49 protein-coding genes (1 of these 49 cut by a window edge) are annotated in these 56,825 nt (G+C 72.4%); 28 read left to right on the top strand and 21 right to left on the bottom strand.

Annotated elements, in window-relative coordinates:
- The first annotated feature begins 139 nt into the window (after positions 1-139).
- The 3 genes from AB0I15_RS35815 to secD all read left to right on the top strand — a co-directional run bounded on the left by AB0I15_RS35815 (position 140) and on the right by secD (position 3,653).
- Entirely contained in the window at positions 140-850 is a 711-nt protein-coding gene (locus AB0I15_RS35815) for an SDR family NAD(P)-dependent oxidoreductase (protein ID WP_358105528.1), read from the top strand.
- A gap of 174 nt (positions 851-1,024) precedes the next feature.
- Positions 1,025-1,369, top strand: coding sequence for a hypothetical protein (locus AB0I15_RS35810; RefSeq protein ID WP_358105525.1), 345 nt, complete (start codon positions 1,025-1,027; stop codon positions 1,367-1,369).
- A gap of 40 nt (positions 1,370-1,409) precedes the next feature.
- Positions 1,410-3,653 carry a protein translocase subunit SecD gene (gene secD, locus AB0I15_RS35805; RefSeq protein WP_358105522.1) on the top strand — a complete coding sequence of 748 codons (2,244 nt, stop codon included), beginning with the start codon at positions 1,410-1,412 and terminating at the stop codon, positions 3,651-3,653.
- 47 nt (positions 3,654-3,700) lie between these two features.
- On the opposite strand, the gene AB0I15_RS35800 is transcribed toward secD, so the two are convergent.
- The gene (locus tag AB0I15_RS35800) at positions 3,701-4,459 is read right to left on the bottom strand and encodes a PIG-L family deacetylase (RefSeq protein WP_358105519.1); all 759 of its coding nucleotides are present in this window, start codon (positions 4,457-4,459) and stop codon (positions 3,701-3,703) included.
- Between the two features lie 116 nt (positions 4,460-4,575).
- Between AB0I15_RS35800 and AB0I15_RS35795 the strand changes: the two genes are divergently transcribed.
- Positions 4,576-4,962 (top strand): VOC family protein, encoded by a 387-nt coding sequence (locus AB0I15_RS35795; RefSeq protein WP_358105516.1) that lies wholly within the window; start codon positions 4,576-4,578, stop codon positions 4,960-4,962.
- 21 nt (positions 4,963-4,983) lie between these two features.
- Here the strand turns inward: AB0I15_RS35795 and AB0I15_RS35790 are convergent, their stop codons facing one another.
- On the bottom strand, positions 4,984-6,051 hold the full coding sequence (locus tag AB0I15_RS35790; RefSeq protein ID WP_358105513.1) for a ThiF family adenylyltransferase: 1,068 nt from the start codon (positions 6,049-6,051) through the stop codon (positions 4,984-4,986).
- Between the two features lie 215 nt (positions 6,052-6,266).
- Between AB0I15_RS35790 and AB0I15_RS35785 the strand changes: the two genes are divergently transcribed.
- Positions 6,267-6,620 carry a hypothetical protein gene (locus AB0I15_RS35785; protein WP_358105511.1) on the top strand — a complete coding sequence of 118 codons (354 nt, stop codon included), beginning with the start codon at positions 6,267-6,269 and terminating at the stop codon, positions 6,618-6,620.
- Here the strand turns inward: AB0I15_RS35785 and AB0I15_RS35780 are convergent, their stop codons facing one another.
- Both AB0I15_RS35780 and AB0I15_RS35775 read right to left on the bottom strand, forming a co-directional pair.
- The gene (locus AB0I15_RS35780) at positions 6,621-8,729 is read right to left on the bottom strand and encodes a SpoIIE family protein phosphatase (protein WP_358105508.1); all 2,109 of its coding nucleotides are present in this window, start codon (positions 8,727-8,729) and stop codon (positions 6,621-6,623) included.
- Between the two features lie 141 nt (positions 8,730-8,870).
- Positions 8,871-9,494, bottom strand: coding sequence for a TetR family transcriptional regulator (locus tag AB0I15_RS35775; protein ID WP_358105505.1), 624 nt, complete (start codon positions 9,492-9,494; stop codon positions 8,871-8,873).
- Between the two features lie 141 nt (positions 9,495-9,635).
- Here AB0I15_RS35775 and AB0I15_RS35770 point away from each other — a divergent pair, with 141 nt between their 5' ends.
- Positions 9,636-10,814 (top strand): SGNH/GDSL hydrolase family protein, encoded by a 1,179-nt coding sequence (locus tag AB0I15_RS35770; protein ID WP_358105502.1) that lies wholly within the window; start codon positions 9,636-9,638, stop codon positions 10,812-10,814.
- Here the strand turns inward: AB0I15_RS35770 and AB0I15_RS35765 are convergent.
- On the bottom strand, positions 10,792-11,382 hold the full coding sequence (locus tag AB0I15_RS35765; protein ID WP_358105499.1) for a TetR/AcrR family transcriptional regulator C-terminal domain-containing protein: 591 nt from the start codon (positions 11,380-11,382) through the stop codon (positions 10,792-10,794). The genes AB0I15_RS35770 and AB0I15_RS35765 overlap by 23 nt on opposite strands.
- A 51-nt stretch (positions 11,383-11,433) precedes the next feature.
- On the opposite strand from AB0I15_RS35765, the gene AB0I15_RS35760 reads away from it, so the two are divergent.
- The 3 genes from AB0I15_RS35760 (at position 11,434) to AB0I15_RS35750 (ending at position 16,136) form a co-directional block, all read left to right on the top strand.
- Positions 11,434-12,894, top strand: a complete 1,461-nt coding sequence (locus AB0I15_RS35760) for an FAD-dependent monooxygenase (RefSeq protein WP_358105496.1) — start codon at positions 11,434-11,436, stop codon at positions 12,892-12,894.
- Between the two features lie 83 nt (positions 12,895-12,977).
- Entirely contained in the window at positions 12,978-14,645 is a 1,668-nt protein-coding gene (locus AB0I15_RS35755) for an aminotransferase class V-fold PLP-dependent enzyme (RefSeq protein ID WP_358105493.1), read from the top strand.
- A gap of 111 nt (positions 14,646-14,756) precedes the next feature.
- The gene (locus AB0I15_RS35750) at positions 14,757-16,136 is read left to right on the top strand and encodes a xylan 1,4-beta-xylosidase (protein ID WP_358105490.1); all 1,380 of its coding nucleotides are present in this window, start codon (positions 14,757-14,759) and stop codon (positions 16,134-16,136) included.
- Between the two features lie 40 nt (positions 16,137-16,176).
- Here the strand turns inward: AB0I15_RS35750 and AB0I15_RS35745 are convergent, their stop codons facing one another.
- The 3 genes from AB0I15_RS35745 to AB0I15_RS35735 all read right to left on the bottom strand — a co-directional run bounded on the left by AB0I15_RS35745 (position 16,177) and on the right by AB0I15_RS35735 (position 18,813).
- Complete coding sequence (locus AB0I15_RS35745) at positions 16,177-17,193, bottom strand: sporulation protein (protein WP_358105487.1); 1,017 nt, start codon at positions 17,191-17,193, stop codon at positions 16,177-16,179.
- A gap of 43 nt (positions 17,194-17,236) precedes the next feature.
- The gene (locus AB0I15_RS35740) at positions 17,237-18,049 is read right to left on the bottom strand and encodes an ion transporter (RefSeq protein ID WP_358105484.1); all 813 of its coding nucleotides are present in this window, start codon (positions 18,047-18,049) and stop codon (positions 17,237-17,239) included.
- A gap of 95 nt (positions 18,050-18,144) precedes the next feature.
- Positions 18,145-18,813 carry a GntR family transcriptional regulator gene (locus AB0I15_RS35735; protein WP_358105481.1) on the bottom strand — a complete coding sequence of 223 codons (669 nt, stop codon included), beginning with the start codon at positions 18,811-18,813 and terminating at the stop codon, positions 18,145-18,147.
- Positions 18,814-19,088: 275 nt separating this feature from the next.
- Between AB0I15_RS35735 and AB0I15_RS35730 the strand changes: the two genes are divergently transcribed.
- From AB0I15_RS35730 to AB0I15_RS35720, 3 genes are read left to right on the top strand one after another with little or no spacing between them, the layout of a single operon-like run.
- Positions 19,089-20,420, top strand: a complete 1,332-nt coding sequence (locus AB0I15_RS35730) for an MFS transporter (RefSeq protein ID WP_358105478.1) — start codon at positions 19,089-19,091, stop codon at positions 20,418-20,420.
- Between the two features lie 3 nt (positions 20,421-20,423).
- The gene (locus tag AB0I15_RS35725; protein WP_358105474.1) at positions 20,424-21,329 is read left to right on the top strand and encodes a dihydrodipicolinate synthase family protein; all 906 of its coding nucleotides are present in this window, start codon (positions 20,424-20,426) and stop codon (positions 21,327-21,329) included.
- The gene (locus tag AB0I15_RS35720) at positions 21,326-22,462 is read left to right on the top strand and encodes a mandelate racemase/muconate lactonizing enzyme family protein (protein WP_358105471.1); all 1,137 of its coding nucleotides are present in this window, start codon (positions 21,326-21,328) and stop codon (positions 22,460-22,462) included. Before AB0I15_RS35725 ends, AB0I15_RS35720 begins: the two co-directional genes overlap by 4 nt.
- 102 nt (positions 22,463-22,564) lie before the next feature.
- Here AB0I15_RS35720 and AB0I15_RS35715 read toward each other — a convergent pair whose 3' ends face one another.
- The 3 genes from AB0I15_RS35715 to AB0I15_RS35705 form a co-directional block, all read right to left on the bottom strand.
- A complete protein-coding gene (locus tag AB0I15_RS35715; protein ID WP_358105468.1) occupies positions 22,565-22,834 on the bottom strand; it encodes a GlsB/YeaQ/YmgE family stress response membrane protein in 270 nt (89 codons plus the stop codon).
- A 101-nt stretch (positions 22,835-22,935) separates the two neighbouring features.
- A complete protein-coding gene (locus AB0I15_RS35710) occupies positions 22,936-23,184 on the bottom strand; it encodes a hypothetical protein (RefSeq protein WP_358105465.1) in 249 nt (82 codons plus the stop codon).
- The gene (locus AB0I15_RS35705; RefSeq protein ID WP_358105462.1) at positions 23,148-23,528 is read right to left on the bottom strand and encodes an MFS transporter; all 381 of its coding nucleotides are present in this window, start codon (positions 23,526-23,528) and stop codon (positions 23,148-23,150) included. The genes AB0I15_RS35710 and AB0I15_RS35705 overlap by 37 nt, the downstream gene beginning before the upstream one ends.
- 184 nt (positions 23,529-23,712) lie before the next feature.
- On the opposite strand from AB0I15_RS35705, the gene AB0I15_RS35700 reads away from it, so the two are divergent.
- Together AB0I15_RS35700 and AB0I15_RS35695 are read left to right on the top strand one after the other, a co-directional pair.
- Complete coding sequence (locus AB0I15_RS35700) at positions 23,713-24,504, top strand: SDR family oxidoreductase (protein ID WP_358105459.1); 792 nt, start codon at positions 23,713-23,715, stop codon at positions 24,502-24,504.
- A gap of 264 nt (positions 24,505-24,768) precedes the next feature.
- Positions 24,769-25,668 (top strand): winged helix-turn-helix domain-containing protein, encoded by a 900-nt coding sequence (locus AB0I15_RS35695; RefSeq protein WP_358105456.1) that lies wholly within the window; start codon positions 24,769-24,771, stop codon positions 25,666-25,668.
- Between the two features lie 42 nt (positions 25,669-25,710).
- Here the strand turns inward: AB0I15_RS35695 and AB0I15_RS35690 are convergent, their stop codons facing one another.
- A complete protein-coding gene (locus tag AB0I15_RS35690; RefSeq protein ID WP_358105453.1) occupies positions 25,711-26,301 on the bottom strand; it encodes a hypothetical protein in 591 nt (196 codons plus the stop codon).
- Positions 26,302-26,370: 69 nt separating this feature from the next.
- Complete coding sequence (locus tag AB0I15_RS35685) at positions 26,371-28,209, bottom strand: DUF2264 domain-containing protein (protein WP_358105450.1); 1,839 nt, start codon at positions 28,207-28,209, stop codon at positions 26,371-26,373.
- Between the two features lie 47 nt (positions 28,210-28,256).
- Here AB0I15_RS35685 and AB0I15_RS35680 point away from each other — a divergent pair, with 47 nt between their 5' ends.
- The 3 genes from AB0I15_RS35680 to AB0I15_RS35670 all read left to right on the top strand — a co-directional run bounded on the left by AB0I15_RS35680 (position 28,257) and on the right by AB0I15_RS35670 (position 31,331).
- Entirely contained in the window at positions 28,257-30,206 is a 1,950-nt protein-coding gene (locus AB0I15_RS35680; protein ID WP_358105447.1) for a heparinase II/III family protein, read from the top strand.
- A 73-nt stretch (positions 30,207-30,279) separates the two neighbouring features.
- Complete coding sequence (locus tag AB0I15_RS35675) at positions 30,280-30,654, top strand: hypothetical protein (protein WP_358105443.1); 375 nt, start codon at positions 30,280-30,282, stop codon at positions 30,652-30,654.
- On the top strand, positions 30,651-31,331 hold the full coding sequence (locus tag AB0I15_RS35670) for a hypothetical protein (protein ID WP_358105440.1): 681 nt from the start codon (positions 30,651-30,653) through the stop codon (positions 31,329-31,331). The genes AB0I15_RS35675 and AB0I15_RS35670 overlap by 4 nt, the downstream gene beginning before the upstream one ends.
- Here AB0I15_RS35670 and AB0I15_RS35665 read toward each other — a convergent pair.
- Entirely contained in the window at positions 31,328-32,806 is a 1,479-nt protein-coding gene (locus tag AB0I15_RS35665) for an Nramp family divalent metal transporter (protein WP_358105437.1), read from the bottom strand. The two genes, AB0I15_RS35670 and AB0I15_RS35665, sit on opposite strands and share 4 nt — an antisense overlap.
- A gap of 298 nt (positions 32,807-33,104) precedes the next feature.
- On the opposite strand from AB0I15_RS35665, the gene AB0I15_RS35660 reads away from it, so the two are divergent.
- Positions 33,105-33,866, top strand: a complete 762-nt coding sequence (locus AB0I15_RS35660; protein WP_358105434.1) for a hypothetical protein — start codon at positions 33,105-33,107, stop codon at positions 33,864-33,866.
- An 895-nt stretch (positions 33,867-34,761) separates the two neighbouring features.
- Here the strand turns inward: AB0I15_RS35660 and glgC are convergent.
- The gene (gene glgC / locus AB0I15_RS35655) at positions 34,762-35,997 is read right to left on the bottom strand and encodes a glucose-1-phosphate adenylyltransferase (RefSeq protein ID WP_358105431.1); all 1,236 of its coding nucleotides are present in this window, start codon (positions 35,995-35,997) and stop codon (positions 34,762-34,764) included.
- Between the two features lie 211 nt (positions 35,998-36,208).
- On the opposite strand from glgC, the gene glgA reads away from it, so the two are divergent.
- Positions 36,209-37,375: a glycogen synthase gene (glgA, locus tag AB0I15_RS35650; protein WP_358105428.1), complete on the top strand. Its 1,167-nt coding sequence runs from the start codon at positions 36,209-36,211 to the stop codon at positions 37,373-37,375.
- 190 nt (positions 37,376-37,565) lie between these two features.
- Here glgA and AB0I15_RS35645 read toward each other — a convergent pair whose 3' ends face one another.
- Entirely contained in the window at positions 37,566-37,970 is a 405-nt protein-coding gene (locus AB0I15_RS35645; protein WP_358105425.1) for a nitroreductase family deazaflavin-dependent oxidoreductase, read from the bottom strand.
- 144 nt (positions 37,971-38,114) lie between these two features.
- Here AB0I15_RS35645 and AB0I15_RS35640 point away from each other — a divergent pair, with 144 nt between their 5' ends.
- The 7 genes from AB0I15_RS35640 to AB0I15_RS35610 are packed head-to-tail and all read left to right on the top strand — an operon-like array spanning position 38,115 to position 51,911.
- Positions 38,115-39,113, top strand: coding sequence for a LacI family DNA-binding transcriptional regulator (locus tag AB0I15_RS35640; protein ID WP_358105422.1), 999 nt, complete (start codon positions 38,115-38,117; stop codon positions 39,111-39,113).
- Positions 39,110-40,375 carry a sugar ABC transporter substrate-binding protein gene (locus AB0I15_RS35635; RefSeq protein ID WP_358105420.1) on the top strand — a complete coding sequence of 422 codons (1,266 nt, stop codon included), beginning with the start codon at positions 39,110-39,112 and terminating at the stop codon, positions 40,373-40,375. Before AB0I15_RS35640 ends, AB0I15_RS35635 begins: the two co-directional genes overlap by 4 nt.
- Positions 40,376-40,379: 4 nt before the next feature.
- Complete coding sequence (locus tag AB0I15_RS35630; RefSeq protein ID WP_358105417.1) at positions 40,380-41,312, top strand: sugar ABC transporter permease; 933 nt, start codon at positions 40,380-40,382, stop codon at positions 41,310-41,312.
- Positions 41,309-42,130: a carbohydrate ABC transporter permease gene (locus AB0I15_RS35625; protein ID WP_358105414.1), complete on the top strand. Its 822-nt coding sequence runs from the start codon at positions 41,309-41,311 to the stop codon at positions 42,128-42,130. The genes AB0I15_RS35630 and AB0I15_RS35625 overlap by 4 nt, the downstream gene beginning before the upstream one ends.
- A gap of 12 nt (positions 42,131-42,142) precedes the next feature.
- Entirely contained in the window at positions 42,143-43,651 is a 1,509-nt protein-coding gene (locus tag AB0I15_RS35620; protein WP_358105411.1) for a glucoamylase family protein, read from the top strand.
- Between the two features lie 16 nt (positions 43,652-43,667).
- A complete protein-coding gene (locus AB0I15_RS35615; RefSeq protein WP_358105408.1) occupies positions 43,668-45,455 on the top strand; it encodes a hypothetical protein in 1,788 nt (595 codons plus the stop codon).
- Between the two features lie 45 nt (positions 45,456-45,500).
- Positions 45,501-51,911, top strand: a complete 6,411-nt coding sequence (locus AB0I15_RS35610; protein ID WP_358105405.1) for a CHAT domain-containing protein — start codon at positions 45,501-45,503, stop codon at positions 51,909-51,911.
- Positions 51,912-51,933: 22 nt separating this feature from the next.
- On the opposite strand, the gene AB0I15_RS35605 is transcribed toward AB0I15_RS35610, so the two are convergent.
- Together AB0I15_RS35605 and AB0I15_RS35600 are read right to left on the bottom strand one after the other, a co-directional pair.
- A complete protein-coding gene (locus tag AB0I15_RS35605) occupies positions 51,934-52,194 on the bottom strand; it encodes a hypothetical protein (protein WP_358105402.1) in 261 nt (86 codons plus the stop codon).
- A 97-nt stretch (positions 52,195-52,291) separates the two neighbouring features.
- Positions 52,292-52,747: a hypothetical protein gene (locus AB0I15_RS35600; protein WP_358105399.1), complete on the bottom strand. Its 456-nt coding sequence runs from the start codon at positions 52,745-52,747 to the stop codon at positions 52,292-52,294.
- 124 nt (positions 52,748-52,871) lie between these two features.
- On the opposite strand from AB0I15_RS35600, the gene AB0I15_RS35595 reads away from it, so the two are divergent.
- Positions 52,872-53,384, top strand: coding sequence for an adenylyl-sulfate kinase (locus tag AB0I15_RS35595; protein WP_358105396.1), 513 nt, complete (start codon positions 52,872-52,874; stop codon positions 53,382-53,384).
- A 105-nt stretch (positions 53,385-53,489) separates the two neighbouring features.
- Here the strand turns inward: AB0I15_RS35595 and AB0I15_RS35590 are convergent, their stop codons facing one another.
- Together AB0I15_RS35590 and AB0I15_RS35585 are read right to left on the bottom strand one after the other, a co-directional pair.
- Entirely contained in the window at positions 53,490-54,038 is a 549-nt protein-coding gene (locus AB0I15_RS35590) for a GNAT family protein (RefSeq protein WP_358105393.1), read from the bottom strand.
- Positions 54,039-54,081: 43 nt separating this feature from the next.
- The gene (locus AB0I15_RS35585) at positions 54,082-54,789 is read right to left on the bottom strand and encodes a hypothetical protein (RefSeq protein ID WP_358105390.1); all 708 of its coding nucleotides are present in this window, start codon (positions 54,787-54,789) and stop codon (positions 54,082-54,084) included.
- Positions 54,790-55,044: 255 nt separating this feature from the next.
- Here AB0I15_RS35585 and AB0I15_RS35580 point away from each other — a divergent pair, with 255 nt between their 5' ends.
- A complete protein-coding gene (locus AB0I15_RS35580; RefSeq protein ID WP_358105387.1) occupies positions 55,045-56,340 on the top strand; it encodes an MFS transporter in 1,296 nt (431 codons plus the stop codon).
- Here the strand turns inward: AB0I15_RS35580 and AB0I15_RS35575 are convergent.
- A protein-coding gene (locus tag AB0I15_RS35575) for an SPFH domain-containing protein (RefSeq protein WP_358105384.1) crosses the window boundary here: on the bottom strand, positions 56,337-56,825 show its 3' portion. It continues 444 nt past the right edge of the window; only the last 489 of its 933 coding nucleotides appear in the window; its start codon lies beyond the right edge, outside the window; its stop codon occupies positions 56,337-56,339. The two genes, AB0I15_RS35580 and AB0I15_RS35575, sit on opposite strands and share 4 nt — an antisense overlap.

The following is a 56,825-nucleotide window of genomic DNA, read 5'->3' as shown; positions in this document are numbered from 1 at the left end:
TTGGAGCGGTCAGGTGGCGAGGACGGGCATGACCAGCGTATCGGGCAGGAAACCGGGCCGCCGGAAGCGGTAGCGTGGCGATCGCCGTCAGCAGCCACCCCCCGCCAGTCCCTTCCATCCGCCGCACGAAAGACAGGACATGCAGATCACGAACGCCGTCGTCACCGGTGCCGCCAGCGGGATCGGCCGGGCCCTCGCGGCGCGGCTGCGCGCGGACGGCGCGCACGTCACGCTCGCCGACATCGACGCGGCGGCCCTCGCCGTGGCCGCGGAGGAACTGGGCGCGGCGTCCTTCCCCGCCGACGTCTCCGACCCCGGGGCGATGGAGGCGCTGGCCGCCGCCGTGCCGGACGCCGACTTCGTGTGCCTCAACGCGGGCATCGTCGGCCGCGACCTCGGCGCGCCGTGGGAGGTGAGCCCCGAGGACTGGGAGCGGGTGTTCGCGGTCAACGTGGGCGGCGTGGTCAACGGGCTGCGCGCCTTCGTGCCCCGGCTGCTCGCGGCGGAGCGGCCCGGGCACGTCCTGATCACCGCCTCGCTGGCGGGGCTGGTGACGTTCGCCGTCGGCGGGGCGTACGCGGCCGCCAAGCACGCCGTCGTCGCCCTCGCCGAGCAGACCGCCCAGGGCCTGGCCGGCACGCCCATCGGGGTGACCATGCTCTGCCCCGCGCTCGTCCGCACCGGAATGTCGCCCGAGGGCGAGGACCCGGCCGACATCGCCGCCGCGGCTCTGGCGGCCGTGGGGGAGGGGCGCTTCACGGTGGTGCCCGACGGATGGGGCGGCGCGATCGAGCGGCGGGCCGCCCTGCTGGCCTCCGGCGCGCAGCCAGAACCCCCGGCCCCCGCCTGAGCCACCGGCACCGGCACCGGCACCGGCACCGGCACCGGCCCGAGCTTCGGGCGCCGGCTGAGCCGGCGACGCCCGGTCGGGCCGGTTCTCACCATCGCCCGGTCCCCGTGCTCGGCGGGTGGCCGGTTCGGGTGGTCCTTCGATTAGGGTGAGCCCCGAGGGGAGGGGAGCGACATGCGCACGAGGCTTTCCGCCGCGCTGCTCCTCGTCCTGTCCTGGTTCCTGCCGGCCACCGCTCACGCGCAGGTCGTCCAGCAGGTCGCCGCCGTCCAGGCCGTCTCCTGGCGGGCCGAGCAGCAGCAGTCGGGGATGCGGCAGGTCCCCCACCCGGCCCCCGCGATGCGCGCGTGGACCGGCCTCCACGGCGTCACCGGGCCCGGCGCGGCCGTGCTCGACGCCGGGCTGCCCGGCTTCCGGCACCCGTGGGCCGCCATCGTCGCGTCCGGCTCCGCCGACGCGCCCGCCCTCCGCCGGCCGATCGCCGCGCCGGCCAGGGCGCCTCCCTCCGCAGCGTTCTGAAGCGCTTCTTTCCTGCACTTCTGAGCCTGTGGAGGCTTCCATGTTCCGTGCGCCTTTTTGGCGTGCGCTGGCGGCGCTCGCCGTCATCGCGACCTCAGTGATACTCACCCTCACCACCGCGCCACGCCTGGGTCTGGACTTACGCGGTGGCACCCAGCTCGTCTTCGAGACGAAGAACTCGCCCACGGTCCAGGCCGACGCCGAGTCCACCGAGCGGGCGATCAACGTGCTGCGCCAGCGGGCCGACGCGCTCGGCGTGGTCGATCCCACCCTGGTCCGCTCCGGCGAGCGGCGGATCATCGTCGAGTTGCCGGGCGTGCTCGACCCGTCGCAGGCGGCCGAGGTCATCGGCCGCACCGCGCAGCTCGCGTTCCACCCTGTGCAGGGCGCGGCCGAGCCCGGCGACCGGGCGGCGGTACGCGACGAGAACGGCGCCCCGCTCAAGCTCGGGCCCGCGGCCATCACCGGGGACGGGGTGAGCGACGCCGTCGAGCAGAGCGACCCCCAGCGCGGCCCCGGCTGGTGGGTCGGCCTCGAATTCCGCGACGCTGGCGCCTGGCAGCGGCTGACCGGCGCGGCCGCCTGCCGGCCGCAGGACGACCCGGGGCGGCGGATCGCCATCGTGCTCGACAAGGAGGTCATCTCCTCGCCGCCGCTCGACCCGTCGGTGCCCTGTGAGGCCGGGATCCCCGGCGGGCGCGCCGACATCACCGGGTCGTTCACCCATGAGGAGGCGCGCGACCTGGCCGTGCTGATCAAGGGCGGCGCGCTGCCCGTGCCGCTGGACCTGGTCGAGCAGCGTACGGTCGGCCCGACGCTCGGCGCGGCGGCCGTCGACGCCAGCGCGAAGGCGGCGATCGCGGGGCTGATCCTGACCGCCGTGTTCATCGTCGCCGTCTACCGCCTGGCCGGGCTGCTGTCGGCCATCGCCCTGCTCTGCTACGGCCTGATCTCCTATGCCGCGCTGGTGGCGATGGGGGCGACGTTCACGCTGCCGGGGCTGGCCGGGTTCGTGCTGGCCATCGGCATGGCCATCGACGCGAACGTGCTCGTCTTCGAACGGGCCAGGGAGGAGTACGGCCAGGCGCCGGGCCGCGGGCTGCGGTCGGCGCTCGACCGGGGCTTCAAGAACGCCTGGAGCGCGATCGCCGACTCCAACGTCACCACCCTGATCGCCGCCGGGCTGCTGTTCTGGCTGGCCTCCGGGCCGGTCAAGGGCTTCGGCGTGACGCTGGCGGTCGGCGTGCTGGCCTCGCTGGTGTCGGCCATGCTCATCACCCGCGTGCTCGCCCACGCCGTCATCGACAGGGTCGGGCCCCGGCTGTCGGGGCTCGGCTCGGCCGGAGCCGTACGGACGTGGCTGACGCGCAGGAACCCGCAGCTCATGAAGGCGGGCAAGGTGTGGCTGGCGGTGGCGGGCGGGCTCGTGGCGGTGGCCGTCGCCGGGCTGGCCGCCCGCGGGCTGAACTTCGGCGTGGAGTTCACCGGCGGGCGGCTCGTGGAGTTCGCCACCAGCCGGCCGCTCTCGGCCGACGCCGCCGGGCAGGCGGTCACGCGGGCCGGGTTCCCCTCGGCGGTGGTGCAGGCGTCCGGCGACGGCGTCACGGTACGCGCCGGGCGGCTCGGCATCGAGGAGGTGGCCAGGATCGAGCAGGCGCTGGAGGCGCAGGCCGGTGAGGTGACCAAGCGGCGCGAGGAGTTCATCGGGCCCAGCCTGGGCGAGGAGCTGCGCCGCAACGCCCTCATCGCGCTGGGGGTGGCGGTGGCCATGCAGCTCACGTACCTGGCCGTCCGGTTCAGGTGGACGTTCGGGGCGGCGGCGGTGCTGGCGCTGGTGCTGGACGTGCTCGTGGTGGCCGGCATGTTCGCCTGGCTGGGCAAGCCGATCGACGGCGTCTTCCTGGCGGCGATGCTGACCATCGTCGGCTATTCGGTCAATGACAAGGTGGTGGTGTTCGACCGGGTCAGGGAGCTGTGGACGGCGCGGCGCGGCGAGCCGTTCGCGGCGGCGGTCAACGGCGCGATCCTGCAGACCATGCCGCGCACGGTCAACACCGGGCTCGGGGCGCTGTTCATCCTGCTCGCCCTGATGGCCTTCGGTGGCGACTCGCTGCGCGACTTCGCGATCGCGCTGGTGTCCGGGATCGTGGTCGGCACGCTGTCGTCGGCGTTCGTGGCCGGTCCCGCGGCGATCCTGCTCGCCAGGTACGACCGCCGCCCGGCCCCCGAACCCCCCAAGCCCCGCACGCCGCGCGCCCGGGAGGGCAGCGGGGCCGTCGTGTGAGGCGTCACCGCCGCCCGCTCCGGTGGGCGGCGGTGACGGCCATGCCGTTACGAGAGGGCCTCTTCGCGGGGACCGGTGTAGGCGATGCGGCGGTACCACTCGTTCGACAACATCTGGGCGCGGGCCTGTTCGGGCAGCGCGGTCAGCATGGTCATCGACGCCCCCCGCCCCACCTCGGACTCGTGCGCGTGCATCGCCGCCCACTTGCGCTCGGCCCACCGAGAGACGTCCAGGTGCGTGGTGACCTGGTCGTCCGGCACTCCCGGCAGCGTCTGGCCCGGCTCGGGGGGAGCGCCGAAGACGGCCTCCCAGTGCGCCGCCACGACGGATCGCGGGATGGCCGACAGGTAGAGGGCGCGCGGCCGCCACGGGTCGCCGGCCTCGGGATAGAGCTGGTCGTAGCCGGCCGCCTCGACCGCCGCCATGGTCACGCGGTGCGCGTGGACGTGGTCGGGGTGGCCGTAGGAGCCGTAGCCGTCGTAGGTGAGCACGACGTCGGGCCGCACGCTCCTGATGTGCTCGACCAGCCGCCCCACGGCCTCGTCCAGCGGGACGTCCACGAAGCGCGGCGCGCCGGGCGCGGAGTCGGCGTTGCGGGCGTCGGCGTAGCCGAGCAGCCTCGGCTTGCCGGCCCCGAGAAGGTCGAGGGAGCGCTCCAGCTCGGCGGCCCGGCGCGTGCCCTCGGCCCACGTGCAGGTGACGACCGCCGTCCTGGCGCCCTCGTCGGCGTATCTCGCCAGGGTTCCGCCCGTCCAGATCGCCTCGTCGTCGGGGTGGGCGTGCACGCACAACAGGCCGAAGTCCATTCAAGAGCCTCTCTGCACCATAGGGACGCTGATGGTTGGAAAAGGTACGGCATCAACCGTCGCCCGTGGCCGGGCCGTGCGCGTTTTCCGTGGTGTTGCGGGGAAGAAGAGCACGCATGGAGGTGCTGAGCAGCCGGGTGCTGCTGCGTCCGAACGACCCCGCGCGCAGCCGCCGCTTCTACGCCGAGACGCTCGGCCTGGCCGTCTACCGCGAGTTCGGCCCGCCCGACCATCCCGGTGTGGTCTTCTTCCTGGGCCAGGGCTTCCTGGAGCTGTCCGGGCAGTGCGGCGACGGGCCCGGCCCGGGGGTGTCGCTCTGGCTGCAGGTGCGCGACGTGGCCCGCGAGCAGGAACGGCTCCGGCAGGAGGGCGTCACCGTGCTGCGCGAGGCCCGCCAGGAGCCGTGGGGGCTCATCGAGCTGTGGATCGCCGATCCCGACGGCCACCGCATCGTCCTGGTGCAGGTCCCGGCCGACCATCCGCTGCGCCGCGACCCGCGCTGAGCGCGGCGTTCCGGCTGGTGCTCAGCGCGGGCACACCGGGCAGCCGGGGTCCGGGGTGAAGGGCCGGTGCTCCTGGACCATCCCGTTACTCGGGTCGAGCGTGATGAGCGCGCCCGCGGCCCGCGGCTCCTCGAAGCGGGTGAGATAACGCAGCGCCTCGTACGCGATCAGCGACCCGATCTGCAGGGCCGGCGGGCCGATCAGCGCGGTCCGCGCCGTCAGCCGTCCCCTGGCGCGCTCGGCGAAGCCGCCCGCGCCCGCCGGATGGTTGTTCTCGTCGCACTGGACGCACGGCGTCCGGCCGGGATCGACCGAGCAGTACGTGATCTCCGACCGGGTCGCCCCGCCCACCACCAGCGGTAAGCCCGCGCGCACCGCGGCCTCGTTGACCCACAGGTGGGCCTCGGGGTGCCCGTCGAGGCCGCCCGCCACCAGGTCCACGTCGTCGAGCAGGTCCTTGAGGTCGTCGGGGCCGGAGATCCACCGGTCCACGGGGCGCACCTCGGCGCACGGGTCGTAGGCGCGTACCCAGGCGGCGGCGCGCTCCGCCTTGGACGCGCCGATGTCGGCGTGGCGGTAGAGGAACTGCCCGGCGAAGTCGCCCGGCTCCACCTCGCCCCTGTCGACCAGCGTCAGCCTGCCGACGCCGAGCCCGGCCAGGCACTGCACCAGCGACGAGCCCGTGGCGCCGACGCCGGCGACGAGCACGTGCGAGCGTCTGAGCTGGTTCACGAAGTCGGCCCGGGGGCGGTCGAGGGTGGCGTACGGGCCGAAGAAGGCGAGGGTGGAGGCGTGTCTGGCGTCCAGGGCGGGATCGCCGAGCGTCAGGTCGGACTCGCACTCGACGAGCCCCAGCGCGTCGAGCCCCTCGATCGCCGCGCGCACGGCGTCCTCGTCGAGCTCGACGCCGGCCGCCGCCAGCCGGTCGCGGAGCCCGGCCACCGTGCCCGGCCCCTCATCGAGCGCCGTCAGCAGCGCCCCCACCTGGCCGTCCTGGTCACGCAGCCGGATCACCTCGCGCGGGTCGGTCAGGACGAGCAGCTCTCCGCCCAGCGGCTCCCACGCGCATTCCTTCAGTACGATCCGCATCGCTCCTCCTCGGCGCCGAGTCTCCTTCCGCGTTCCGACCAATCTGCGGTGGGCCGCCATAAAACGGCCATGAATTCGCCATATGAACGCGCCGCGCGCCACGCGGCCGGACCAGCGGACGGCCTGGAACTGGCGATATGTCCGGGCATAATGGGCTTGACTGGCAGCGCTGACGGTTTCCCCCAAGGAGAGCAAGGAGGATCATGCTCGCCACGATGACCACAGCCCTCGTGATGACAGCGTCCCTCGCCCTGACCCCCGCCGCCACTACCACGACCACGACCACCGCCACTGCCGCGGCGAAGCCCAACCTGCGGGCCTGCTACGACGGCAAGTGCAAGCTCACCCTCACCAAGTCGGTGTCGTTCCGGATCAGCCCCCGGTTCGGCATCACCAGGCTGGCGATCAGCTTCACCGGCTCCACCGTGCGCGTGAAGGGCACCGGCCCGGGGGTGATGTCGCAGGCGCTGCTCGGCCGTGGCTCCTCGGGGTCGGTCAACGGTATCCAGGTGCGCATCGTCAAGCTGTCGTCGAGCAAGGCGGTGCTGCGGCTGACGACCAGACGGTGATCAGCCGCAGCGCAGGAGCAGCACCGCGATGTCGTCCGAGCGCTGCGCCGCGACCGGTTCGATGAGCGACTCCGCCAGGTCGTCCAGGGCCTGGCCGTGCCTCGGGACGAAGCGCGCGGCCAGGGCCTCGATCGCGTCGCCCAGGTCGACGCCGGGCTCCTCGATGAGCCCGTCGGTGTAGAGGATCAGTACCGAACCGGGCGGCAGGGGCACCTCCGCGGTCGGGTATTCGGCGTCGGGATCGATGCCGAGCAGCAGGCCGGGTGAGGTGTCGATGATCTCGGCGGCGGCGCCGGGCCGGCCGAGCAGCGGCGGGAGGTGCCCGGCGCTGGCCACGCACGCGGTGCGCTCGCTCAGGTCGAGGCTGACGTACAGGCAACTGGTGAAGCGGTCGGGGGCCAGCTCGACGAGCAGCCGGTTGGTGTGCGTGAGCACCTCGCCGGGGGTGGCCCCGGCGCTGGCGTGGGCGTGGATGGCCGTGCGGACCTGGCCCATGAGGGCGGCGGCGGTCACGTCGTGGCCCTGGACGTCACCGATGACCGCCGCGACCTGCGTGTCGGTGAGGCGGATCAGGTCGTAGAAATCGCCACCGATGTCCATCCCCGGCATGGCGGGCACGTAGCAGGCCGCCACCTCCAACCCGTGCAGGTGGGGCAGCTCGTGGGGCAGCAGGCTCGCCTGCAGGCACTGGGCGAGCTGCTGCTTGGAGTCGTACAGGCGGGCCCGCTCGAACGCCTGGGCGATCAGCCCGGCGAGCGCGGTGAGGGAGGCCCGTTCGTCGACGGTGAAGCGGTGCGGCCGGTCGTAGGCCAGGACGCAGGTGCCGATGGACCTGCGCGAGGTGACCAGCGGCAGGAACGCCCACGCGCTCATGTCGTCGGAGCGGATGGCGTCCGGATAGGTACGGCGCAGCTCGTCCCAGGACGCGAAGAACCGCGGCTGGGTGGGGTCGAACGGTTCGGCCGAGGAGATCGCCGGGATCGCGGGCCGGCCGTCGAACTCCTCCACGGCCTGCTGGCTGTAGCCGCGCGAGGCCTCCACGTGCAGCCGGTCGCCCCTGGTGGTCAGGATGGCCAGGGCCTGCACGTCGTAGACCGGCATGACGTGGTTGGCGACCAGCTCGATCACCTCCTGGGCGGTCACCGCCCTGGTGAGGCTGGTCGACAACTGCAGGATCTCGTGCACGGCGATCAGCCGGCCGGGCCGGTCGCGGCCGATGGCGAGCCCGGGGGAGCGCTTCGACGTGCCGGGGGTGATGCGCACGGTGATGCCGGTCAGGGCGGGGTAGAGCCAGAAGGCCAGGTGACGGCCCGAGGGGTTGCGGGTGGTGAAGTAGGTGACCTGGCGGCTGACGGCGGCGGCGCGGTAGCGGTCCTCGGCCTCGGGGTCGTCCAGCCAGGACAGCGCCTCCCACAGGCGCCGGCCGTTCAGCTCGGACACGGGGGTCTCGAGCATGTCGCAGGCCGGCGCGCTGATGAGCGTCACGCGGCCCTCGACGTCCAGCGAGCAGTATCCCTCGGGCAGGCGGTTGAGGACTTCGAGCGCGATCAGGTCGGCGCGCGGGTTGACCTCCTGCACGGGGTGCGGGTCGAGCATGCGGGGCTGGGACCCGGCGGTGATCGGCCGGCCCGCCTCGGCCGCGCCGTCGAGCAGCTCGCCGATCTCGGCGCAGGCCCGCTCGATGACCTGAACCTGGTGCGGGGTGAGGTCGGCCGCGTGACCGGCCGGCCACAGGAGCAGGAAACAGCCCCAGATGGTGTCGCCGGTGCGGATGGGGGCGAACGCCGACGCGAAATGGTACGGCAGGCCCATCGCCGCCGCTGGGAACTCCCGGGCCAGTTGCTCGCGGCCACTGATCCAGATCAGCCGCCGCTCACGGACCGATGCGGGCACCGGCAGCGGGTCGTTCGTCCTGATCCTGGACCACGCCCGGCCGATCGGCGCGGGCAGCCCGACCTGGGTCACCATCTGCAGGACCCGGTGCGCCTCGTCCAGGAGGTAGACGGCCCCGATGTGCGCCCCGGCGTTGACCGCGGCCTGGATCAGCAGCTCGTCCAGGCGCTGCGAGTCGTTCGCCGCGCCCGGATGCGAGGTGCTTCCGTCCAGCACCGCCTCAACACGTCCCGCTCACGCAACGTGAGCACGGCCGGCACTTGAAACCGCTCATAATGGCAGAATACACGCAGTAAAGGAGTGAATAACTTACTCTACGTCAATGCTCTGGGCAGGTCGTCCCCGCCCTCCGACGGCCTACGGGGGCGAAGGCAGGCGGAGCTCCCGTTCGAGCAACTGGTGCATGTGCGCCCGGAAGCGCCGCAACTGACGGACGTCGTGGACGCCGTGCCGCTCACCCGACCCGTCGAGCACCCCGCTCAGCGTGAACCCGTGGATGCACCAGATCATCGTGTACGTGGTGTACAGCGGGTCCGCCCCGGCCGCCTCCGCCATCGCGGTCATGCTGTCCACGGCGAACTGGGCCAGCGGCTGGGCGTTGTGGGAGTCCGGGTCCCCGATGTCGCAGGCGTCCGACAGCCAGCGGTGCGCCCACAGCGCGGGCACCTCGGGATGGTCGGCGACGAGGTCGATGTAGCCGTCGACGAACCGGTGCAGCGCCTCGGCCCGCTGCTCGGGCGGGGCGGCCAGCAGTTCCTTCGCCCGTGCCTCGATGACGTCCGCCAGGAACCGGTGGGCCCGTCCCATGACGTCCAGGTAGAGCCGGCGCTTGGTCGGGAAGTACGTCGTGAGGCGCTCGGCGTCCAGCCCGGCGGTGTCGGCGATCTGCGCGATGGACGTGCCGTCGTAGCCCAGCGCGGAGAACAGCCGGGTCGCCGACCGCAGGATCGACTCCCGCTCGGCGGCCTCTCGAGAGTCCATGCTGGCGACCATAGGCGGCCGGCGCCGGCGGGCCTATGACCCGATCGACAAGCAGGGGTAAAAAACGCGAATAGGCACCCCGGCGACATGCCCGTTGAAAGGTTCGGTATGGTGCCGAAAGTTTCTTCGGAAAGGGCGGGCATGGGGCACTGGGTCACCACATGGGCGGCGATGCCGCAGCTCACCGAGCCCGCCAACATGCCGCCCCCGCCGTACGCCAAGGACGGCCTGGTGCTGGCCGACACCACGCTGCGGCAGACCGTACGCGTGTCGGCCGGCGGCCCGCGCGTGCGGCTGCGCCTGTCCAACGCGTTCGGCGGCGCGCCGCTGCCGATCACCCGCGTCTCGGTGGCGCTTCCGGCCGGCGGGGCGGGCGGGAGCACGATCCGGCCGGGAAGCGCGCGGCCGGTGACGTTCTCCGGCCGCGGCCGGGCGGTCGTCCCGAGGGGCGCACACGTCGTCTCGGACCCCGTGGACCTGGCGGTGGCCCCCGGCTCCGTCCTGGCCGTGACCGTCTACCTCGCCGACGGCCAGGCCTCTTCCGACCTCACCTCGCACCCCGGCTCCAGGACCACCTCCCATCTGGTCGCGGGCGACCACACCGAGGCCGGGGACCTCCCCGGCGCGACCGCCGTCGACCACTGGTACCTGCTCAGCGGCGTCGAGGTGTGGTCCGGCCGCGACACGGCCGCCCTCGTCCTGCTCGGCGACTCCCTCACCGACGGCCGGGGCTCCACCACCAACGGCAACGACCGCTGGCCCGACCTGCTCTTCGACCGCCTGCGCGGCGGCGTCGCCATCGTCAACCAGGGCGCGGGCGGCAACCGCGTGCTGAACGACGGCCTCGGCCCGAGCGCCCTGGCCCGGCTCGACCGCGACGTGCTCGCCCAGAGCGGGGCCCGCTTCCTGGCCGTCTTCGAGGGCGTCAACGACCTCGGCACGGCCGAGCCCACCGCGCGGGCGCAGCGGGGGGTGGCCGAGGAGCTGATCGCCGCCTACGAGCAGATCATCCTGCGCGCCCAGGCCCGTGACCTCCTCGTGTACGGCGCCACGCTCACCCCCTTCGGCGGCCACGACCCCTACGACGACCCCGAGGGGCACCGGGAGGCGGCCCGGCAGGCGGTCAACGCCTGGATCCGCGACTCCGGCCGCTACGACGCCGTCATCGACTTCGACCGCGCGGTCCGCGACCCGGCCGCGCCGGGCCGGCTGCCGGCGGCGTACGACGAGGGGGACCACCTCCACCTGGGCCCGGCCGGCTATCAGGCCCTCGCGCGGGCCTTCCCGCTCGCGCTGCTCACGTGGCCAGGATCCGGTTGAGCCCGTCCTCGAACCGCTCGTCGAAGGTGCCGTCGATGAGGTGGTCGAGGGCCTCGCGCAGGGCCGGATAGGAGCCCCGCGCCACGGCGGCGCGCAGCCGGGGCTCGTCCTCCCGGTCGAGGCCCTGCTCCTCCTGGGCCAGGCCGAGCGTGAAGTACACCATCGCCGTCAGCGTCCACGCCGCCTCGCGCGGCGTCGCGCCCGCGTCCAGCAGCGCGGCGATGACCGCGTCGGAGAAGCGCAGGGTGGCGGGCTCGGCCGCGTACGTGCCCGCCACCAGGGCCGCCCCGTCACGGTGGCCCATCAGCGCGCGGCGGTAGCGGCGCATCAGCTCCCTGGCCCGCTCCGGCGCGGACCCGGGCAGGCCGTCCAGCGAGATCTCGGCGGTGACCGCGTCGGCCATCAGCTCCAGCAGCCTGGCCTTGGTCTTGACGTGCCACAGCACGGTGTTCATGCGCACGCCGAGGAGCCCGGCGACGGCACGCGTCGTGACGGCCTCCAGCCCCTGCTCGTCCAGCAGTCGCAGGGCCGCCGTCACGACGGTGTCGGCCGTTTGCCTTTTGGTCACTGACCTAGTTTACTCAGGGCGCGTTGTTGGTCAGCGACCAAGGAGGTTTCCATGGATCCCGTCATCGTCGTCGGCGCCGGGCCGACCGGGCTGTGGCTGGCGGCCGAGCTGCGGCTGCGCGACGTACCGGTGACCGTGCTGGAGAGCCTGCGGGCGCGGAACCCGCACTCCAAGGCGGTCACCGTGCACCCCAGGACACTGGAGATCCTCGGCATGCGCGGGATCGCCGGCCGCTTCGTGGCCGCCGGGATGCCGGTGCCGACCGGGCACTTCGCCTCGCTGGACGAGCGCATGGACTTCGGCGTCCTGGACACCCCGTACCCGTTCACGCTCTTCCTGCCGCAGGCGCGCACCGAGGAGCTCCTGGAGGAGCACGCCGTGGCGCTGGGCGCGACGGTGCTGCGCGGCCACCGGGTGACGGGCCTGGAGCAGGGGGCCGACGCGGTGACCGTGCGGGTCGAGGGGCCGGAGGGGCCGTACGACGTGCGCGCCTCCTACGTCGCCGGCTGCGACGGAACCCGCAGCACGGTCAGGCGGGCGGCCGGGATCGGCTTCCCCGGCTCCGAGGCCACGGCATGGGGCTGGCTGGGCGACGTCGTCCTCGACGACCCGCCCGACCGGCCGTTCAGCGCGTGGGGGGAGGAGGGCGGCCTGATGGTGGTGCCGCTGCCCGGCGGCGTCCACCGCTTCGCCGGCCTGAGCACCGAGGACCTGCGCCGGGAGCACCCCGGAGAGCTGACCCTCGAACGGCTCCGCGACAAGGTCCGGCGCCTGCTCGGGACCGACCACGGCATGCGCGACCCCCGGTGGCTGTCCCGTTTCGGCAACGCCGCCCGCCAGGCCACCGAATACCGCCGGGGACGGATCCTGCTGGCCGGAGACGCCGCGCACATGCACTTCCCGGCCGGCGGGGTGGGTCTCAACATCGGCCTCCAGGACGCCGCCAACCTGGGCTGGAAGCTCGCCGCCACGGTCCGCGGCACCACCGGCGACCTGCCGGACCCCTCCCGTGCCTCCGGCGCCCTGCCGGACCCTCATCGTGCCTCCGGTGATCTGCTGGACACCTACCACGCCGAACGTCACCCCGTCGGCGTGGACCTGCTGCGGCACACCCAGGCCCAGACCGCGCTCATGACGGCCTTCTCCGCCGACGGCCGGGCCCTGCGCGCGTTCGTCGGCGGCCTCGTCGCCGACCTCCCGGAGCTGTCGCGGACCCTCGCCGAGCGCCTGTCCGCACTCGACGTCCGCTACGCCCCGCCCGCCGGCCGGACGCCCGCCCACCCGCTGACCGGCACCCGCGTCCCCGACCTCGCCTTCACCGACGGCACCCGCCTGTACGCCCTCATGCACACCGGCCGCCACGTCCTGCTCGACCTGTCGGGCGGCGGCCACAGGGCGGGCCCGCAGGCCGACCACCACGACGTCCGCCTGGCCGGCCCGCCCGACGGCTGGGCCCGCGTCCGCGCCGCACTGGTACGCCCCGACGGCCACCTCGCCTGGGCGATCGAGTAATGACCTGACCGGACACGTCCCGACCGAGACAGGGGATTACCCCCGGGGCCGCGGTGAGCGATCCTGGCAGGGTGGTGAACGACATGGGGGATCCGCCGACGTCTCCGCTGCTGGAGCGCATCCGGCGCGGCATCATCGGAGACGACGAGGTGCTCGAAGGCCCGTACGGGCCCCGCCGCATCACCTACGCCGACTACACCGCCTCGGGCAGGTCCCTCGACTTCATCGAGGACTTCATCCGCGACCAGGTGCTGCCGCGCTACGCCAACACCCACACCGAGAGCTCCGGCACCGGCCTGCAGACCAGCCGCTTACGCGAGGAGGCCCGCGGGATCGTCCGCGACGCCGTCGGCGGCGGCCCCGACGACCTGGTCGTCTTCTGCGGCTCCGGCGCGACCGCGGCCGTCAACAAGCTGATCGGCATCCTCGAACTACGCGTCCCCCGCCGGTACGCCCCCCACCTCCCGCCCGGCGAGCGGCCGGTCGTGTTCGTCGGCCCGTACGAGCACCACTCCAACGAGCTGCCCTGGCGCGAGTCCATCGCCGAGACCGTCGTCATCGGCGAGGACCGCGACGGCCACATCGACCTCGGCGACCTGCGCCGGCACCTGACCCGCCACGCCGGCCGCCCGCTGCTCATCGGCAGCTTCTCGGCCGCCTCCAACGTGACCGGCATCCTGTCCGACACCGAGCGCATCGCCGCGCTGCTGCACGAGCACGGCGCGCTGTCGTTCTGGGACTACGCGGCGGCCGGCCCGTACGTGCCCATCCGGATGGCGGCCAGTGCGCCCGGCCGCGCCGACCACAAGGACGCGATCTTCCTGTCCCCGCACAAGTTCGTCGGCGGCCCGCAGACGCCGGGCGTCCTCGTGGTCCGGCGGGAGCTGGTCGCCAACCGGGTGCCGACCGCGCCCGGCGGCGGGACCGTGCTGTTCGTGGACCCGACCGGGCACCGCTACCTGGACGACCCGATCGCCCGCGAGGAGGGCGGCACCCCCGCCATCATCGAGTCGATCCGCGCCGGGCTGGTGTTCGGCCTCAAGCAGGCCGTGGGCACCGACCTCATCCAGGCCCGCGAGGAGCGCCTCTGGCAGCGGGCGCTGGAGCGGTGGGGCCGCCGTCCGAACATCGACATCCTCGGCGACCGCGACTCGCGCCGGCTGTCGATCGTCTCGATCCGCGTACGCGCGGGCGGCGGCCTGTTCCTGCACCACAACTACGTCGTGGCGGTGCTGAACGACCTGTTCGGGATCCAGTCGAGGGGCGGCTGCTCGTGCGCGGGCCCGTACGGCCATCGGCTGCTGGACATCGACTCCGCCCGCTCCCTGGAGTTCCAGCAGGAGATCGGGCTCGGGTGCGAGGGCATCAAGCCCGGCTGGGTACGCGTCAACTTCAACTACTTCATCTCCGACACCGTCCGCGACTACCTCATCGACGCCGTCGACCTGGTCGCCACGGCGGGGCACCGGCTGCTGCCCGACTACCGGTTCGAGCCGCGTACCGGCCTGTGGCGTCACCACCTGGGGCCGGCCGAGCCGCCGCTGCGCCTGTCCGGCCTGCGCTACGACGCCGGCCCGGCGCCCCGGGCCAGGGCCGGCGAGGACGTGCTCGCGAGCTACCTCGACCAGGCGCGCAAGCTGCTGGACGGCCTGCCCGACGAGATCGACCGCAGGTCACCGGGACTGCCGGGCGAGTTCGAGCGGCTGCGCTGGTTCCCGCTGCCCGCCGTCTGCCTCGACGACACCCGTTAACACGCGACGGTAACGATTGCCTGTGAAAGAGGTCCGTGCATATGCCCCTTTCGTATCGCCCATGGAACGCTACAGGCGGCGACCGGACGGCATGGATCGGGTGAGGTTCGAGTGGCGACGAGAAGCGAGGGATCGACGAGGCGGCGGCTCGGCCGGCTGACCGTCTCGGCCGCGGTGACGGCGGTCATGGCACTCGTCGTGGCGAGCTGCGGCCAGGGCGCCGAGCCCCGGCAGAGCGCTCCGCCGGCGCAGGAGTCCCCGGCCGCGACGACGGAGGCGACCACGGGGTCGGTCAAGCCACCGGAGGTGCCGGACGGCTGGCAGCGCTGGGGGTTCACGCACACGGGCATCAGCGCCAACAACATCACCCGGGAGTTCGAGCAGGACGTGGCCGGCTCGCTCGCGCGTACCCCGATGCTGCAGAACCAGCACATCATGGGCTTCGGCGCGCTCAACCCCGAGCCGTACCCGGGGGAGTACTTCTGGGAGGACCTCGACAGCCGGATGAACCTCATGCGGCAGTCGCGCGCCACGCCGATCATCACGCTCTGCTGCGCCCCCGACTGGATGAAGGGCGGCCCCGAAGGCCCCACCGAGGACTCGGCCTGGGCCGAGCACCTGGAGGACGCCCCCTACCCCGAGCACTTCGACGACTTCGCCAAGCTCGCGGCGGCCGTGGCCACGCGGTACAAGGACGTCAAGTACTTCATGGTGTGGAACGAGTTCAAGGGCTTCTGGAAGGACCACTCCAAGCCCGCGGACTACAAGGGCTACACCGAGATGTACAACAAGGTCTACGACGCGGTGAAGAAGGCCCGGCCGGACGCCCAGATCGGCGGCCCGTACCTGGGCTTCGACAGCAACAAGGGCGGCGACTCCGAACTGCGCGGCGACTGGGGCGTCGTCAACCAGAACGTCCTGGACGCCTTCAACTACTGGTACGAGAACAAGAAGGGCGCCGACTTCATCGTCGTCGACGGCGCCTCGGTCACCGACGCCCACGAGCTGCTGCCCGACGAGTTCGGCGCGCTGGGCAAGTTCGGGGCGGTCACCCAGTGGCTGCGCGAGAAGACCGGCGACATGCCGATCTGGTGGTCGGAGTGGTATTTCGTGCCCGAGGACGGCACCAAGTGGGCCGAGCCCAAGCGCCTGGCCGTCCAGGCCGCCTCGATGATCGAGTTCGCCCGCAGCGGCGCCGCCACCGCGCTCTACTGGAACCCGCAGGCCAAGGAGGGCACCTGCCCGGCCTGCCTGTGGGACCCGCGCAGCGGGGCCGAGACGGGCACCGGGAAGCTTCTCGCCGAGTTCACCCGGTGGTTCCCGGCCGCGGCGCGGCTCGACCCCGTCACCTCGAGTGACGCGGCCGTCCGGGTGCTGGCGCAGCCGGAGCGGCTCGTGCTGGTCAACACCACCGGCGGCGACGTCAGCACGACGGTGGACGGCAAGGAGTACGCGCTGGGGCCGTACGAGATCAAGTGGAGCGGCCGCTGACCGGTGGAGAGCCTGACGCTCTCCACCGGAGTGCGCGCTGTTACCAGTCGCCGCCTTCGTCGCCCTCGAAGAACTCCTCGACGACCTCCTCGACCACTTCGCCGGCCACGAGGCCGCCGACCACGCCGGCGGCGCCGGCCGCGGCCACCATGCCGAGGCCCGGGCCTCCATGGTGGCCCCCGTGGTGCCCGTGGTGCCCGTGGTGCCCGTGGTGCCCGTGGTGCCCGTGGTGCCCGTGGTGATCGTCGTCGTAGTGGCCGAAGCCGCCGCCGTGGCCGCCCGGGTGGCCGTGCTGGGAGAGGCCGTCGAGCCAGCGTCCGAGCTCGGCGTCCCAGTCGGTGCGCAGCGCGTCGTCGTGGCTGACGTGGAAGCGGCCGATGGCGTCGCTCGAGGAGTAGCGGCCGCTGCGCTTGTCGGCCTCCATGACCACGTGCAGGCCCGCCGGGTCGGCCACGAACGTGACCTCGATCTCGCCGACCAGCCCGGCGTAGCGGCCCGTCGGGTAGAACTCGATCTCCTGGTAGAACGGCAGGTCCTGCGGCACTCCGTAGAGCCGGCCGGCCTCCAGGTCGGCGGAGCGGAAGGCGAAGCCGAGGCTCAGGAACGACTCCAGGATCTGGAGCTGGGACGGCAGCGGCTCGATCGCCGTCATGTCGAGGTCGCCCTTGTCCACGGCCTTGGCGATGGCCAGCTCGGTCCGTACGCCGATCGCCATGCCGGTCAGCGGCCGCCCCTGGATCTCGCTGATCGGCGTCTCCCACGGCACCGGGAACCGGAAGCCGATGACGCGCTCCTCGCCCTTGCGCAGCGTGAAGGGGCCGGAGACCTGGGAGCGGGCGAACTCGCCGAGCCCGGCGCCCTCGCCGTCACCGTGCTCGATCTCCACCCTGGCCACCAGGCCGAGCGTGACGTGCTCGATCTCGGCGTCGAAGTCGCCGCCCTTGAGGCGCACCTCGCCCTCCAGCGTGCCGCCCGGCTTGGTCCGCGGGGTGGACAGGACCGTGTCCACCGAGGGCGCGCCGACGCCGAACGCACCCAGCATCCGTTTGAAGACCACGGCTCTCTTCTTTCTGTTGAAGATCGATTGTCTGCCGCTCGCGTCAACGATCAGCTCGGGGGCTGAGTTCCGCAGGACGATCCCTGATGAGAAGCTGGTCTAGCTTGGCGTTCACCGCCGCGAGCTCCTGCTTGACCGACTCGAGCTCCGAGCGGGCCTGGCTCTCGGAGGCGGCGTTCTCGACGTCGTTCATGGCGTTGACGACGACCGCGATGAACAGGTTCAGGGCGACGAAGGTGGACATCAGGATGTAGACGATGAAGAAGATCCACGCCCAGGGCTTGTCCTCCATGACCTCCTGCGCGACGTTCCCCCAGTCGTCGCCCGTCATGATCTGGAACAGCGTGAAGAGCGAGCGCGGCAGCTCGTCGAAGCGCTCGGGCACGATGTCGCCGAACAGCTTGGTGGCGATGACCGCCGCGATGTAGATCATCAGGACGAGCAGGCCGATGATCGAGGCCATCCCCGGCACGGCGGCCAGCAGCGCACCGACCACGCGGCGCATGCTGGGCACGGCCGAGACCAGCCGCAGTGCCCGCAGGATGCGCAGCGCTCGCAGCACCGACGTGGGGCCCGAGGCCGGGATGAGCGCGACGGCCACGATGATCGTGTCGAACCAGTTCCACGGGTCGCGGAAGAACGCCCTGCGGTAGGCGTACAGGCGGGCGGTGATCTCGGCGGTGAAGATCGCGAGCGCGATCCGGTCGATGGCGTGCAGCAGCCCGCCGGCCCGCTGCATCAGGTACGCGCTGGTCTCGCAGCCGATGGTGACGGCGTTGACGACGATGACCAGGATGACCGCCCGCTGCACGAGCCGGCTCTCCAGTACGGCCCGAACGCGCTCTTGCCCAGACACCGAACCCCGCTTCCCTCCGGCTGATCGAAGATCATCTTAGGGACGCGGGGCGACCCCGGCCGCCGCCCGGAGGAGGCTGAGACGGGGATCACACCCTAGAGGCCGCCGCCGGCCCGGACGCGCTCGACGAAGCCGCACACGTGCTCGCGCAGCAGCCCGGCGGCCTCGGCGGCCGAGCCGGACTGGGCGGCTTGAAGGATCCCGCGGTGCTCGTCGGCCTCCCGCTCCCAGGTGGGCACCCGCTCCCAGGCCGCCGCCGAGATCAGCGCGGTCTGGTCGCGCAGCGAGTCGAGGGTGCTGACGAGCAGGGGGTTGCCGCAGCCGGCGTAGAGGGTGCGGTGGAAGTCGCGGTTGGCCAGGCTGCGCTCGGCCCGGTCGGCGGAGGTGTCGGCGCGGCGCAGGGCCTCGGCGGCCGGGGCCAGGTCGGCGCCGCGCTCGACCGTACGCGAGACCGCCTCGGGCTCGAGCAGCAGGCGCAGGTCGTAGACCCACTCCAGCAGGGCGTCGTCGACCGTGCGCACGGCCGCGCCCTTGTACTCGCTCATCGTGACCAGCCCGGCGCCCGCCAAGGTCTTGAGGGCCTCGCGCACGGGCGTCTTGGACACGCCGAGCTGCTGGGCCAGGTCGGTTTCGACGAGCGGCTGCCCCGGCTGGAGCGCGCCGGTCAGGATCGCGTGCTTGATCGCCTCCAGGACGATCGTGCCCCGCGAGGACAGTGACCTGGGCCGGCCGGCGAAGACCAGGGACGGCATGACCTCACTCATGGAGCAAAGATATCGTACATTGCATCTCGTATATGACCGCTGTTTCGGTTACAGTCGCGTGAATTAGGACTTCAGGGACTTCACCGAAGGGAGACCCGTACCGATAGAGCCGTCCGGTGTGGCCCGCGGCCACGGACCACACCGGCGAGACGGCTCCGTTCACTCGAACACGCGGACCGGCCGGATCCCCGGGGACGCCGTTGGCGCGGCGTCTTCGGGCTCACGATCCGGTGGTCCGGCGTGGCCACTGCACTGACCTGCAGCATGGAGCTCGAATGCAGTCTAACTCCGCAACCCCCGCCCCCGCCGTGCCCGCGACAGCGCGACCCGCACGGTCCCGACTCCGCTGGTCGATCATCGCCCTTTCGGGCATCGGCCTCGCGATCGCCTACCTCGACCGGTCCGCCCTCAGCGTCGCCGGCACCGACATCCAGAAGGAGCTGGGCTTCGACCAGGTCACGAAAGGGATCCTGCTCAGCTCGTTCTTCTGGACCTACGCGATCTTCCAGTTGCCCTCCGGGTGGCTGCTCGACCGCTTCGGCCCCCGCCTCATCTATCCCATCGCCGTCGTGTGGTGGTCGCTGTGGACGGCCGCGACGGCCCTGGCGCACGGCGTCGGCACGCTGCTGGTCACCCGGCTCGGCCTCGGCATCGGCGAGGCGCCCGTGCAGCCGGCCAACATCAAGGTCGTCTCCGCCTGGTTCCCGCGCAGGGAGCGGGCACTGGCCTCCAGCCTGTTCGACACCGGACAGCAGGTCGGCGTGGCCCTGTCCGTGCCGGTCGTCAGCGCGCTGATGGCGGCGTTCGGCTGGCGGGCGGCGTTCGTCGTGATCGGCGTCGTCGGCATGGTGTGGGTGATCGGCTGGTGGATGATCTACCGCTCGCCGCGGGAACACCCCCGCATCTCGCAGGCCGAGCTCGACTACATCGAGGGCGGCGACGCGGCCGTGCCCGAGAGCGGGCCACGCGTGCGCTGGCTGGAGCTGCTGCGCTACCCCACCGTGTGGGGGCTGGTGTTCGGCTACATCTGCCGCTCGGCGACCGGCGCGTTCTTCCTGACGTGGTATCCGAGCTACCTGATGGAGGCCCGGGGCTTCTCGCTCCTGGAACTGGGCGTCTTCGGCTCCATCCCGGCCGTGCTCGGGGTGGGCGCCACGATCGCCGGCGGCGCCTTCTCCGACTGGCTGGTACGCCGCGGCGTCCCCATCTCCCGCGCCCGCAAGATCCCGATCATCACCGGCATGCTGCTGGCCTCGACGATCGCGCTGACCACGTTCGTGGACGGCACCGTGGCCGTGATGATCCTGCTGTCGGTCAGCAACTGCGCCCACTCCTTCGCCGGCGCCGCCATCCTCAGCCTGCCGGCCGAGGTCGCCCCCTCGCCGTCGGTGATCGGCTCGATCGCGGGCTTCCAGAACTTCGGCTCGCAGATCGGCAACATCATCAGCCCCATCCTCATCGGGTTCTTCCTGGCGCTGAGCGGCAACTCCTACACCGGACCGATGCTGTTCGCCGGGTTCATGGCCATCCTGGGCACGCTGATCTACGGGTTCGTGGTGAAGGTCCGGCCGCTGAACGAGACGGTCCCCGCAGAGAGCAGAGGTTGATCCATGCGTTCACTGACCGAGCGGCTGGCCGACGTCGCGGCCGTCACCGTGACGCCCTTCGACGGGGCCGGCGGCATCGATCTCGACGCGAACGTCAAGCTCGTCCGCCGGCTCGTCGACGCGGGCGTCGGCGTGATCACGCCGAACGGCAACACCGGCGAGTTCTACGCCCTGACCCCGGACGAGCGGCGCCGGATGCTGGAGTCGACCGTCCCGGCGGCCGGGGACGACGCGGTCGTGCTGGCCGGCGTCGGGCTCGACGTGGCCTCGGCCGTCGAGTCCGCCCGGCACGCCGGCGAGCACGGCGCGCGGATGGTGATGGTGCACCAGCCCGTGCACCCGTACATCGCGGCCGACGGCTGGGTGGACTACCACCGGCGCATCGCCGAGGCCGTGCCCGAGCTGGGCGTCGTCCTGTACGTCCGCAGCCCCCGGGTCACCGGCGAGCAGATCGCGCGGCTGGGCGAGGCGTGCCCGAACGTCATCGGCGTCAAGTACGCCGTGCCCGATCCGGTGGTGTTCGCCTCCGTGGCCCGCGACGCCGGGCTCGACCGGTTCGCGTGGTTGTGCGGGCTGGCGGAGCCGTACACGCCGGCGTACTGGGCGGTCGGGGCGCGCGGCTTCACCTCCGGGCTGGTCACCGCGGCGCCGGAGCTGACGCTGCGGATGCGCGACGCGCTGCGGGCCGGCGACTACGCCGCCGCCATGGAGGTATGGGAACGGATCAGGCGGTTCGAGGAGCTGCGCGGCACGGACGCCTCGGCCGACAACGTGGCGGTGGTCAAGGAGGCCCTCGCCCAGCTCGGGCTGTGCCGCCGGGACGTGCGGCCACCGAGCCGGACACTGCCGGACGCCGTACGCGAGGAGGTGGCCTCGATCCTGGCCGCCTGGCAGGGAGGAGCAGCATGAAGATCACCGCGTTGCGGACGTACATGCAGCGGGTGGACGTACGACCGCGCCTGCTGGTGAAGGTGGAGACCGACGAGGGGGTGTCCGGCTGGGGCGAGGCCTACAACCACGGGCCCGACCACGCGCTGATCCCGGTGCTGGAGTACATGTTCCAGCAGATCCAGGGCGTGGACCCGCGCCGGGTCGAGTACGTGGTGCGCCGGCTCATGCAGGAGGCGCGCTTCCCGCCGGGCGCCATCGGCCTGGCCGCGATCGCGGCCATCGACCAGGCCCTGTGGGACATCTCGGGCAAGGCGGCGGGGCTGCCGGTGTACATGCTGCTCGGCGGCAACGTACGCGACCGCGTCCCCGTCTACTGCGGCGTCTACACCGCCCCCGACCCGGCGGCCTGCCACGACCTCACCCAGGAGCTCAACGAACGGTACGGCTTCACCGCCTTCAAGCTCAGCCCCTACCGCCGTGACCTGTACGCGGGCCGCTGGGGCAACGTGTGCAAGGAGGCCGCCGACTACTTCGCCGAGATCCGCTCCATCCACCCGCCGGAGTGGGAGTTCGCCTTCGAGGCGCACGCCCGCATCTTCGAGCCGCGCCAGGCGATCCAGCTCGGCAATGCGCTGGCGCCGTACGACCCGCTCTGGTTCGAGGAGCCGATCAGGCCCGAGTACCTGCCGGCCTGGGGGCACCTGCGCAGCCGGCTCGACGTGCCGCTGGCCACCGGGGAGTCGCTGTTCCTGCCGCAGGACTTCCTCGCCCTGCTGACGGCGGGCGGGGCGGACATCGTCCAGCCGGACGTGTGCGTGGTGGGCGGGCTGGCGCAGATGCGCAGGATCGCCGCGATCGCGGAGGCGCACTTCGCCGGTGTGGCGCCGCACAATCCGATGGGGCCGCTGGCCACGGCGGTGAACGCGCACTTCGGCGCCACGCACCACGGGCTCAAGCTGGTGGAGTACAAGCCGTGTGAGACGACCTGGTGTCCCGATCCGTACCTGCCGGTGGACGGACACCTGGAGCTGCGGCCCGACCGGCCGGGCTGGGGCGTCGAGATCGACGAGTCGGTGCTGGGAACCGACGACTACGTGCGCTGGGAGCGCGTCCTGCCCATCCGTCCCGACGGGTCCACCGGCTACGTCTGACCTGTCACTCGAATTGCTCGCTGAACGGCCGGTTCGCCGGCGTCCCGGGCGGCCGCCGGCGAGGGGTCAGGGGATCCTTCGCGGCGCGCCGCCCGGCAGGGGTCACTCGCGGCGTCTGCCGTACATGCCCACCGTCAGCGACACCCCGAGTGCCGCCAGGGCGACCTGGATGGCCAGCTCGATCCAGTCGATGCCCGCCGTGTCCGCCACGCCCGCCCAGGCCGCGATCGCGGTGCCGATCAGGGCCGCGACCACGCCGATCACGATGGTGAGCCAGATGGGGATGCGCTGCCGGCCCGGGATGACGAGCCGTCCGAGAGCGCCGATCACGATGCCGATGATGAGGCCGGAGATGATGCCGGTGATGTCCACGCTGCGACTCCCAAAGGTCGGCGACCTACCGTCACCCCGCACAACGAACGGCCCCGCCTCCGGGTTTCAGCGATATCGATCCCGCCGGACGGCTCCGGCGGTCATGGATCCACGGGCAGCCGCCGTGCCGCCACGCCGGCCCAGCCCAGCCCCAGTGCGGCGATCATGAGAACGCCTCCCGCGCCCATCCCGGCCGCCACCACGCCCGCCGCGCCCGGCAGCAGGACCTGACCGGTGCGGTTGCCGACCAGGCGCAGCGACATCGCGCGCCCGCGCAGCCCGGGCGGCGCCGACTCCGCCAGCCACGACATCGTCAGCGGCTGCCCCACCCCGAGCCCGAACCCGAGCACCACAGGACGGTGCCGAGCAGATTCCCGGCCGCGACCAGGCCGGGCACGGTGTGCCCGAACGCCAGGAACGCCACTGCGGCGGCGGTGAACAGCAGGGCGCCGGCCACGGCCATGCGGCGCTCGCCGTACCGGTCGGCCGCGTGGCCGGCGGGCAGGGCCAGCAGCAGCGGCGCGATCGCGAAACTCGCCCCCAGCAGGCCCAGCCAGGCCGCCGGCACGTCCAGCTCGATCGCCCGGTACGACATCGTCGGCCGCAGCACGAACGTCACCACCTGCGTGCCCACCGAGTGCGCCAGCAGCACGGCCGCCGTGTACCGGCGCCCCCGCGCCTCAGAACCGGCCATCGTGTCCGCCGAGGTGGGTGTCGCGGTGTTCGCCCATTTCCGTCCTGTCCAGCCGAGGATGATCGTTATAACCTACAGCGGCTTGAGCCTATTATTCCGACATATCCCGACTAGGCAGGGTTGGCTGGCTTATAGCGGCGGCACCATATTGAAACAGGTTGCAGTTAATCCGTAGGCTGGCGGCATGATCCTGGACCGCTTCCAGATCACCGGCGCCGCCGCCGTCGTCACCGGCGCGGGCCGGGGCATCGGCGCGGCCACCGCGATCGCGCTCGCCCAGGCCGGAGCCGACGTGGCGCTCTGCGCCCGCACGGAAGACCAGCTCCGCGCCATCGCCGACCAGGTCGAGACGGCGGGCAGGCGAGCCCTGATCGTCGCGGCCGACCTTAGCGCGCCGGGCGCCGCCGAGGAGCTCGCCGAACGGGCCGCGCGGACGTTCGGCCGCCTCGACATCGTGGTCAACAACGTGGGCGGCGCGCTGCCCAGGGCGTTCCCCGACACCAGGCGCAGGCACCTCGAGAACGCGTTCCAGTTCAACGTCGGGATCATGCACGAGCTGACCCACGCGGCGCTGCCCCACCTGCTGGAGAGCGACGGCGGCGCGGTCGTGAACATCTCCTCCGCCATGGGCCGCCTGGCCGCCCGCGGCTACCTGGCGTACGGCACCGCCAAGGCCGCCGTCGCCCACTACACCCGCCTGGCCGCCCTCGACCTGGCGCCACGCGTCCGGGTCAACGCGGTGGCCGTCGGCTCGGTCGCCACCTCCGCGCTCGACCTCGTGCTGAACGACGACGGCCTGCGCACCCAGATGGAGCGGGCCACGCCGCTGCGCCGCATCGGCGAGCCGGAGGACGTCGCGGCCGCGGTGCTCTACCTCGTCTCCCCGGCCGCCCGGTACGTGACGGGCACCATCCTCCAGGTGGACGGCGGCATCGACCGCCCCAACCTCGACCTGGGCCTGCCGGACCTGCCGTAACGGCCGGAAGCCTGCCGGGGCGGTCGCCCCGGCGAAAGCACGCGAAGGTCATGACCCCTGACGGGCCGCTCCCTTGTGATTCATGGAATCATCCTGCAACCGGACTTTAAGCCGCTGGAAAGTCGCCCGAATAGGTTGGCTCACTGCCCGACCAGCCGACCTGAAGGAGCCGACGTAACCAGCCCGACTGTGTGGAGCGAGCTGCGTGTTTCCACCACGCCTCAGCTGTCCATCTCGATCTCTCCGCATCTCACGGCCCTGGCCATGATCACCGACGCCCTCGCGGGCCGCCGCCGCGGCCTGCCGGAGCTCTGGCGCAAGGCGATCGCCTCGCGCGTCGGACGGCCAGGACACCAGGCGGTACGCCCGCTCGCCGCCCCCGGCTACTCGGTGGTCCCCGACTCTCTCGTCCCCCGCACCCCCATCGGCGCCGACGTCTCCGTGCAGGCCCAGATCAACGCCCTGCGCGACCTGCCGCCCGGCGCCCTCGTCACCGACCTGGAGCAGGCGTTCGGCGAAGGGCCCTTGCCCGTCCACTGGCGCTCGGCCGCCGACCGGCCCGCGGCCTGGCTGCACGGCTACGCCGGCGCGCTGGCCGACGTCTGGCACACGACCGAACCGCTGTGGAAGCGCGCCCGCGCCCTGCTGGACAGAGAGGTGCGGCGCGTGGGCATCGCCACCGTGCGCGGCGGCCCCGAGCTGCTGCTCGGCGCGCTCACCAGCCGCATCACCTGCGGCGAGCGCGGCCTGCTCATCTCCGACATCGAGGCCAGCACGTACGACCTGGGCAACCGGAAGATCGTCCTGGTCCCCATGCTGGCCGGCAAGGACGCGGTCATCGTCAGCCTGGACAACGAGGAGGCCGTCTGGATCGCGTACCCGGTGCCCGGCGCGGCCTCGCTGTGGCGTCAACCGGCCGCCCCGGCGATCGACGAGCTGTCGGCGCTGATGGGCCCGGTACGCGCCGACCTGCTCTGCGCCATCGGCCGGCCCATGACCATGAGCATGCTGGCGGCCGACATGAAGATCGCGCCCAGCAGCATCACGTACCACTGTGACCGCCTGCGCGCCGCCCACCTCATCACCAGGGAGCGCCGCGGCCGTGAGGTGTGGGTCGGCCGCACCCACCGCGCGGAGGAACTGCTGGAGATGTACCACCGCTGAGTGCGCGGAGAGGGGCGCCCGGCGCGCCCCTCTCCGCCGTCCTCAGCGGGCGCCGTCGAACTGGAAGAGGAGCGGGCCGTCGAGCTTCCAGCCCGGCTCGTTCGCCAGGATCTTCTCCGTGTGCGACTCGATCGCGAGCCGCCACTTGTTGTTGTTCGACAGGCGGAACACCTTCACCTCGCCACCGGCGCCCGCCGAGCCGGGCGCGTAGCCCAGGACGCCCTCGTAACGGAAGTCACCCGAGCCCGCCAGGCGATCCCGCTCCGCCACCGAGGCGGTGACGAGGTACGACGCCTTCTTCGACCAGCGCAGCCGGTAGAGCGGCTTGCCACCGGCGAACGGGGCGGACGAGAGGTAGTAGAGCGGCGTCTGCGTCGTCGACCAGCCGTGCTTGCTGATCGCGTTCTGCTTCTCCGACTCGCTGGCCGTGTAGAAGAACCCGCCGTCCTTCGTCACCAGCTCATAGACCTTCACCCGCTGCGCGGCGACACTCGTGGCCGACGTCCCGGAAGTGGCGGAGGCCTGCGTGGCGGTGCCGAGAGCCAGCGCGGCGCCGAGAGACAGGGCGGCGCCCAGCGCCACGGCCGGACCGAGGCCGGTGGTGCGGGTCATGCGGCCGAATGACAGGGCCATCTATTCGAATCCCTCCGAAATAACCGATTGGACGCCGGTCAAGCTAACAGCGCGCACCAGCCCATCCGATCATTTCGATTTCCCTGAAAGGGTGCCCTGAGACGCCGGCGGGAAAGGGCGCGCCCCTGGCAGGAGGAGGTCGTCGATCGTCCCGTCCGGCCAGGTGACCCGCGTTCCGTCGACGGTGGGCGGCACGTCGCCGTGGCCGAGCAGGAGCGTGGCGGTGTACCAGTGGCCCGGCTCGGCGTCGCCGGGCGTCGCGCACCACGGGACCAGCGTGCGCTCGCCGAGCGGGGTGGCGGCCACGGCCGTGCCCCGCTCGGTCAGCCCGGGGCCGCCCAGCACGCGGGTGGCCGGGCCGCCCTCCGGCGCGGGCCAGCCGCCCACGCGCAGCCTGCCCGAGCCCCCCGACAGCCGGACGAACCGCACCTCCCACGCCCCGCGCACGGCCGACACGACCTCCAGCTCAGGCCCGTGCCGCATCTCGGCCCCCGGCCTGCTGTAGCCGTGGTCGGGACCCGGACCCTGCTCGCCCCAGTGCGCCCGCCACCGGGACGAGCCGACCAGCGTGCCCGACGGCGCCGCGCTCGCGGGCCCGGCGGTGAACCCGGTCCGGTGACTGGCCCGGCCGTCGCCGTCCAGCAGCACGACCGACTGGTCGAGGGGGTCGCCGGACAGCGGCGGGAACGTGGCCGTGGAGTAGCCCAGCCGCGCGTACAGCGGGTGGTCGGCCAGCCCGGACCCCGGGTGGGAGTGGTCGGTGCCGTGGTTGACCACCCGTACGACCCCGTCCGCCCGCGTCCCGGAGACCAGCCAGCCGGGGGCGCGCACCACCCGCGCGAAGTCGCCCTCCTCCACCGGCAGCGGCTCCTCCACGGCCGTCCACACCGGATGGTCGGCGGGCAGCGACAGCCCGAGGAACCCCTTCGAGGCCCAGTACGGCGAGCCGGGACCCGAATAGTCCTGCGCGATCGCCGGCCACGGCCCGTGCCAGCCCAGGGTCAGCACTCCGTCGCCGTCGGGCGCGCCGTTCACGGCGAAATGGCGGGCGATGCCGGACGCGGCCCTGCGCAGCAGCCCGGGGGAGCCGACGCCCGCCCTGGCGCCGGCCCAGAACGGCGCGGCGGCGGCGAAGCGGTAGGCCAGGCTGCGGCCCTGGATCAGCGGCGAGCCGTCGGCGCCGACCAGGTGCACGGCGTCGTCCAGATAGCGTTCGAGGCGCGCCAGGTAGCGGGGCTCGGGCGGCCGGCCCGCCATCTCGCTCCACAGCAGGGGGTAGAAGTGCAGCGCCCAGCCGGCGTAGTGGTCGTAAGAGCGTTCGGCGCCGTCGGCGTACCAGCCGTCCTCGCGCTCGAAGCTGTCGGCCAGAGCCAGCCCCGCGTCGATGTCCTCCTGCGCGTACGGCCCCCCGACCGAGGCCAGGAACTGCTCCACCACGATCTGGAACCAGACCCAGTTGATCGGCGGATAGTCCGAGCCGACCGCCGGGGCCAGATAGTCCACGACCTGCTCGCGCACCAGCGGCGTGAGCCGGTCCCACAGCCAGGGCCTGGTCAGGTGCAGGACCAGGGCGAGGGAGGCGGCCTCCACCTTGGCCTGGCCGTGCTCGTCCAGGCGTACCCAGCGCTCGGGGGAGTGGGGGTCGGTGCCGGCGGCGATGCCCTGGGCGTACCACTCCATGAGGTCGAGCGGGTCGCGCCCGTCCTCGCCGGCGACGCGGAACCCGGCGGCGAGGAGGGTGCGCGCGAACCCCTCCAGGCCGTCGACGTCGGCGCCGTAGCCGCCCGGCGGGCCGGGGAAGCCGACGCGGGCGTGGGAGGGGGAGGCGTGGGCGCGGGCCGACAGCAGCAACCGGTCGGCCAGCTCGGCCCAATGGTCCCTGGTCCAGCCCGTGTAAGGGGAGATCACCCGGCCTAGCAAACACGGTCCCGGCCGCGCCCGACAACAATGGGTTCATGGCGTACGGTCCGGACTGGCCCTCGGTACGCCGCCGCGCCGCGACCCGCCCGTGGGCCGCGTCCGTGCTGGCGGCCGTACAGGAGGGGTTCACGGCGTGGGCGGGCGTGCCGATCCCGGGGCCCGAGCGGGAGTCGGCGTGGATCCACCACTACTTCTGCGACGCCGACGGCGCGGAGCTGCGCTCCGGTCAGGACCACCACGTCTGCACCGACTGCGGCAAGGTCTACGCCGGCGAGCCGTGGGACGGCGCCTGGCGGGCCAGGACCCACGACGCGGTGGCCGGCCAGGCCCAGCGCGCCGCCCTCCTCCACCGCCTGAAGGGTCTCGGCCAGGCGCGGGCCGAGCTCGAGCGGATCCTGTCCACCTACGCCCGCGACTACCTCTCCTACCGGCCGCACGGCGAGATGGTCGGTGTCGGCCGGGTGCAGCCCCAGTCCCTCGACGAGGCCGTGTGGGCCGTCGGCCTGCTGCGCGCCGCCCGCTGGTCGGGCGACGCGCTCTCCCCGGCCACCTCGCAGGCCGTGGACCGCATGGCGCGGGCGGTCGCCGACCTGCTGCGACCGCAGGTCGGGGCCGTCCACAACATCCACTGCTGGCTCCTGGCCGCGCTGGCCGAGTGCGCCGCCCGGCTCGGGGACACCGAGCTGCTGACCTGGTGCCGCGACGGTGAGCACGGCGCCGAGGCCCAGGTCCGGCAGGGCTTCCACCCGGAGGGCCTCTGGTACGAGGTCAACGCCCACTACCACTACTACGCGCTCGCCGCCCTCCTGTCCTACGCCGAGGCCGCGGGGCCGGGCGGCCTGTCGGAGGAGTCCGAGGCCCGCCTGTCCCGGGCGATCGGCGCGCCGCCGCTGCTGGCGTACGCGGACGGCCGGCTTCCCGCCTACGGTGACGGCTGGCCCGACTGCTTCGTCGCCGAGTTCGCCCCGCAGGCCGAGGCGGCCTGGACCCTCCTGCCGGCCGCCCGCCCCGACCCGCGGCCCTACTACCGCCACCCCCACCCCACCTCGCTCCGCCTCTGGTACGGCGCCCGCATCCCCGACCCCACCCCCACTCGTTCGCCCGCCTCATCGCCCACCGGTTCGCGCGCTTCCGCCCCCACCGGTTCGGCCACCTCTTCGCTCGTCTCCGCGGCCTCTTCCTCGCCCGCCGCCTTGGCCGGGCGCAACTCCGTGGCCGCGCTCGTCTTCGGTCCCGACGACCTTCCCCCGCCCGGCACCGCCGTGCCGGCCTCGTTCGCCTGGCCGCGAGCCGGGATCGCCCTGCTCCGGTCGCCCGCGGTCCGGCTGGCGATCCGCTCGGGCCCCGACGCCGGGTGGCACGACCACCGCGACAAACTGGCCGTGGACGCCGAGACCGTCACCGGCTGGTCCAGCCTCGACCTCGGCACCAGCGGTTACGGCTCGGAGTTCACGGCGTGGATGCGCTCACCGGCCGCCCACAACACCGTCACCGTCGGCGCCCGCCCGCAACCCGCCCACACCGGCCGCCTCGTGGAGTGGTCCGCCGGCCACGTGACGGCGGAGTCCGCCTGGGACGGCCACGTCCTGCGCCGTACGATCACCGTCAACGACCACGGCTGGACGGACGTCCTCACCGTCACCCTCGCCCACCCCGACGCGATCGAGTGGGCCTTCCACGGAGACGGCGCGTTCGTGCCCGGCCTCGGGCCGGGCACACCGGCCGACCTGGGCCACGCCTGGCTCAGGGACGTCCGCCGGCTCACCGGCCGCCCTCTCCGGGGCGCCTGGTCGATCACCGGCTCCCCGCACCTCACGCTGACGGTCCCGGAAGGCTTCACCGCCTATGCCGCCACCGCCCCCGGCAACCCGAACGGCCGCCCCCTCGGCCTGCTGCTCCTCCGCGGCCACGCCACGGAGGCCCGCTTCGAGGCCGCCTTCACCATCGAGACACACGAGCCATCCTCGGCGGTAACCACTACCTGACCGTCCGAGCCCTCGCCCACCCGTGACACGCGTGCGCATGCTTGGCGGACAGCCAGAACCGAGGGGCGGACTCGTGGGGTGGATGGCGGCCGTGGGGCTGGGCGCCGTCGGGGGAGCGATCATAGAGATCCTCTATGTGTGGAGCTCGTTGACGGCATGGCAGCAGGCCCGCAAGAAGGCCAGGGCGAAGAAGCGGGCCGAGCTGCCGAGCCTGGGCGAATACCTGGATCCGGTGGCGGACTCCCTCGTCGCGGTCACCCGGCTGGCGCTGGGCGCGGCGGCCTGCCTGCTGTTCAAGGACCAGATCACCGGCGGCATGGCGGCCATCGCGGTCGGCGCCTCCGCCCCCGCGCTCCTGCGCCAGGTCGGCACGTTGCGCAGCCTCCGGACCCTGCCCGCGGAGACGGCCCCGGCGAAGGCGGGCGATCCGCAGGAAGCCGCACCATGAAGGAGCGCGGCCTCGCGCGGCGTTACTGGCACGCCCTCATCGACAGCAGGCCCTACGAAGCCCTCGACCAGCGCTCCTTTCGGCACCTGACCCTGTGGCAGCGTTACTGGACGGCCCTGCTCGGCCCGCCGCCACCGGCGCCACGGCGGAAAAGGCGCCTGACCCTGTCGTTCGTCCGGCTCACCCTGCCCGTGGCGGCCACCGCCATGGCGCTCGTCGTCGGCATGGTCGTGGTCAGGCCCCTGCTCAACCCGTCGGGCGGGAACATCCCCGCGGGCACCGGCGCGCCGTCCGAGGAGACCCCGCGCCTGCTCTACCGAGAGACCGTGCGCCTGCCCGTCCCGGCGAAGAAGAGCGGCGTGGGCTTCTGGAAGGTGACCTCCTCCGGCACGTCGCGCGCCGGCGCCGGTTTTCTGGACGGCAACGCCGACTTCGCCGTCTCCGGCGACGGAGCCCGGATCCGGGTGGACGGGACCCGGGCCCGTACCGGCGTCTCACCGGCCGAATGCCTCCGCCACCCGCCGTCCCCAGCGGCCCCGGGGGCCGGCGAGGACGAGGTCGGGCCCTCGCAGGCCGTCTGCCTCCTGACCCGGTCCCATGACCTCGCCTACCTGACCTTCGGCCCACCGGCCGGCGGACGGCTGACCGTCCGCGTCGACCTGTGGTCGCTCTCCTAGAACGTCACCAGCGGGTCCCCGACGAAGTCGGCGATGAAGTTGACGAAGAAGAACCCGAAGAACAGGAAGTTGAGCACGAGGATGACGTAGTGCCAGGGCCGCGGGCGGGCCGGCCGCGGGAGCTTGCTGTTCAGGTACATGAGCAGGAACGGATAGATCAGCGCTCCCAGGTTCGACATGTTGGCCGACCACTCCACGAGGCCCACCGGCAGCGACTGGAACATGATGATCGAGATGAGCACCAGCAGCAGGATCATGAACGGGTAATAGAAGCGCCGCGGGTCGCCCGCGATCAGGGCGCGCAGGCGCGGGCTCGTGGAGTTGGCCGCGTCGGTCGTCACCCGCACCATCGCCTCGAAGATGCCGAGCTGCGTCGAGAACAGGATCAGCACGCCGACGACGAGCGCCACGTAGAAGATCACCCGGCCGTACTCCTCGCCGAGCGCGCTGGCCACGAACGTCGGGACGTTCGCCCGGGTCGGCCTCTCGCCCGACAGGACGACGGCCTGCGACATGAGAAGCGTGGGCAGCAGCATGCCGAGGATGGCGCCGACGAAGAACACGCCCCACATGTCGACCATGAGCAGCCGGTACCACCGGCGCCACATGCTGCGGTTGCGTTCGTCGTCGGGGAACGTCACGCCGCTGGCCAGGATCTCGCGCCGCTCGCCGCGCAGCCCCGAGATGTAGCCGACGCGGTATCCCATGCCGTAGCCCTTGTCACGGTAGTGGCCCATGACGTACCAGTTCAGGCCGGAGGCCAGCGCGGTGAATCCGGCCAGGGCACCTAACTGGGTGGCGGTGATGCCGGCCGGCGGGGCGGCCGGGGTGACGAAGCCGACGATGCCCTCCCACCACAGGCTGAACGGGACCACGAGCAGGTCCACGGCCAGCAGGGCGATGAGGATGGTGCTGACCATGACCCAGTTGGCCAGCTCGAGCGCGCGGCTGATCCGGCGGGCGCCGGCGGTGATGAGGAACACCAGCACCAGCAGGCCGACGGCCCACCAGCGCGGTTCGAGGTCGGTGGCCGCCGGAGGGACGCCGTGGACGAGGGCGTACACACCCTGCCCGGCCGACGCGGCCCAGCCGCCCGCGATGAACGCGAAGATCACGATGAGGACGGACAGGGGGACCCAGAGCATCCAGCCCGGTGGCACGCGTCCCCAGCCGACCACCGGCGTCTCACCGGTCGCGAGCACGTAGCGGGAGCATTCGACGTTGTAGAACGTCTGCAGCACGGCCGAGACGACGATGACCCAGCCGACGCCGACGAAGCCGTACTGGCCTACGTTGAGGGGTCCGAGCAGCCATTCGCCGCTGCCGATCGAGATGCCGAGGGCTATCAGGCTGGGGCCGACGGCGTACTTGAAGAGTTCCTTGGGGCCGATCTTGGAGACTTTGAAGACCTCCTCCGGAGAGGGCAGGTCGGTGACTTCGAGATCCGGGCGGCTGACTCCGAGTGGGTGCGACATCTCACTGCCTCCTGCCGCTTAGGGTGATCCTCTCGCCCGGCGGCTACAAGACCCAATTGCCGGGCGGTCCGCCGAGGGCTTGACCGCGGGAGTCCGGAGGGCGCGCCGTCAGCAGCCCCGTAACCACCGGCTATGCGACATCGAGGCCCATCTCCCGCCAGGTGACGACATAACCGCGATCACGGCTGACAGGGCCCGTCAACGTGACGAGATGTTCAGGCGTGGCGTTACGCGACGTTACGGGATCGACTACGTACAGTGAGGAAGCGTTGTCACAAGGTGACTACAGGGGGAGATCATGAAAGGTAAGTTCATAGCGGCAGGTGGCGCACTTGTCATCGCCGCGACGATGACGGTCATGGCCATGCCGGCCAGCGCGGACTCGGTCGCCTGCGACCTGAGCCTGTCCGATATCACGCGCTCGCTTCGCATCGACCGTCACGGCGTGTACGCGGGCCGCCGCGACGCCAACGCCTGCGACGGCCGTCACGAGCAGAAGCCCGCCACCACGAAGACCGAGGACGTGAAGCCGGAGGACGTGAAGCCCGAGGAGCATGACACCTCGGACAAGGAGGGCTGGAAGCCCGAGGACCGCCACGGCTGGGACAACGAGGGCTGGGACCACGAGAACGGCCAGGACTGGGACAGCCAAGGCTGGAACGGCCAGAACCGTCACGGCTGGGACAGCGAAGGCTGGGACCAGGAGAACGGCCAGGACTGGGACAACGAGGGCTGGGACCACGAGAACGGCCAGGGCTGGGACCATGAGAACGGTCACGGTTGGGGCAACGACGGCTGGAACCAGGAGAACACTCGCGGCTGGAACGGCGAGAACGCCCGCGGCTGGAACAACGACGGCTGGAACCAGGAGAACGGCCACCGCGTAGGCTGGGACGGCTCCAAGTGGGACGGGCAGGAGCACGGCCACGAGCACGGCCACGACACCCACTGGGGTGCACCGGGCTACGACAAGCGCAACGGGTCCTGGGCTGAGCAGGGCTGGGGCACTCGCGGCTGGTCGGGCTACGACCTGCCGGTTCTCTGGTTCGGTCGCTACTAGGACTTGGCAGCAGCCGGATCTGGAAGGTCCGTCCGGTTCGGTCCCGGGACACTGCCACGGTGACCCGGGACCCCTGCCCCCAGTCACCCACCCCAGTCACGAGCCCTCAGTCACGAGCCCTCAGTCACGAGCCCTCAGTCACGAGCCCTCAGTCACGAGCCCTCAGTCACGAGCCCTCAGTCACGGGCCCTCAGTCACGGGCCCTCAGTCACGGGCCCTCGATCACGGGCCCTCGATCACGGGCCCTCGATCACGGGCCCTCGATCACGGGCCCTCGATCACGGGCCCTCGATCACGGGCCCTCAGTCACGGGCCCTCGATCACGGGCCCTCAGTCACTTGCCTCCCGTCACGCCCCCACCCACCCGCCATGCGTGACCGAACACCGGCCCCCGCGCGCGTTCCGTCCCCATGCCCGTCACCGCCGACGACTCCTCCGGCTCCCAGCGGGAGATCTTGAGCCGGCGGTCTTCGCGCGCCCGCCCTCCGCCTCACCGCCACGGTGCCCGGCCAGGCCGCGAGCCCGGACATTCCCAAGCGCCCCAAGGCCCACGCTCTTGCGGCGAGGCGATCCCATGCGCCCCCCAGCGCCCAAGCAGCCTCCGACCACCCCAGCGCCGCGTGCGCCGCCTCCTCGGTCGCACGCCCCCGGCTCCGGTCGCACGCCGGCACGACCGCTCCTCGGACGCCACCATCACGCCCCCGGCCCGGTCGTCCTCCGGTACGACCGCTCCTCAGCCGCGATCCGCCACGACGGCGGGCGCCCGGTCGAGGCCGCGCCGCTTCCCCGGGAATGCCCGCGCCGGGCGCTCTTGACCGTCGCTGAGCACGCCGCCCGCGGGTGCTGCGGGGTCCGGCGGTTGCGGTAACCCCGCCGGTGGCCCTGCGAACCCCGTCTACCGATCGACGATCTCGTTCTTGCCGATCACCACGACCCCGCCCCGCGTCAACGCGAACCGTGTGCGGTCGTACTCCAGGTCGAACCCGATCCGCGCCCCGTCCGGAATCACCACGTTCTTGTCGATGATCGCCTTGCGGACGATGGCCCCCCGCCCGACCTTGACGTTCTCCATCAGCACCGAGTCCTCCACCAGCGAGTGCGAGTGGAGCACGACCTTGGGCGACAGGATGGACCGGATCGCCGTGCCACCGGAGACGATCACCCCGGGCGAGACCAGCGAGTCGATCGCCCGCCCGACCCGGTCGCCGTCGTTGTGCACGAACTTGGCCGGCGGCAGCGGGTCGTGCCCAGTGAAGATCGGCCACTTGTCGTTGTACAGGTTGAACACCGGATGCGCCGAGATGAGGTCCATGTGGGCCTCGTAGTAGGCGTCGAGCGTCCCCACGTCGCGCCAGTAGCCGCGGTCGCGTTCGCTGGAGCCGGGGACGATGTTGTTGGCGAAGTCGTAGACGTCGGCTCCGCCCGACTTGACCAGCATGGGGATGATGTTGCCGCCCAGGTCGTGCTTGCTGGTGGGGTCGAGCGCGTCCTCGCGCAGCGCGTCGATCATCGACTGCGTCTTGAACACGTAGTTGCCCATCGAGGCGAACACCTCGTCGGGGGAGTCGGCCAGCCCCACCGCGTCCTTGGGCTTCTCCCTGAACGCCACGATCCGGCGCCCCTGGGGATCGGTCTCGATCACCCCGAACTGGTCGGCGAGCGAGAGCGGCTGCCTGATGGCCGCCACCGTCACATCCGCGCCGGAATCCTCGTGCTGCTCGACCATCTGCCGCGGGTCCATCCGGTAGATGTGGTCGGCCCCGAACACGATCACGTGCTCGGGCATCTCGTCATAGATCAGGTTCAGGTTCTGGAACAGCGCGTCGGCCGAGCCCGAGAACCACCGCGGCCCGAGCCGCTGCTGCGCGGGCACGGGGGTGACGTAGTTGCCGAGCATCGCCGACAGCCGCCAGGTACGTGACACGTGCCGGTCGAGGCTGTGGTTCTTGTACTGCGTCAGCACGACGATCTTCAGGAAGTCGCCGTTCGCCAGGTTCGACAGCACGAAATCTATGAGCCGATACATCCCCCCGAACGGCACGGCCGGTTTCGCCCGATCCGCCGTGAGAGGCATGAGCCTCTTGCCCTCTCCACCTGCCAGCACGACCGCAAGCACCCTCCGGGACCTCATGCCCAGGACGCTACCCTCAAATGGCCGATCTATCGACGAAACCCCGCACGGTGACCCCCCCGCGTGTCCGCTTTTGGTGCTCAATGTACTGCTCAACGTCCGGGGACAGGTTCCCGACCTGGGCCTCGTCCTCGTGTTCTCTGTGCAGTAAGTGCAGAAAACTTGCTCCGCGCGCGGGGCCGCCGGTCGCGGCCCACCGTAAGGTCGTGTCATGCGTGTTGATCTGCTCAGTCGGGAATACCCGCCCGAGGTGTACGGCGGGGCCGGGGTGCACATGGAATACCTGGCCCGGGAGCTGCGGAAACTGGCCGACGTGAAGGTGCGCTGCTTCGGGGCCGACCGCGCCGAGCCGGGAGTGTCGGCCTACCGGGTGCCGGGCGGTCTGGCGGGCGCCAACGGCGCGCTCCAGGTGCTGGGCGTGGACCTGGAGATGGCCGCCGCGTGCGAGGGCGCCGACCTCGTCCACTCCCATACCTGGTACGCCAACTTCGCCGGGCATGTCGCGAAGATGCTGCACGGCGTGCCCCACGTCATCACCACGCACAGCCTGGAGCCGCTGCGGCCGTGGAAGGCCGAGCAGCTCGGCGGTGGCTACACGATCTCGTCGTGGGCCGAGCGCACCGCCCTGGCCGCCGCGGACGCGGTGATCGCGGTGTCGGAGGGGATGCGGCGTGACGTGCTGGCCGCGTACCCGGAGATTCCGCGCGACAAGGTCAGCGTGATCCACAACGGCATCGACACGGCCGAGTACGCGCCCGACCGCGACCTCGGCGTCCTGGACAAGCACGGCGTGGACCCCGCCCGCCCCTACGTCGTCTTCGTCGGCCGCATCACCCGCCAGAAGGGCCTGGTCCACCTCCTGCACGCGGCGCGCGCCTTCGATCCCGCGGCGCAGCTCGTGTTGTGCGCGGGCGCGCCGGACACGCCGGAGATCGCGGCGGAGGTGACGGAGCTGGTGCGCGGCCTCGACCGCGACGGGGTGTTCTGGATCCAGGAGATGCTGCCCAAGCCCGAGGTGATCCAGCTCCTGACGCACGCCACGGTGTTCGTCTGCCCGTCGGTCTACGAGCCGATGGGGATCGTGAACCTGGAGGCGATGGCCTGCGAGACGGCGGTGGTGGCGACGGCGACGGGCGGCATCCCCGAGGTGGTGGCCGACGGGGAGACGGGGCTGCTGGTGCCGATCTCGCAGGGCGCCGACGGCACGCCGCACGACCCCGACCGGTTCGCCGCCGACCTCGCGGAGCGCGTCAACGCCCTGCTGGGAGACCCGGCCAGGGCGCGGGCGATGGGGGAGGCGGGCCGCGCCCGCGCGATCGATCACTTCTCCTGGGAGCGCATCGCCCACCGCACGATGGACCTCTACACGTCCCTGTGAGGCTCTTCCAAGCCCATCCCGTACGGCTTCGCGGCGGCCGCCCCCACCCGCCGCACGGGGCCGGCGGCCTCCAGGAGAACGCCCGCTGACCCGCACGGAGCCGGCCGCCGCGACGGCGCGCGGCCGGCCGGCTCCGTGGTCAGAACAGTGGCCCCCTTGAGGGCCCCCTTGAGGGCCCCACTTGATGGCGCTACGCGACGTGCTCCAGCACCACCACCGGGATCTCCCGGTCCGTCTTCTTCGTGTACTCGTCGTAGTCCGGCCACGTCCGGGTCATCAGCCGCCACAGCTCAGGCCGCTCGGTGCCGGTGGCCGTGCGGGCGTGGGCCGTGAACTTCTCACCCTTGACCTGCACCTCGACCTCGGGATCGGCCATCAGGTTCTTGTACCACTCCGGGTGGTCCGGGTCGCCGCCCTTCGAGGCCACGATCACGTGGTCGTCGCCGTGTTTCTGGTAGATGAGCGGCGTCGTGTACGGCCGGCCCGAGTTGCGGCCTTTGGTGGTCAGGAGCAGGACCGTGGTGTTGTTCCAGTCGTGTCCCTCGGCGCCGTCGGTCTCCTGGTAGCGCCGGACATGTTCCTTGCCATAGAGCATGATCCGCCCCTACCCACCCCCGGTGTGACCTCACCGTTACTCGCCGGGGTCTGTACGAGAAGTTAACGACCCTGGCACACTGCATTTGTGTAAGCGCTTACAGCAGCTCATTATGAAAGCGCTTACACAAAAGGGAGACGCTCGATGGACGTGACCATCTACGAGGTGGCCAAGCGGGCCGGCGTGTCGATCGCGACCGTGTCCAGAGCCCTGCGCGGCACCGGCCCCGTGGCGGCCAGGACGCGGGAGAAGGTGCTCAAGGCGGTCGAGGAGCTCAACTTCACGCCCAGCCGCCTGGGCGTCAGCCTGGCCGAGGGCCGCCACGCCGCCAACGGCATCGTCTTCCCCGACCTCGCGGGCCCCTACTACACCGAGGTCCTGCTCGGCTACGAGGAGGTCGCCTCCGAGCTGGGCCGCTCGGTGGTCATCCTGTCCACCAAGGGGCGCACGCGGGTCGGCGACCTGGTGAAGGAGCTGGCCGGGCGGGTCGACGGCATGCTGATCTTCGGCCACGCGGTCCCCGAGCCGCTGGCCGGCGAGCTGGTGCGGCTGGGCGTGCGGCTGGTGTTCATCTCGCGCGACCCGCTGCCCGGCGCCGACACCCTGCGCAGCGAGAACGCCGCCTCGGCGCGGGCGCTGGCCGAGCACCTGAAAGGGCACGGCTACGAGCGGTTCGCCTTCCTCGGCGCGCCGCTGACCAGCAGCGACGACGTGGATGAGCGCTGGCAGGGCGTGCGGGCCGTGCTCGGCGGCGCGATCGAGGCCGTGGACACCGGCCACTACACCGTCGAGTCCGGCCACGAGGCCGCCAGGAGGCTGCTCAAGGGCGGGAGCAGGCCCGAGGCGATCGTGTGCTCCGACGACGAGGTGGCGCTGGGGGCCCTGCTCGCCGCCGAGGAGCTCGGCCTCGAGGTGCCCGGCGACCTGGCCGTCACCGGCTGGGACGACATCATGGCCGCCCGCCACGCCCGCCCCGCGCTGACCACCGTGCGCCAGCCGATGCGCGAGCTCGGCGCCCGCGCCGCCCGCGCGCTCGACGAGCTGATCACCGGGGTTCGCGACACCCCGCGCCACCTCATCCTGACCACCGAGCTGGTCATCCGCTCCAGCTGTGGTCACCACCCCCAGGAGGTAAAGACGTGAACACCACCACCCGGCGCGCCGCCGCGGGCGTGCTGGCTCTCGTGACCCTGACCGCGGGCTGCGGCCGCGGCGCGGACAAGGCGCCGGAGCAGGCGCAGGACGTGACGACCGGCAAGATCACGGGGGAGGTCACGGTCTGGGCGATGGGCGAGGAGGGCAAGGCGCTCGGCACGTTCGTCAAGGACTTCGAGGGCGTCAACCCCGGCGTGAAGGTCAACGTGACGGCCATCGGCTGGGACGTGGCCCACGACAAGATCACCGCGGCCATCGCGGGCGGCGCCACACCCGACGTGAGCATGATCGGCTCGACCTGGTCGGGCGAGCTGGCCAAGACCGGCGCCCTGGAGCCCACCCCGGGCAACCTGGTCGACAAGGCGGCGTTCTTCCCGGGGGCCTGGCAGACCGTCGACGTCAACGGCACCGCGTACGGCGTGCCCTGGTACGTCGAGACCCGCGTCCTCTACTACCGCACCGACCAGGCCGAGAAGGCGGGCGTGAAGCCGCCGGGGACCTGGCAGGAGTTCACCGCGTTCGCCCGCGCGCTCAAGGAGAAGGGCGGCGCCAAGGACGGCTTCCAGCAGAGCTACACCCTGGGCGCCTCCTGGCAGGAGGTGCTGCCGCTGATCTGGCAGGCGGGCGGCGACATCGTCAAGGACGGCGCGTACAACTTCGACACCCCCGAGGCGGTCACGGCGCTCAAGCAGTACGAGGCGATGTTCAAGCAGCGGCTGGCCCCCACCGACACCCCCGCGAACGCCTTCCCGCAGACGTTCATCAAGGGCGAGGTCGGCGGGTTCTTCTCCGGCCCGTGGATGATCGGCGTGCTCACCAACGACGGCGGCGCCGGGTTCAAGGACAAGTTCGACGTGGCCCCCTACCCCAAGGGGCCGGTGTCGAGGACGAGCTTCGTCGGCGGCGCCGACATGGCGGTGTTCAAGAAGGCGAAGAACCGCGACGCGGCCTGGAAGTTCATCCAGTGGCTGAGCGAGCCGAAGGTGCAGGCCAAGTGGTACACCACGGTCAAGGCGCTGCCGGCCGTGCAGTCGGCCTGGCAGGAGCCCGAGCTCAAGGCCGACGAGCAGCTCGCGGTCTTCGGCGAGCAGCTCAAGGACGCCAGGACCCCGCCGCCGTTCCCCACGTGGGAGCAGGTGGCCAGGGTGCTGGAGGCCGAGCTGGAGAAACTGGCGCGCGGCACCCAGACGCCCGAGGAGACGGCCAAGGCGATCCAGTCGCAGGCCGGCACGATCGGGACGGGCCTCTGAGCCCATGGTGGTCCTCACGACGAGGCCGGCGCCGGCCGCCCCGCCCCCCATCAAGGTGAGGGGCGCGTTACGCCAGTCGGGCATCGGCTGGATCTTCATCCTGCCGTTCGTGGTGCTGTTCGCGGTGTTCTACCTGGGGCCGCTGCTCGTCGGCATCGGCATGAGCTTCACCGACATGCGCAGCACCGACGTGACCGACCCGCTCGCCGTCGACCCGGTCGGCGTCGAGAACTACCTGCGGCTCATGAACGACGAGGCCATGCGCAAGGCGGCGGTCAACACCGTCGTGTTCGTGCTCACCGCGCTGCCGCTGACGATCGGGCTCGGGCTGGCCTCCGCCGTGCTGCTCAACTCCGGTATCGCCCGGCTGCCGGCCGCGTTCTTCCGCCTCGGCTACTACCTGCCCAACATCACCAGCATCATCGGCATCGCCGTGGCCTGGAAGTTTCTGCTGGAGCCCGAGGCCGGGCTGGTGAACCGGCTGCTGGAACTCGTCGGGATCCAGGGCCCCAACTGGCTGCAGGAGCAGAGCACCGCGCTGCCCTCGATCATCGTGATGACGGCCTGGCGCAGCTTCGGCTTCAACATGGTCGTGCTGCTGGCCGCCCTGCAGAGCATCCCGAGGGAGCTGTACGAGGCGGCGGAGGTGGACGGCGCCGGGCGCTGGGCCCGTTTCCGCTCGGTGACCGTGCCCTCGCTCCGCCCGGTGCTGCTGTTCTGCACCGTCTACAGCTCGGTCGGCTTCATGCAGTTCCTGGAGGAGCCGCTCGTCATGACCAGGGGCGGGCCGCTCGACTCCACGCTGTCGGCCTCGCTGGCGATCTTCAGGCAGTTCGGCGTCGGCAACTACGGCTACGCCGGGGCGGCCTCGACCGTGCTGTTCACGGTGATCGTGGCCCTGGCCGTACTCCAACTCAGGCTGGGGAGGAACAGGTGAGGAGCACCCGCCGCCAGCGCGCGGTCGTCTACCTCGGGCTCAGCGTCGGGCTGCTGCTGGTCGTCGGGCCGTTCCTCTGGACGGCGCTCAGCTCGGTCAAACCCGAGCAGGAGATCAGGCGCGACCCGCCCACGTTCCTGCCCGAGACGTGGACGCTCGGCAACTTCACCGAGCTGTTCGACCGGGTGAACATGGGCACCGCGTTCGCCAACAGCCTGATCATCGCGCTCGTGCTGGTCGCCACCAACCTGCTGTTCTGCTCGATGGTCGGCTACGCCTTCGCCAAGCTCTCCTTCCGCGGCAAGAACCTGGCGTTCGGGCTCGTGCTGGTGCAGCTCGCGATCCCGGCGATCGTGCTGATGGTGCCGCAGTTCGTGCTGATCGCCAAGCTCGGCATGGTCAACACGTTCATCGGGATCATCCTGCCGACCGTGGTGACGCCGCTGGGCGTGTTCATGATGCGGCAGTTCATCTCCGACCTGCCCGACGAGCTGATCGACGCGGCCCGGGTGGACGGCGCCAGGGAGTTCCGGATCTTCTTCAGGATCATCCTGCCGCTGTGCGGGCCGCCGCTGGCCACGCTGGGGCTGATCACGTTCCTCGGCGCGTGGAACAACTTCCTCTGGCCGGCCGTGGTCGCCCAGAGCGAGAGCATGTACACCCTCCCGGTCGCGCTCAACATCCTCAACGACTTCGAGGGCACCCACTACAACCTGCTGGTCGCCGGATCGGTCGTGGTGATCGCGCCGATCCTGTTCCTGTTCGTCTTCCTGCAGCGCTTCTTCATCCAGGGCATCGCCACGTCCGGCCTCAAGTAGAGGAGCACTCCCATGCGCAAGACGGTCCTGTCCGGCCTGCTGATCCTTTCCTTAGCCGTCCCCGCCGTCCCCGCGAACGCCGACAGCACGCTCCATCGCTACGCCAGGGACACCTGGCGCTCGATGGCCGCCATGGTCGAGCCGGCCACCGGCATCCCCTCCGACAAGGTCACCGGCGACCTCAGGACGCGGGCCCAGGTCACCTCGCCCACCAACATCGGCACGTACGTCTGGAGCACTCTCACCGCCCGCGACCTGCGCCTGATCAGCGGCGGCGACGCGGCGTCCCGGGTCGGCAGGGTCCTGCGGGCCCTGGAGCGGATGGAGCGCAACGCCCCCACCGGCCAGTACTACAACTGGTACGACCCCGCCACCCTCCAGCTCGTCACCTCCTGGCCGGGCACCGGTGAGCCGGTCCGCCTGTTCGCCTCCAGCGTCGACAACGGCTGGCTGGCCACCGCCCTCATGATGGTCCGCAACGCCATGCCCGCCCACGCCAAGGCCGCCAACCGCCTGCTGGCCTCGATGAACTTCGCCTCCTACTACGACCCGGCCGCCCGCCCCGACGCCGGGACCGGCCTGCTGCGCGGCGGCTTCTGGCCGGAGCCGCCCGACGGCTGCAACGTCCCGAGCGACTACGCCGGCACCGGCACGACCGTCTACTCCACCTGCCACCACTACGGCGCCCCCGCCGAGACCCGCATCGGCCAGTACGTCGGCATCGCGCTCGGCCAGATCCCGCGCGAGAGCTACTTCGGCCCCTACCGCACGTTCCCGGACAACGGCTGCGACTTCGGCTGGCAGGAGCAGAAGCCGGTCGGCTCGTGGAAGCAGTACCTGGGCGTCAACGTCTGGGAGGGCACCTACGAGTACCGCGGCATGCGTTACGTCCCCAACTGGGGCGGCTCGATGTTCGAGGCCCTCATGCCGGACCTCGTGGTCCCCGAGGCCAAATGGGCGCCGCGCGCCTGGGGCCGCAACCACCCGGTCTTCGTCCGCGCCCAGATCGAGCACGGCCTGAACGAGGCCAAGTACGGCTACTGGGGCTTCTCACCGTCCAACGACCCCGAAGGCACCTACGAGGTGTACGGGGTGGACCAGCTCGGCATGGACGGGCCCGGCTACATGTCCGACCGCGAGCGCACGAACGTGGACCCGGGCTACGAGGGCTGCCGCCCCGCCCAGCCGGCGCCTGAGGCGTACGGGAACGGCGTGGTGACGCCGCACGCGAGCTTCCTGGCGCTGCCGTACGCCAAGTCCGCCGCCCTGGACAACCTGGCCAGGCTGCGCAAGGACTTCGACGCCTACGGCCCCGGCGGCTTCTACGACGCGATCGCGGTCCGCTCCAAGGTCGTGTCGAAGTGGTATCTGGCGCTCGACCAGGGCATGGCGATGGCGGCCCTGGGCAACCTGCTCACGGGCGGCAACCTGCACCGCTACTTCGCGGGCTCGGGCGTGGAGGCCAAGCTGCGCCCGGTGATGGAGATCGAGGAATGGGACGTCGTCCCGCCGAAGCGATGAAACGGGGAAACCATTGATGAACTCGGCCGCGCACCGAGACTGGCAGGACCGGATCGGGGAGGCGTCCGGCGAGGTGGCCGCCGCCCCGCGACCCGCCCTGGAGGCCCCCACGGGCCTCCGGGCGGTCCCGGGGGCCGGCCACGTGACGCTGACCTGGGATCCCGTGCCCGAGGCCATCGGCTACCTGGTGCACAGGGACGGCGCGCCTGCGGTGCCGCCGGAGGTGGACGTGCCCGCGGTCCCGTCCTGCCGGTTCGTGGACACCGGCCACGGGCCCGCCGAGTACGCCGTGGCCGCCATCTCGGCCATGGACGACACCGGGCCCTTCTCCCCGGCCGTCCAGGCGGCCCCCCTCGCCGGTGCGCAGGGGGGCGCGCTCGCCCTGCGGGTGGACGCGGGGGGCGTGACGGGTGAGCTGCCGCGGCCGTGGGCGTACATGGTGGGGTCGGAGCACCTGTCGCACCTGCTGAGCACCGACGAGACCGGCGGCAGGCCGATCGGCGAGGAGCTGGCGGGCGCGCTGCGCATGGTGCGCGACGAGCTCGGCGTCCAGACGGTCAGGGCGCACGCCATCCTCGGCGACGACCTCGGCGTCTACAAGGAGGTCGACGGGCGGCCGGTCTACGACTTCACGGGCGTGGACGCGGTCTACGACAAGGTCGTCGAGCTGGGCCTGCGGCCGATCGTGGAGCTCGGCTACATGCCCCGCGACCTGGCCGCCGACCCCTCCAAGACCGTCTTCGAGTACGGGGCGATCATCTCGCCGCCCAAGGACTTCGAGGCGTGGAGCGACCTGGTCAGGGCGCTGGTCGAGCACCTGGCCGAGCGGTACGGCGTCCACGAGCTGATCGACCACTGGGCCTTCGAGGTCTGGAACGAGCCGAACCTGTCGGTCTTCTGGTCCGGCACCCCCGAGGAGTACTTCCTGCTCTACGACGTCTCCGCCGCCGCGGTGAAGAACGTCCACCCCGACCTGCGCGTCGGCGGCCCGGCATCGGCCGCCGACGGCTGGGTCGAGGAGCTGCTCGCCCACGTCGCGGAGTCGGGTGCCGCGCTCGACTTCGTCTCGACCCACACCTACGGCAACGCCCCGCTGGACTGGCGGCCCACGCTGGCCAGGTACGGCCGGGACGTGCCCATCTGGTGGACCGAGTGGGGCCCCACGCCGACCCACTTCCACGGCATCGGCGACGGCCCGTTCGGGGCGGCGTTCCTGCTGCACGGCATGGTGTCGGCCGCGGGCCGGGTCGACGCGCTGTCGCACTGGGTGGCCTCCGACCACTTCGAGGAGCTGGGCCGCCCGCCGCGGCTGTTCCACGGCGGGTTCGGGCTGCTGACGGTCGGCAACCTGCGCAAGCCCCGCTTCCACGCCCTCAGCCTGGCCAACCGGCTGGGCGGCGCCGAGCTGGCGGCCGAGCTGGACGGCGACGCGGGCGGCGTCGAGGCGTGGGCCGCCCGGCACGACGACGGCCGCGTCGGCGTGCTGGTCTGGAACGGGACCCTCAACAACGCCCAGGCCACGGGCGCCCCCGAGCTGTCCCGGGCGATCGAGCTGACCGTGAGCGGGCTGGAGGGCACGTACACGGTCACGCACCACCGCATCGACGCCGGCCACACCAACGTGGAGGCCGCCTGGCAGTCGATGGGCGGCGGCGACTGGCCGTCGGAGGAGCAGTGGGACAAGCTCCGCGCCGCCGACGGCCTCGACGAGCTGACCGCGCCCGTCACCGTCACGGGAGGCACGCTGCGGCTGGAGTTCGAGCTGCCCATGCCGGGTGTTTCCCTGATCGAGCTGACACCGTAATAGGCAATCCTGTACGGCGGCACACGCTGATGAGAGCCTGTGCGCATGACCGATCCGGCCGAGGCACTGGCCGCCCGCATCGAGCGGTTCGAGCAGGCCGCGGACCCCGAGCTGATCTGGGATTCCGCGGCGCTGCTCGAAGCCGAGCAGGCGATGCGCGCGTGCGCCGGCGACCGCTCCGACGCGGTCACCTGGCGCCTGATCGGCATGCTGCACCTGGCCCGCTACCGGCTCGACCAGCACAACACGCAGGACGCGGCGGTGGCGGGCGCCTTCTTCGCCGCCGTGGCCGTGGTGGCCCCCGAGCGGCTGCCGGAGAAGCTGCGCGGCTCCGGCGCGCCGCCCGGGGAGTCGGCCGACACGTGGGCCGGGCTGGTGGAAGAGGTGCTCCGGCTGGTGGATCCGGCCGCGTACCGGCATGTGGGGCTGCTCATCCACGCCCTGGTACGCCGCGCCATGGAGCATCCCACGCCCGAGGTGTCGGACCGGCTCGGGCACCTGCTGCTCCAGGAGTCGATGCGCGCGCCCGACCCCTCCTGGGCGCCCGGCGCGCTCGAACTGCTGGGCACGGGGCTCGTGCGCCTGTACACGCTGACCGGCGAGCGGGAGGTCATCGACGACGCGGTGCACGTGCTGTTCAGGGCGGCGCTGGGCGGATCCGGCGAGAACGCTTACCCAGGTGAGCTGGCGGCGGCGCTGGGACTGGCGGCGGCCGAGGACGACGAGCTGGTCAGGACCTACCTGGCGGCGGCCGAGGCCCCGGCGCGCGGCCAGGACCGGTCGCAGGCGCTGCTGACGCTCGTCGACCTCACCCAGGCGCGCTCCGCCGCGTCGTACGCGGACGGCGACCTGCTGGCCTTCATCAGGGTGGGGCAGTGCGCGCTGGACTTCTGGCACGAGCAGTGGGCCCATCCCGCCGTGCTGGCCCCGTACGCGGCCGGGCTGATCGAATGGTTCGTCGTCACCGGCGACGAGCGCTCACTGGAGGCCGGGGTCGAGATGCTCGAGGCCCTGCGTGTCACGCCCGGCGAGAGGGCGCGCGGGCTGGGCGGCGACCACGTCGTCCGGCTCGGGCTGCTCGGCGAGCGCCGCTGGAGCCGCTACGGCGTCACCGGCGACCTCGCCGACCTGGACGTGGCCCTGGACGTCCTGCGCGAGGCGGCCGGGCTGGCGGCCCCGGACCATCCCGAACGTCCCCGGCTCCTGACCGACCTGGCCGGCGCGCTGCTGCGGCGGGCCGTGGTGACCGGCGGCGACCCCGCCGAGCCGATCGCCGCCGCCCGCGCCGCCCTGGCCGCGCACGACGAACGGGACCCGGAGCGGGCCACGTCCCTGCTGCTGCTCGCCCGGTCGCTCAAGCTGGACCTCACCGCGCGGAGCGCCGACGAGGCCGTCGCCGCGCTGCGCGAGGCCCTGGTCGCCGGTGAGCGGCTGTCGGTGCGCGCGGAGGCGTACGGGCTGGTCTCCGAGGTGCTGCGGTGGCGCGCCGCGCAGGAGGACGGCCCGAGCCGGGCCGAGGACCTGGACGAGGCCGTACGGTCGGCGCGCCACGGCGTCGAGCTGGCCGTGAAGACCTCGCGCGACCAGCTCCCCGCCCAGCGCACGCTCTGCACGGCGCTGCTGGCGCGCTTCTCGGCTCAGGGCGACCCCCGCGACCTGGGCGAGGTGCTGGCCCTGGCCAGAGACGGGGACGCCGCCCTGCCGGCCCGGTTCGGGACCGTGCTCGACGCCGTCCTCGACGACCCGCCGCCGGTGGACGAGCAACTCGCCCAGGCGGCGACCGAGCTGGCGCTGCTGACCTCGGACGAGGACGTGGCGCTCAAACTGCTGCGCCTGGCCGAACGGCAGGCCGAGACCTCCGCCGGGCGCGGAGAGTTCCTGCTGGGGACGGCGACGCACCTGGCCGGGCTGGGACGCCTGCGCGTCGCCGGAGTGGTCCTGGAGCGGGCCGCCGCGGCGTTCGGCGCGGCGGGGCTGCGCGAGCGGGCGGCGTACGCGCTGTCGCGGCAGGGGTCCGGCCTCGAGGAGCTGGGCGAGCCGGAGCGGGCGCTGGAGGCGTACGGCCGCTCGGCCGCCGTCCATCGTGAGGCGGGCGACCCGGGCGCGGAGGCGCTCCAGCTCGGCAGCATGGGCGCCGTGCACTTCCGGGCCGGCGAGCCGGTCCGTGCCGTCGAGCACCATCTGCGGGCGATCGCGCTGTGCGAAGGGGCGGGGCTGGCCGCCGAGGAGGCCGCGCACCAGGAGAACGCGGCGCGGGCCTACCTCGCCGCCGGCGAGCCCGCCGGGGCGGTGGCCTGCGCGGCCCGGGCCCGCGAGCTGTACCTGGAGCTCGGGGAGACGGAGGCGGCCGCCATGGCCCTCGTCCATGCCGCCAGGGCGGCCGTGGACCAGGACGACCTCACCGCGGCCGGGGAACGCATCGCCGCCTGCGCCATCGAGCTGGAGGCGGCCGGGGCGTGGGAGGCCGCCTGCGGGACACTCGACGCGCAGGCCGTCCTGCTGGCCGGGCGCGGCCATCGCGCCCAGGCGGCGGCGTGCGAGAACCGGCTGGTGGAGATCGTGCGGCGACGGGGGCGGCGGCGCGAGCCGGCCGACGAGTGGTACCGCGTCGCGCAGCGCCGCCGCGGCCACGGCGACGCCGCCGGCGCCCGGCTGGCCTTCGAACTGGCCGGCCGCGAGTACGAGTCCATCGCCCACTACGACGGCGCCGGGTCCGTGCGCTACAACCTGGGCGTGCTGGCGTACGCGGAGGGGGAGCCCAGGCGGGCGCTGGAGGAGTTCGGGGCGGCCGCGGAGACGTTCGGCCGGCTGCGGGCGGCCGCGAAGGAGGCGGTGGCGCTGACCATGCGCGCGTCCTGCCTGGCGGCCCTGGACCGGGCCGAGGACGCCCTGCCCGACCTGGACCGGGCCCTGGAGCTGGCCGCCGTGGACGGCGACCTGGAGGCCCTGCTGACCGCCACCCTCGGGCGGGCCGCGCTGGACGTGGAGCTGGGCGAGCTCCAGAAGGCCGGGGAACGACTGTCGTCGGCGCTGGGGCTGACGGCGGGGGACGCGCTCAAGGAGGCCGTCGTCCGCGATCGGATGGCCGCGCTGGCCCGCCGTACCGGGGATCTGGAGGGGCGGGTGGAGGCGCTGGAGCGGTCGATGGCGGGCTTCCGCGACAGCGGGCAGGACCGGTTGGCGGCCCTCGGCTCGATCAAGCTCGGCTTCGCGCTGGAGGAGCGGGGCGAGTTCCGCCGGGCCAGGGCGGCGTTGGAGGAGGGGCTGGCGGGTCTCGAGGCCGCCCCGGAGCTGCGTCCGGCGGGGGCGCCGTTCGAGGTCGTGGCCGCGATGGGGGGCGGCCTGGACGCGGAGACGCTGTCCCGCCTGGCCGCCATCCAGCTCACGGCGGGCGACCTGACGGGCGGCCGGGCCACGCTCGCCCAGGCCCTGACGTCCCTGCGGGCGGGCGGCCGGCGCCCGGAGGCGGCCGAACGCCTGCGGATCCGGCTGCGCCTGGAGGAGGCCGAGGCGGCGGGCGACCTGGCCCAGGCCCGCACCCTGGCCGAACACGCCCTCGCCGACCCCTCAGCCCCCAACGGCCACGCCCCGGACCCCGCCTCCCTCCCCTCCCCGTTCCCCACCCGCCGCCCCCCGGGGCCGGAGACGCTCCCCGCCCCGAGGCTGACGGCGGTCCCCGCCCACGACCCCGCCGACCGCTCCTACCTGCTGGCCAAACTCTCGGCCTACTGCCTGGCCCTGGGCGACCCGGCCGCCGCCCACGCCCACGCGGCCCACGGCTACGGCCTGCGGGACGAGCGGGCGGTCGAGCACCTGCGCAACCTCGGCAACGCGGCCAGGGCCCTGGGCCGGCCGGAGGAGGCGGTCGAGCACCTGTCGAAGGCCGTCGAGCTGGCCCGCGACGCCGGGGCCGCCCTCCCCGCCCTGCTCGCCGGCTCACTCGCCCACCTCGCCGCCGCCCTCACCGACCAGGCCCGCTGGAGGGAGGCCGGGCACGCGTACGAGGAGGGGCTGTCCCTCATCGAAGCCCCCGTCTGGCGTGCCCTGCGCGCTCCCCTCCTGACCGGCCGCGCCGCCCTCCACCTCGAACTCGGCGAACTCGATCAGGCCACGACCCGCTACCGCCAAGCCGTCTCCCTCAAGGAGGAGCTCGCCGACACCGCCGGCCTGGCCGAGGTCTACGCCGGGCTGAGCCTCGCCCACGAGCTGAACGGCGCCCACCCCGAGGCCCTCCGCCACGCCAAGCATGCCGCGGACCTCGCCCGCACGCAGCCCGACCGGCGCGGCGCGGTCCTGACCCAGATCGCCCTCGCCCGCCTCGAAACCCCACCCCTGAGGACGGGCCTCGCCCCGAAGGACCCGGACCGGACGCCGACCGACCCCCGGCACCCCAGGCGGATGCCGGACGAGGCGACGCCATCGGAGCGGGTGGCGGAGCGGCTGGGGGAGGCGCTGGCGACGGCCCGGGAGATCGGTTACCGGGCAGGGGAGGCCATCGCCCTGAGCCACCTCGGCGCCCTGGACCTCACCACGGCCTCGTACGCCCGCGCCCGCAACCGGCTGTCCACGGCCATCGACCTGCTCACCGAGCTCGGCCACGACCTGGAACTGGCGACGGCCTGCCACCACCGCTCGATCGCCGCCGAAGAGCTCGGCGACCTGCCAGACGCCCTGGCCGACGCCGAACGCGCCTGCGCCCTCGGCCACGAGCCCGCCAGAGCCCGCGCGATCCGCCTGGCCGCGCACCTGGGCCACGGCCTGACCGCCTGGACCCTCGCCGAAACCGCCCACGCGATCGCCCTGTCCACCCACCTCACCCCACCACCCCGCCCCTCCGGGCCTGGCACGGTTCCTTTCAGGCCGAGGCTGCGGAGCGTCCCCGATCCGGAGACGACCGGTCATGGGCGGTGGTCCGCGCCGCACGGTGTGCCCGGCGACCTGGCGGAGGCCGAGCGGCGCGCGGCCGACGCGATCCGGACGCTGATGACGGCCGCCCGCAACACCCGTGACCCCGAGCGGGCGGCCCTGCTCATCCACCAGGCCCGCACCGCCCGAGCCGACCTGGAGACGCTGCGGGACCGCATGGAGCCCCTGGCCCCCGACCACGTCGCCCTCCGCAGAGCCACCCCACCCGACCAGACCCGGCTCGACGCCCTGGTCAACACCCCCGGCGAGACCATCGGCCTGCTCAGCTTCCACATCTGCGCCGAACCCTCGACGGCCGGCGCGAGGACCCCGACAGGCGAAGCGGCCCACACGGCCGGTGAGAGGATCCGGGTGGGTGAGGAGGCTTGTACAGCGGGTGGGGAGACGTGGGCGGTTGGCGAGGGGACCTGGACGGGTGAGGATGCCGTTCCTCGGAGTGGCACCATGATCGTGCTCGCCCACCGCACCGGCTGGCCCGAGCCCCGCGCCTTCCCGACCACGGTCGACGACGCCCTGCTGGCCGACTTCCTCCACACCATCGACGGCCGCCGCCCCGACCTCGTGGACGTCGAGGCCCGCCGCCGCCGCGCCGACCTCTGGCGTACCCTGGCCGACCGCCTGCTCTCGGACGCCACGGCAGCCCTCGGCGACGATCTCACCCACCTCCACCTCTTCCCCCACGGCGCCCTCCACCGCGTCCCCCTGCACGCCCTGGCCCCCGGTGGCCGTCCGCTGATCGAACGCTTCCCCGTGACCTACGCCCCCTCCGCCGCGGTCCTGAGCCGCCTCACCCACCGCGCCCCGGCCCGGGGCGGCGGCTCCCTGGCGATCGGCTTCACCCCCGATCCGGCCGAGCGCGCCATCGTCGAAGCGGAGGCGGAAGAGGCCGCCACCACCCTCGGTACGCACCCCGCCACCGGCCAGGACGCGACCTCGGCCCTCCTGCCCGGCTCCTGGGACATCGTGCACCTGGCCTGCCACGGCCGATACGACGACGCGAACCCGCTCGACTCCGGCATCCGGCTCGCCGACGGCCTCCTGACCGCCGCCGACCTCATGGCCGTGAACATCGACGCCCGCCTCGTCATCCTGAGCGGCCACGAGCGCGACCAGAGCGACACCAGAACCGCCGGACAACGGGAGTCCGGGCTGGTCGGCCAAGGCGGAACACCCAGTCGGCACGAGGGCGGAGCGGCCGGTCAACGTGCGGGCGGGGCAACCGGCGTGCACGAAGGTGGAGCGGCCGGCGTGGGCGGAGGTGTAATGGCCGGGCTGGGGGAGGGTGGCATGGCCGGGCTGGGGTACGCGTTGCTGCATGCCGGAGCCAGATCGGCGCTGCTCACGCTCTGGCCGGTCTCGGCCGAGATCACCCGAGCCCTGATGCGCGACCTCCACACCCGGCTGCGCGACGGCATGGGCCAGGCCGACGCCCTGCGCGCCGCCGTGCTCGGCCTGCGCGAGCTCTACGGCCCCGCCGAGCCCGACCTGTGGGCCGCGTACGTGCTGATCGGCCTGCCCGGCGGCAGCTAGTCGCCCGTCCTAGTCGCCCGTCCTAGTCACCCGTCCACTTCGAGTCCGGCATGACCGCGACCAGCACCAGATAACCGAAGAACCCGACGGCGAGCCCCACCGCGTAACCCCCGAACACCGCCGGGACGCCCACCAGCGCCGCCACCAGCCCGCCGCCCACCGCGGCCACCACCGCCGCCAGTTCGCTCAGCCCCGTCCCCGTGGCGGCCTGCCTGCGGCGCAGCGTGCCGTACGTGATCCAGCCGATCACCAGCCCGAAGAAGATCGCGCCCAACTCCGCCATGCCAGGACCTCCAAAGTCGTCTGAGAGATCACGATGGCATGCGGCGACCCCACCCGGCCACCCGGGAGCCAGGAACGCCCGGCGCGGACAGGCGGGTCTAGAGGTAGGACTTGGTCGCGCTCACCAGCTCGGCCGCCGCGCCCGGTGTGTCCACGTAGAGGGCCGACTCGGGGGTGCGCTCGCGTACGTCCTGGTCACGGATCGCGAACACGGCCGGCGCCACCCCCACGTCGCCGTAACGCCCGGCGACGGCGGCCAGGATCGCCTGGCGCACGTCGCCCACCACCTCACGCGTGGTGTGGCCGGACCCGGAGGCGGCGAGGTAGCCCAGCATCCCGGCGAAGCGCAGCTCGCCCCGGGCGGCGGGCCGCTGCTCGGGCAGCACGGGACGGTCGAGCCAGAACACCTTGCCCGCCAGGAACGCCTCGTAGCCGGCACCCTCGTGGCCGAGCAGGCGCGCGGTCTCGGCGAGCAACTCCCCGAACTCGGCCAGCTCCGCCTCCGGTGGCAGGTCCGTGGTGACGAACAACGGCACGATCAGCGAGTCGAGCATGTGACTATCCCTCCGTGAGGAGCCTCATCGTAGAATCTGCCACCGACAATCGCCGCCGCAGCCACGCCGCCTCGTCGCGGTCCCGCCCCCATCCCTCGCCCGCGTCCCCGGTAAGATCGCGGAAATGGCAGCGGCCCTCCTGATCACCGGCACCGTGGGCGCGGGTAAGACGTCCGTCGCCGACGCCGTGGGCGACCTGCTCGCCGACGCGGGCGTGCCCGGCGCCGTCATCGACCTCGACTGGCTGCGCCGCTCCTGGCCCGCCCCGCGGGAAGACCCGTTCAACGGCGCCCTGACCCTGCGCAACCTGCGCGCCGTGGCCGCGAACCTCCTGGTGGCGGGCGCCGAGCGGCTGGTGCTCGCGGGCGTCATCGAGAGCCGCGCCGAGCGCCGCCGGCACGAGGAGGTCCTCGGCGTCCCGCTCGCCGTCTGCCGCGTCCACGTCGCGCTCCCCGAGGTGTACCGGAGGCTGGAACGGCGCCACGCACACGATCGTGGGCTTGACTGGCACCTCAAAAGGGCAGGGGAATTGGCGATCGTCCTCGATCGGGCGCGGCTCGCGGACTACACCGTGGACGGCACGCACGGCACCCTCGAAGAGGTCGCCGCCGAGGTCATCAAGGGCTGGCGGGTCTAGCCCGAAACAAGAAGCCCGAAGCAAGAAGCCCGGAGCCCGAGGCGCGGAGCGTCGCCGCCCTTACGCGACGCCCGCCTGACGGACGGCTGACGCGCTCACGCACGCCTAGCGCTCGGTCCATTCGTCCTCGAGGGCCGAGTGGATGATCGAGTCGCGCCAGCCGTGCGGCGTGTCCACGTGGTGCCGGAACCGCCCCTCCTCGACCATGCCGGCCGTCAGCATGGCGAGCTGGGCGGGCAGGTTGGCGGGGGAGCGGGCGCCCCAGACGCGGTGCAGCCCGAGCTGCTTGAACCCGAACGACAGCAGCAGTCGTACGAGATCCGTGCCGATCCCGCGTCCCCACTGGTCGGGATGGAGCCCGAACCCGATCTCCGCGCTGTGCGGATGCTCGGTCTCGACGCGCAGGCGGGCCACGCCGATCACGTTGCGGCGCTGGGCGTCGATCACGGCCAGCACGTACAGCAGGCGCGGCTCCTCGGCCGCCGCCTCCATGGCCTGGTCGACGAGCAGGGCGACCTCGCGCAGGCTGCGCGGCGCGAACGGCATGTGCTGGGTCGCGACGGGATCGCCGTAGATGGTGTGGAGGGCGACCACGTCGGCCTCCGTGATGTCACGAAGGCCGAGTCGCTCACCGTTGCAGAGCACGCGCCGCATGCGCAGAAGGTAACGCGAGTCCCGTGATCTTTACAAGCCCTTGTCAAGTGGCGAGTTGACTCCCGTAAGCTCGCGCGACAAGTTCGGCGACCGCGCTGTGCGCGCCGAGCGGGGCCGCGTGCCCGGCCTTGATCGCCGCGGCGGCCTCCTCGACGATGCCGGCCGGGGCTTCGTGGCCGATCAGACAGGGTGCGATGGCCAGTCGCTCGGCGCCCGCCGCGCGCAGCCGCTGCGCCGCGAAGCCGACCCTCGGGTCGCTGTCCAGCGAGGCGGCCACGACCGGCAGCGTGAGCCTGGAGGCCAGCAGCACCGCGGTCGCCTGTACGGCGTGCACCGCCCGCTCGCCGCCCACGGTGGCGAGGATGACGGCGTCGACGGGGCTGCCGACGTTCAGCAGGCGGACGCGGTCGGCCCGGGCCAGGCCGCGCTCGGCCAGCCTGATGTGCAGCGCCTCGGCCAGCAGGGGGTGCGGCCCGAGCGCCTCGGTGACGACAGCTCCCGTGCCGCCCGCCGCGACGGCCTTGCCGATCTCGGCCATGACGACCGGGTCTTCCCAGGTGAGCAGGGGGACGACGATGGCGTCCCGGCCCGCGGGCAGGGTGTCGGCCAGGTTGGCGACACTCGTCAGCCGCACCTCGATCTGCGGGTTGTCGACGCGGACCACGGCGGCGATCTCCTCGGCCACGCCCGCGGTGTCGCCGGGGGCGGCGAGCACGAGCACGGGGGCGTCGGGCGGCAAGGACGTGGGCACGGGAAGGCGGTGTCGGCCGCCGCCCGGCCGGGGGGAACGTTCACGTACAGGCAGGCTCACAGGCGCGCAGTTTATGCCTATCCGGGGATGGTTGTTCTGCGAATCGATGGCGATTCCGTCACAACCGCGAGGCTGTGATCGAGATTACATCGTGATCCACCTCTACGTTGACTTGTCCGTACAAAACGGGAACTCTGAAGCAACTAGAAACGCGTTCTAGAGCGACAGCCGCAGGACCGTCCCCGGAGGATGGTAATGAAGCCGTTCTATGTCCGCGAACTGAGCGTTTACCCCGTCGGCCGCCGGCGGATCTTCCTGCTGGCCGTGGCCGTGCTCGCCAGCCTGGTGGCCAATTTCGAGACCACGATCGCCACGATCCTGCCCCTTCTCATGTCGGACCTCGGCATGTCCCTCACCGTTTACGGGCAGATCGCCGCCCTGTCGGTGCTGGTCGGCGGGCTCTCGGCGGGGTTCGGCGGCATCCTGTCCGACCGGTGGGGCCGGGTCACGATCCTGGTGCCGACCCTGACGATCACCGCCGCCTGCAACTTCCTGCTCGCCACCGTGGACACCGTCGCCGAGCTGTTCTGGGTGCGGTGCCTGATGCTGTTCATCGAGGGCGCGGGGATCACCATCACCGCCTCCCTCGTACGCGACTTCTCCCCCCGCATGGGACGGGCCCAGGCGTTCGCGTTCTGGACGTGGGGGCCGGTCGGGGCGTCGTTCCTGGCCTCGTTCATCGCGGGGTTCACGCTGCCGCTGTTCGGCAACGCGTGGCAGTCGCAGGCGATCATCATGGGGATCGTGTCGCTGACGATGTGCGCGTTCATCATCTGGAAGATCGCCGAGCCGTCGGCGGCGCTGCGGGCCGAGGTGCTGATGGCCGAGGAGGAGGTGCGAGCCGCGGAACACGCGCGTCACGGGCGGCTGCGCACGCTGTTCCGGCATCGGCACCTGTGGGTGCACGTGTGGGGCAACACCTGCTGGCAGGTGCTCTACTGGACGTTCGCGATCTTCGGCCAGACCCTGCTGACGGGCGGGTTCGGCATGGACGCTGCGGGCGCGAACCGGGTGGTGGCGCTGGGCATCGTGCTCAACGCCGTGGCCGTCGTCGTGGTCGGCCGGGTCTCCGACCGGATCCAGCTCCGCAAGCCGTTCACCGCCGTGGGTACGGTGCTGACCGTGGCGGCGCTGGCGTACTTCATCGCGCTGATCGGCCCCGGCGTCCCCGCGGCGCACGTCACGCTCGTCTACTCGCTGCTCTATCTGTTCATGGGCGTCGCGTACGTGCCCTGGATGGCCAACTTCTCCGAGAACGCCGAGGACGTCGACCCCCGCCTGCAGGGCTCGGCGCTGGGCCTGTGGGGCATGGTCGTCCGCGTCATGATCGTGGTCCTGCTGGTGGTCTCGCCCATGGTGGTGGAGGCCGGCGGCTGGCAGTCGTGGCTGACCGTGGCGCTCGCCGGCCAGGTCCTGTTCCTGCTCTCCATGGTGGCCTTCAAGGGGCCGTGGCGCCGCGAGGGGAAGGAGACGACCACGATGACGGTCTAACGGGCCGGCACGACGACCGACTGCGGGTTGCCCGGCGCGTACACCGTGATGCCCTGCGGCAACGACTTGAGCTTCTCGATCTCCGCGCAGGCCGGGCACTTGTCGTAGCCGTCCTGGCGGGCCTGGTTCGCCGCCGACTCCGCCTTGGCCTGGGCGACCCGCGCCTGGGCCTCGGAGACGGACGCCGCGGCGGCCAGCGAGCGGTCCACGGCCTTCTGCACCTCGGCCGGCAGCGTCACCTTGACCAGCGTGAACCGCAGCCCGGTGAGGAACTCGCCGCCCAGCGTGGCCGGCAGGTCGCGGGCCAGCGAGGCGTTGACGGCGTCCTGGACCTTGGTGATGGTGGCGTTGCCGTTCTGCGGCTTGAGCGCGGCGCTCTCCAGCAGCGAGCAGGAGGGTACGAGCTCAGCGCAGCGCATCGCCCCGATCTGGCCGCGCAGCGCGTTGTCGATGACCGGGCGCACGGCCTGGCCGAAGAAGGCCGA

The sequence above is a fragment of the Nonomuraea sp. NPDC050643 genome (assembly GCF_040654715.1).
GTDB lineage: Bacteria > Actinomycetota > Actinomycetes > Streptosporangiales > Streptosporangiaceae > Nonomuraea.
This window is presented reverse-complemented; position numbering and strand designations above follow the sequence as displayed.

Bases quoted from the DNA above. Each gene is read 5' to 3' on its own strand.
- AB0I15_RS35580 (WP_358105387.1), top strand. From the start codon at position 55,045: ATGAAGCCGTTCTATGTCCGCGAACTGAGCGTTTACCCCGTCGGCCGC.
- AB0I15_RS35610 (WP_358105405.1), top strand. From the start codon at position 45,501: ATGACCGATCCGGCCGAGGCACTGGCCGCCCGCATCGAGCGGTTCGAG.
- AB0I15_RS35595 (WP_358105396.1), top strand. From the start codon at position 52,872: ATGGCAGCGGCCCTCCTGATCACCGGCACCGTGGGCGCGGGTAAGACG.
- AB0I15_RS35730 (WP_358105478.1), top strand. From the start codon at position 19,089: ATGCAGTCTAACTCCGCAACCCCCGCCCCCGCCGTGCCCGCGACAGCG.
- glgA (WP_358105428.1), top strand. From the start codon at position 36,209: ATGCGTGTTGATCTGCTCAGTCGGGAATACCCGCCCGAGGTGTACGGC.
- AB0I15_RS35800 (WP_358105519.1), bottom strand. From the start codon at position 4,459: ATGGACTTCGGCCTGTTGTGCGTGCACGCCCACCCCGACGACGAGGCG.
- AB0I15_RS35795 (WP_358105516.1), top strand. From the start codon at position 4,576: ATGGAGGTGCTGAGCAGCCGGGTGCTGCTGCGTCCGAACGACCCCGCG.
- AB0I15_RS35700 (WP_358105459.1), top strand. From the start codon at position 23,713: ATGATCCTGGACCGCTTCCAGATCACCGGCGCCGCCGCCGTCGTCACC.
- AB0I15_RS35665 (WP_358105437.1), bottom strand. From the start codon at position 32,806: ATGTCGCACCCACTCGGAGTCAGCCGCCCGGATCTCGAAGTCACCGAC.
- AB0I15_RS35620 (WP_358105411.1), top strand. From the start codon at position 42,143: ATGCGCAAGACGGTCCTGTCCGGCCTGCTGATCCTTTCCTTAGCCGTC.
- glgC (WP_358105431.1), bottom strand. From the start codon at position 35,997: ATGAGGTCCCGGAGGGTGCTTGCGGTCGTGCTGGCAGGTGGAGAGGGC.
- AB0I15_RS35720 (WP_358105471.1), top strand. From the start codon at position 21,326: ATGAAGATCACCGCGTTGCGGACGTACATGCAGCGGGTGGACGTACGA.
- AB0I15_RS35590 (WP_358105393.1), bottom strand. From the start codon at position 54,038: ATGCGGCGCGTGCTCTGCAACGGTGAGCGACTCGGCCTTCGTGACATC.
- secD (WP_358105522.1), top strand. From the start codon at position 1,410: ATGTTCCGTGCGCCTTTTTGGCGTGCGCTGGCGGCGCTCGCCGTCATC.
- AB0I15_RS35640 (WP_358105422.1), top strand. From the start codon at position 38,115: ATGGACGTGACCATCTACGAGGTGGCCAAGCGGGCCGGCGTGTCGATC.
- AB0I15_RS35790 (WP_358105513.1), bottom strand. From the start codon at position 6,051: ATGCGGATCGTACTGAAGGAATGCGCGTGGGAGCCGCTGGGCGGAGAG.
- AB0I15_RS35690 (WP_358105453.1), bottom strand. From the start codon at position 26,301: ATGGCCCTGTCATTCGGCCGCATGACCCGCACCACCGGCCTCGGTCCG.
- AB0I15_RS35755 (WP_358105493.1), top strand. From the start codon at position 12,978: ATGGGGGATCCGCCGACGTCTCCGCTGCTGGAGCGCATCCGGCGCGGC.
- AB0I15_RS35670 (WP_358105440.1), top strand. From the start codon at position 30,651: ATGAAGGAGCGCGGCCTCGCGCGGCGTTACTGGCACGCCCTCATCGAC.
- AB0I15_RS35630 (WP_358105417.1), top strand. From the start codon at position 40,380: ATGGTGGTCCTCACGACGAGGCCGGCGCCGGCCGCCCCGCCCCCCATC.
- AB0I15_RS35785 (WP_358105511.1), top strand. From the start codon at position 6,267: ATGACCACAGCCCTCGTGATGACAGCGTCCCTCGCCCTGACCCCCGCC.
- AB0I15_RS35705 (WP_358105462.1), bottom strand. From the start codon at position 23,528: ATGGCCGGTTCTGAGGCGCGGGGGCGCCGGTACACGGCGGCCGTGCTG.
- AB0I15_RS35760 (WP_358105496.1), top strand. From the start codon at position 11,434: ATGGATCCCGTCATCGTCGTCGGCGCCGGGCCGACCGGGCTGTGGCTG.
- AB0I15_RS35680 (WP_358105447.1), top strand. From the start codon at position 28,257: ATGGCGTACGGTCCGGACTGGCCCTCGGTACGCCGCCGCGCCGCGACC.
- AB0I15_RS35605 (WP_358105402.1), bottom strand. From the start codon at position 52,194: ATGGCGGAGTTGGGCGCGATCTTCTTCGGGCTGGTGATCGGCTGGATC.
- AB0I15_RS35695 (WP_358105456.1), top strand. From the start codon at position 24,769: ATGATCACCGACGCCCTCGCGGGCCGCCGCCGCGGCCTGCCGGAGCTC.
- AB0I15_RS35770 (WP_358105502.1), top strand. From the start codon at position 9,636: ATGGGGCACTGGGTCACCACATGGGCGGCGATGCCGCAGCTCACCGAG.
- AB0I15_RS35810 (WP_358105525.1), top strand. From the start codon at position 1,025: ATGCGCACGAGGCTTTCCGCCGCGCTGCTCCTCGTCCTGTCCTGGTTC.
- AB0I15_RS35660 (WP_358105434.1), top strand. From the start codon at position 33,105: ATGAAAGGTAAGTTCATAGCGGCAGGTGGCGCACTTGTCATCGCCGCG.
- AB0I15_RS35815 (WP_358105528.1), top strand. From the start codon at position 140: ATGCAGATCACGAACGCCGTCGTCACCGGTGCCGCCAGCGGGATCGGC.
- AB0I15_RS35600 (WP_358105399.1), bottom strand. From the start codon at position 52,747: ATGCTCGACTCGCTGATCGTGCCGTTGTTCGTCACCACGGACCTGCCA.
- AB0I15_RS35615 (WP_358105408.1), top strand. From the start codon at position 43,668: ATGAACTCGGCCGCGCACCGAGACTGGCAGGACCGGATCGGGGAGGCG.
- AB0I15_RS35645 (WP_358105425.1), bottom strand. From the start codon at position 37,970: ATGCTCTATGGCAAGGAACATGTCCGGCGCTACCAGGAGACCGACGGC.
- AB0I15_RS35775 (WP_358105505.1), bottom strand. From the start codon at position 9,494: ATGGACTCTCGAGAGGCCGCCGAGCGGGAGTCGATCCTGCGGTCGGCG.
- AB0I15_RS35735 (WP_358105481.1), bottom strand. From the start codon at position 18,813: ATGAGTGAGGTCATGCCGTCCCTGGTCTTCGCCGGCCGGCCCAGGTCA.
- AB0I15_RS35725 (WP_358105474.1), top strand. From the start codon at position 20,424: ATGCGTTCACTGACCGAGCGGCTGGCCGACGTCGCGGCCGTCACCGTG.